This is a genomic window from Lancefieldella parvula DNF00906 (assembly GCF_000758945.1).
Taxonomy (GTDB): Bacteria; Actinomycetota; Coriobacteriia; order Coriobacteriales; family Atopobiaceae; genus Lancefieldella; species Lancefieldella parvula_C.
Genome location: NZ_JRND01000016.1, coordinates 1 through 54591, shown reverse-complemented (window position 1 = coordinate 54591; position 54591 = coordinate 1). Strand labels below are relative to the sequence as shown.

General features: G+C 48.7%; 49 protein-coding genes. 38 read left to right on the top strand and 11 right to left on the bottom strand.

Annotation, left to right across the window (positions count from 1 at the left end; all coding sequences use genetic code 11):
- Window positions 1-223 precede the first annotated feature (223 nt).
- A complete protein-coding gene (locus HMPREF1647_RS03100; protein ID WP_035431986.1) occupies window positions 224-1189 on the bottom strand; it encodes a zinc dependent phospholipase C family protein in 966 nt (321 codons plus the stop codon).
- Between the two features lie 105 nt (window positions 1190-1294).
- On the opposite strand from HMPREF1647_RS03100, the gene HMPREF1647_RS03095 reads away from it, so the two are divergent.
- Both HMPREF1647_RS03095 and HMPREF1647_RS03090 read left to right on the top strand, forming a co-directional pair.
- Complete coding sequence (locus HMPREF1647_RS03095; RefSeq protein WP_035431984.1) at window positions 1295-1873, top strand: manganese efflux pump MntP; 579 nt, start codon at window positions 1295-1297, stop codon at window positions 1871-1873.
- Between the two features lie 44 nt (window positions 1874-1917).
- Window positions 1918-3204: an ABC transporter substrate-binding protein gene (locus HMPREF1647_RS03090; RefSeq protein WP_035431982.1), complete on the top strand. Its 1287-nt coding sequence runs from the start codon at window positions 1918-1920 to the stop codon at window positions 3202-3204.
- Window positions 3205-3323: 119 nt separating this feature from the next.
- On the opposite strand, the gene HMPREF1647_RS03085 is transcribed toward HMPREF1647_RS03090, so the two are convergent.
- Window positions 3324-5417, bottom strand: a complete 2094-nt coding sequence (locus tag HMPREF1647_RS03085; protein ID WP_035431980.1) for a glutamine synthetase III family protein — start codon at window positions 5415-5417, stop codon at window positions 3324-3326.
- Window positions 5418-5662: 245 nt separating this feature from the next.
- On the opposite strand from HMPREF1647_RS03085, the gene polA reads away from it, so the two are divergent.
- Entirely contained in the window at window positions 5663-8401 is a 2739-nt protein-coding gene (gene polA / locus HMPREF1647_RS03080; protein ID WP_156095540.1) for a DNA polymerase I, read from the top strand.
- A 34-nt stretch (window positions 8402-8435) separates the two neighbouring features.
- Window positions 8436-8948 carry a ribonuclease HI gene (gene rnhA, locus HMPREF1647_RS03075; protein ID WP_081933309.1) on the top strand — a complete coding sequence of 171 codons (513 nt, stop codon included), beginning with the start codon at window positions 8436-8438 and terminating at the stop codon, window positions 8946-8948.
- Between the two features lie 104 nt (window positions 8949-9052).
- Here the strand turns inward: rnhA and HMPREF1647_RS03070 are convergent, their stop codons facing one another.
- Window positions 9053-9910 carry a DegV family protein gene (locus HMPREF1647_RS03070; protein ID WP_035431978.1) on the bottom strand — a complete coding sequence of 286 codons (858 nt, stop codon included), beginning with the start codon at window positions 9908-9910 and terminating at the stop codon, window positions 9053-9055.
- 204 nt (window positions 9911-10114) lie between these two features.
- Here HMPREF1647_RS03070 and nhaA point away from each other — a divergent pair, with 204 nt between their 5' ends.
- Window positions 10115-11491 carry a Na+/H+ antiporter NhaA gene (gene nhaA, locus HMPREF1647_RS03065; RefSeq protein ID WP_035431976.1) on the top strand — a complete coding sequence of 459 codons (1377 nt, stop codon included), beginning with the start codon at window positions 10115-10117 and terminating at the stop codon, window positions 11489-11491.
- Between the two features lie 364 nt (window positions 11492-11855).
- Here nhaA and HMPREF1647_RS03055 read toward each other — a convergent pair whose 3' ends face one another.
- Window positions 11856-12125 (bottom strand): hypothetical protein, encoded by a 270-nt coding sequence (locus tag HMPREF1647_RS03055; protein WP_035431973.1) that lies wholly within the window; start codon window positions 12123-12125, stop codon window positions 11856-11858.
- A 72-nt stretch (window positions 12126-12197) separates the two neighbouring features.
- On the opposite strand from HMPREF1647_RS03055, the gene HMPREF1647_RS03050 reads away from it, so the two are divergent.
- From HMPREF1647_RS03050 to HMPREF1647_RS02970, 17 genes are all read left to right on the top strand, one after another.
- Window positions 12198-13589, top strand: a complete 1392-nt coding sequence (locus HMPREF1647_RS03050) for an aspartate aminotransferase type Ic (RefSeq protein ID WP_052039112.1) — start codon at window positions 12198-12200, stop codon at window positions 13587-13589.
- 88 nt (window positions 13590-13677) lie between these two features.
- Entirely contained in the window at window positions 13678-14454 is a 777-nt protein-coding gene (locus HMPREF1647_RS03045; RefSeq protein ID WP_052039111.1) for a tetratricopeptide repeat protein, read from the top strand.
- A 9-nt stretch (window positions 14455-14463) separates the two neighbouring features.
- A complete protein-coding gene (locus HMPREF1647_RS03040; RefSeq protein ID WP_035431971.1) occupies window positions 14464-14775 on the top strand; it encodes an STAS domain-containing protein in 312 nt (103 codons plus the stop codon).
- A 75-nt stretch (window positions 14776-14850) separates the two neighbouring features.
- Entirely contained in the window at window positions 14851-15474 is a 624-nt protein-coding gene (locus tag HMPREF1647_RS03035; RefSeq protein WP_035431969.1) for a Sec-independent protein translocase subunit TatA/TatB, read from the top strand.
- An 18-nt stretch (window positions 15475-15492) separates the two neighbouring features.
- Complete coding sequence (gene tatC, locus HMPREF1647_RS03030) at window positions 15493-16281, top strand: twin-arginine translocase subunit TatC (RefSeq protein WP_035426889.1); 789 nt, start codon at window positions 15493-15495, stop codon at window positions 16279-16281.
- Window positions 16282-16314: 33 nt separating this feature from the next.
- Window positions 16315-18828 carry a DNA topoisomerase I gene (locus HMPREF1647_RS03025; protein WP_035431967.1) on the top strand — a complete coding sequence of 838 codons (2514 nt, stop codon included), beginning with the start codon at window positions 16315-16317 and terminating at the stop codon, window positions 18826-18828.
- Between the two features lie 188 nt (window positions 18829-19016).
- On the top strand, window positions 19017-19676 hold the full coding sequence (tmk, locus tag HMPREF1647_RS03020) for a dTMP kinase (protein ID WP_035431965.1): 660 nt from the start codon (window positions 19017-19019) through the stop codon (window positions 19674-19676).
- A 7-nt stretch (window positions 19677-19683) separates the two neighbouring features.
- Window positions 19684-20853 carry a DNA polymerase III subunit delta' gene (gene holB, locus HMPREF1647_RS03015; protein WP_035431963.1) on the top strand — a complete coding sequence of 390 codons (1170 nt, stop codon included), beginning with the start codon at window positions 19684-19686 and terminating at the stop codon, window positions 20851-20853.
- Window positions 20832-22385, top strand: a complete 1554-nt coding sequence (locus tag HMPREF1647_RS03010; protein WP_035431960.1) for a PSP1 domain-containing protein — start codon at window positions 20832-20834, stop codon at window positions 22383-22385. The genes holB and HMPREF1647_RS03010 overlap by 22 nt, the downstream gene beginning before the upstream one ends.
- Window positions 22385-22813: a 6-pyruvoyl trahydropterin synthase family protein gene (locus HMPREF1647_RS03005; protein ID WP_035426883.1), complete on the top strand. Its 429-nt coding sequence runs from the start codon at window positions 22385-22387 to the stop codon at window positions 22811-22813. The genes HMPREF1647_RS03010 and HMPREF1647_RS03005 overlap by 1 nt, the downstream gene beginning before the upstream one ends.
- Window positions 22814-22906: 93 nt before the next feature.
- On the top strand, window positions 22907-23947 hold the full coding sequence (locus HMPREF1647_RS03000) for a glycoside hydrolase family 5 protein (protein WP_035431958.1): 1041 nt from the start codon (window positions 22907-22909) through the stop codon (window positions 23945-23947).
- Window positions 23947-24822, top strand: coding sequence for a 16S rRNA (cytidine(1402)-2'-O)-methyltransferase (gene rsmI / locus HMPREF1647_RS02995; protein ID WP_035431956.1), 876 nt, complete (start codon window positions 23947-23949; stop codon window positions 24820-24822). Before HMPREF1647_RS03000 ends, rsmI begins: the two co-directional genes overlap by 1 nt.
- Window positions 24823-24901: 79 nt before the next feature.
- Window positions 24902-26512, top strand: a complete 1611-nt coding sequence (gene metG / locus HMPREF1647_RS02990) for a methionine--tRNA ligase (protein WP_035431954.1) — start codon at window positions 24902-24904, stop codon at window positions 26510-26512.
- Between the two features lie 2 nt (window positions 26513-26514).
- Entirely contained in the window at window positions 26515-27459 is a 945-nt protein-coding gene (gene rsmA / locus HMPREF1647_RS02985; protein ID WP_035431952.1) for a 16S rRNA (adenine(1518)-N(6)/adenine(1519)-N(6))-dimethyltransferase RsmA, read from the top strand.
- Window positions 27452-28471, top strand: coding sequence for a TatD family hydrolase (locus tag HMPREF1647_RS02980; protein ID WP_035431950.1), 1020 nt, complete (start codon window positions 27452-27454; stop codon window positions 28469-28471). The genes rsmA and HMPREF1647_RS02980 overlap by 8 nt, the downstream gene beginning before the upstream one ends.
- A 21-nt stretch (window positions 28472-28492) precedes the next feature.
- Entirely contained in the window at window positions 28493-29164 is a 672-nt protein-coding gene (locus HMPREF1647_RS02975; protein WP_035431948.1) for a response regulator transcription factor, read from the top strand.
- A gap of 84 nt (window positions 29165-29248) precedes the next feature.
- On the top strand, window positions 29249-30211 hold the full coding sequence (locus HMPREF1647_RS02970) for a sensor histidine kinase (protein WP_262363799.1): 963 nt from the start codon (window positions 29249-29251) through the stop codon (window positions 30209-30211).
- Between the two features lie 9 nt (window positions 30212-30220).
- Here the strand turns inward: HMPREF1647_RS02970 and HMPREF1647_RS06800 are convergent, their stop codons facing one another.
- Window positions 30221-31216, bottom strand: a complete 996-nt coding sequence (locus tag HMPREF1647_RS06800) for a GNAT family N-acetyltransferase (protein WP_052039110.1) — start codon at window positions 31214-31216, stop codon at window positions 30221-30223.
- A gap of 152 nt (window positions 31217-31368) precedes the next feature.
- Here HMPREF1647_RS06800 and HMPREF1647_RS02960 point away from each other — a divergent pair, with 152 nt between their 5' ends.
- The 5 genes from HMPREF1647_RS02960 to HMPREF1647_RS02940 all read left to right on the top strand — a co-directional run bounded on the left by HMPREF1647_RS02960 (window position 31369) and on the right by HMPREF1647_RS02940 (window position 37492).
- Entirely contained in the window at window positions 31369-32199 is an 831-nt protein-coding gene (locus HMPREF1647_RS02960) for an ABC transporter ATP-binding protein (RefSeq protein WP_262363798.1), read from the top strand.
- Window positions 32189-34294: an ABC transporter permease gene (locus HMPREF1647_RS02955; RefSeq protein WP_035431944.1), complete on the top strand. Its 2106-nt coding sequence runs from the start codon at window positions 32189-32191 to the stop codon at window positions 34292-34294. The genes HMPREF1647_RS02960 and HMPREF1647_RS02955 overlap by 11 nt, the downstream gene beginning before the upstream one ends.
- Window positions 34295-34429: 135 nt before the next feature.
- Window positions 34430-34993, top strand: coding sequence for a PTS sugar transporter subunit IIA (locus HMPREF1647_RS02950; RefSeq protein ID WP_035431941.1), 564 nt, complete (start codon window positions 34430-34432; stop codon window positions 34991-34993).
- A gap of 42 nt (window positions 34994-35035) precedes the next feature.
- Window positions 35036-36097, top strand: coding sequence for a nucleoid-associated protein (locus tag HMPREF1647_RS02945; RefSeq protein WP_035431939.1), 1062 nt, complete (start codon window positions 35036-35038; stop codon window positions 36095-36097).
- A gap of 156 nt (window positions 36098-36253) precedes the next feature.
- On the top strand, window positions 36254-37492 hold the full coding sequence (locus tag HMPREF1647_RS02940; protein ID WP_052039109.1) for a coiled-coil domain-containing protein: 1239 nt from the start codon (window positions 36254-36256) through the stop codon (window positions 37490-37492).
- A 368-nt stretch (window positions 37493-37860) separates the two neighbouring features.
- Here HMPREF1647_RS02940 and HMPREF1647_RS02935 read toward each other — a convergent pair whose 3' ends face one another.
- The 5 genes from HMPREF1647_RS02935 to HMPREF1647_RS02915 form a co-directional block, all read right to left on the bottom strand.
- Window positions 37861-39609: an ABC transporter ATP-binding protein gene (locus HMPREF1647_RS02935; RefSeq protein ID WP_035426871.1), complete on the bottom strand. Its 1749-nt coding sequence runs from the start codon at window positions 39607-39609 to the stop codon at window positions 37861-37863.
- The gene (locus HMPREF1647_RS02930) at window positions 39597-41297 is read right to left on the bottom strand and encodes an ABC transporter ATP-binding protein (protein ID WP_198013747.1); all 1701 of its coding nucleotides are present in this window, start codon (window positions 41295-41297) and stop codon (window positions 39597-39599) included. The genes HMPREF1647_RS02935 and HMPREF1647_RS02930 overlap by 13 nt, the downstream gene beginning before the upstream one ends.
- A 94-nt stretch (window positions 41298-41391) precedes the next feature.
- A complete protein-coding gene (locus HMPREF1647_RS02925; RefSeq protein WP_035426869.1) occupies window positions 41392-42873 on the bottom strand; it encodes an ABC transporter ATP-binding protein in 1482 nt (493 codons plus the stop codon).
- Entirely contained in the window at window positions 42870-43577 is a 708-nt protein-coding gene (locus HMPREF1647_RS02920; protein WP_232215596.1) for an energy-coupling factor transporter transmembrane component T family protein, read from the bottom strand. The genes HMPREF1647_RS02925 and HMPREF1647_RS02920 overlap by 4 nt, the downstream gene beginning before the upstream one ends.
- A complete protein-coding gene (locus HMPREF1647_RS02915) occupies window positions 43574-44197 on the bottom strand; it encodes an MptD family putative ECF transporter S component (RefSeq protein ID WP_035426868.1) in 624 nt (207 codons plus the stop codon). The genes HMPREF1647_RS02920 and HMPREF1647_RS02915 overlap by 4 nt, the downstream gene beginning before the upstream one ends.
- A 204-nt stretch (window positions 44198-44401) precedes the next feature.
- On the opposite strand from HMPREF1647_RS02915, the gene HMPREF1647_RS02910 reads away from it, so the two are divergent.
- The 11 genes from HMPREF1647_RS02910 (at window position 44402) to HMPREF1647_RS02860 (ending at window position 53838) form a co-directional block, all read left to right on the top strand.
- Window positions 44402-45373 carry a helix-turn-helix domain-containing protein gene (locus tag HMPREF1647_RS02910; RefSeq protein ID WP_035426867.1) on the top strand — a complete coding sequence of 324 codons (972 nt, stop codon included), beginning with the start codon at window positions 44402-44404 and terminating at the stop codon, window positions 45371-45373.
- A gap of 166 nt (window positions 45374-45539) precedes the next feature.
- A complete protein-coding gene (locus HMPREF1647_RS02905; protein ID WP_035431937.1) occupies window positions 45540-46826 on the top strand; it encodes an ATP-binding protein in 1287 nt (428 codons plus the stop codon).
- Between the two features lie 161 nt (window positions 46827-46987).
- On the top strand, window positions 46988-47500 hold the full coding sequence (locus HMPREF1647_RS02900; RefSeq protein WP_035431935.1) for a hypothetical protein: 513 nt from the start codon (window positions 46988-46990) through the stop codon (window positions 47498-47500).
- Window positions 47500-48252, top strand: a complete 753-nt coding sequence (locus HMPREF1647_RS02895) for a GntR family transcriptional regulator (protein WP_035431933.1) — start codon at window positions 47500-47502, stop codon at window positions 48250-48252. Before HMPREF1647_RS02900 ends, HMPREF1647_RS02895 begins: the two co-directional genes overlap by 1 nt.
- On the top strand, window positions 48249-48977 hold the full coding sequence (locus tag HMPREF1647_RS02890) for a GntR family transcriptional regulator (protein WP_035431931.1): 729 nt from the start codon (window positions 48249-48251) through the stop codon (window positions 48975-48977). Before HMPREF1647_RS02895 ends, HMPREF1647_RS02890 begins: the two co-directional genes overlap by 4 nt.
- Before the next feature lie 294 nt (window positions 48978-49271).
- Window positions 49272-50333 (top strand): SIS domain-containing protein, encoded by a 1062-nt coding sequence (locus HMPREF1647_RS02885; protein ID WP_035431929.1) that lies wholly within the window; start codon window positions 49272-49274, stop codon window positions 50331-50333.
- Window positions 50334-50369: 36 nt separating this feature from the next.
- Window positions 50370-51218 carry a sugar phosphate isomerase/epimerase family protein gene (locus tag HMPREF1647_RS02880; RefSeq protein ID WP_035431927.1) on the top strand — a complete coding sequence of 283 codons (849 nt, stop codon included), beginning with the start codon at window positions 50370-50372 and terminating at the stop codon, window positions 51216-51218.
- Window positions 51215-51634: a PTS sugar transporter subunit IIA gene (locus HMPREF1647_RS02875; RefSeq protein ID WP_035431925.1), complete on the top strand. Its 420-nt coding sequence runs from the start codon at window positions 51215-51217 to the stop codon at window positions 51632-51634. The genes HMPREF1647_RS02880 and HMPREF1647_RS02875 overlap by 4 nt, the downstream gene beginning before the upstream one ends.
- Before the next feature lie 22 nt (window positions 51635-51656).
- On the top strand, window positions 51657-52133 hold the full coding sequence (locus HMPREF1647_RS02870) for a PTS sugar transporter subunit IIB (protein WP_035431924.1): 477 nt from the start codon (window positions 51657-51659) through the stop codon (window positions 52131-52133).
- A gap of 57 nt (window positions 52134-52190) precedes the next feature.
- The gene (locus HMPREF1647_RS02865; protein ID WP_035431922.1) at window positions 52191-52970 is read left to right on the top strand and encodes a PTS mannose/fructose/sorbose/N-acetylgalactosamine transporter subunit IIC; all 780 of its coding nucleotides are present in this window, start codon (window positions 52191-52193) and stop codon (window positions 52968-52970) included.
- Entirely contained in the window at window positions 52960-53838 is an 879-nt protein-coding gene (locus HMPREF1647_RS02860; protein ID WP_035431920.1) for a PTS system mannose/fructose/sorbose family transporter subunit IID, read from the top strand. The genes HMPREF1647_RS02865 and HMPREF1647_RS02860 overlap by 11 nt, the downstream gene beginning before the upstream one ends.
- Window positions 53839-54328: 490 nt before the next feature.
- Here the strand turns inward: HMPREF1647_RS02860 and HMPREF1647_RS07085 are convergent.
- Window positions 54329-54591 (bottom strand): hypothetical protein (locus HMPREF1647_RS07085; protein WP_222926890.1); only part of this gene is annotated, 263 nt, incomplete at its 5' end.

Genomic DNA, 54591 nt, shown 5'->3' with positions numbered 1-54591 from the left:
AAGATATTCTGCTCAGATGCGGGCATTTTACACATCTAATAAAGATAATCTGCATGATTAAGGTATTTTCAGCGTCATGTATATGTCTTTTTGACAGATTATCCGACTTAGGTGTGTTTTGAACTGCCTCCTATTTCTCGTGTCCAAGTTTTGGGACGCAGTTCAAGTAGCCGCTTTTCTCTTACGTGTTTGAATGCTCAACGCATTTGTATTTTGCTGCGAGTTAGTCCTCGTCATCAACCATTTCTACAACGGGTTTGCCCATATAATTGATGCCATCAACTAGCTCTTCCAGGGTGATTCTTTGACCTAAGATAGTTGCCTGAACAAGATCTTTGTAGAACTCACGAGCTTCATCCATAAGATCAAGAATGCTTTCAGTCTTGATCTCTCCTGTGTAAGGCTCTTTCCAAGGTAGACGCTTGAGGTTTGCCGTAGGGAAGTCCTCGGTTTTAACAATACGATGGGCCATTGCCGCAACGTACGAATTGTTTGAAGGACGCATGAACTTCTCGGTTTTATACAAAACGTCAGGAAGCTTGGTGGTGTACTTAGGATCAGTGCGCTCTACCGTGTGGTAGATGCGAGCGTAATCCTGAAGGGCCTTCTCGTACTCACCAACGCCAACATTAAGGTCAAATACCTGAAGCGCTACTTGCGAGAAAAGCGCGCCACCAACGTGCTTGGTTGATTCAATTGCTTCAAGCACCTCAGCTGGGGGAAACGTTTCAACGGTAGTATGGCGCAAGTGCCAGAGAAGGTATGAGTCTAAATCTGTCTCGATAATAGGATGGAGTTCTCTGTAGGCATTCTTGAGAGATGATTCCGCCTCAATCAGTGCATCTTGCTGGGAATACACAAACGGATGGACAATTCTATCCAGCGCGTAGTGTGCTAAGAGGCCAAGCGCAAACGCACGACCAGCAGGCATGTCGCTCTGCGGTAGGCGAGAAACACCATCGCGAATAGAGAGAAACGCGTCAACAATATGACCTGCATGCATACGACGATGTAGTCTATTGCAGGCAAGTGAGTGGTTTGGCCAGGCAAGATGACGTGCTAGGAAGGGATCAGGACCCTGGTTTCCAAGAAGGAATGCATTGACCTCTGCATCAGTTGCAACAAGCTCTTGTGGTAAATCATGAACCACTTCTGCGCCAAACAGATAGTGGGTTATTAAAGCAGGCATAGGACTCCTTGTAGTTTTTCAATATAAGAGTAGCCCAAAATAGCTTATAGGCGTTAAAATTTCTCCTTCGTGTTACAAGATTTAATGATACTTGGGAACTGACACATGGGTCTACTTGAAATTTTAATGCTGGGTATGGCGCTTGCAACAGATGCGTTCTCTGTCACTATCTCTAACACCTTTGCCTTTGATGACCATAGGTTTTCTCGTCTTATGCGTATGCCTCTTTTCTTTGGTCTCTTTCAGTTTGGTATGCCTCTTGCCGGTTATTTTGTTGGTGGCATTGCAGCAGAGTTGATTGAGAAGTACGCAGGTATTGTCTCGTTGGTTATTCTTGGTTTCATTGGTTCAAACATGCTGTACAGCGGCTATAAGGCGCTCAAAGAAGATGCTTCTGAAGAAGATGAGGAAGAAGCTCAGCAAGGCGCTACAACACTCTCTTATGGCAAGTTGGTATTTCAAGCTGTTGCTACGGCAATTGATGCATTTGCTGTTGGTGTAAGTTTTAGGGCACATAGCGTAGACATTTTGGTTGCCTCGGCACTCTTTGGTATTATTACCGTCATCCTCTGCACCATTGCATTGTTCGTTGGTAAAAAACTCGGCTCGCTTTTGGGCGACCGCGCCGAGATGGTCGGTGGTGCGGTGCTTATCCTGATTGGACTAAAAGCCTTTTTTGGATAAAATTTGTTCGACCAGATGGACTGAGTAGCAGGTAAGGAGGTAGCGTGAAGTTTATCCCAGATTGTCTGCGCCAGAAGCTGCATAAAACTTTTGGACCAAAAGATCCTGACGAGAAGATCACTCCACCAACTGCCACTTCTGTTACACGAACCTCATTTATCATCCTGGCTGTCTCAGCGGTTGCTGCACCCGTAATAGCAACCGTAGCAAACGTTTTAAGCCCAGGAATTTCTTATGTTCAGCAGGAACTTCTTCCTCCACAGCTCAATTCAAAAGTTCCAGGCTATGCTCGAGCACTTATTCAACTTGCACAACGAGAAGGCTCTCTGAATCTGCTTTGCACCTCAAAAGAAGCGGTAAAGCCCCTGGTAGAAACATATTCAAGAATGTTTTCTCTGCCTGTTACGGTGGGTGAGGCAACAGAGGAAGAAATTCAGGAGTTTATTAAGCAAATATACGCTTCTGGTAAGAGCGCGGAGTCTGAAACTTCTGATACTAAATCTGACACTGATTGGGGTTTTGAGAAACCCGATGTTATTTTTCTGGCAAGTGAAGCTCTCATGCAAAATTTTGAAGCTTCCGCATATTGTCAGCTATATGAAGTTTCTTCAACAGACCAGTACGTGCGCCCTGAGTTTTTTGACGCCAACGGATACTGGTATGCCTACGCTGCAGATCCATTGGTTTTACTGGTAAATCAAGAACGCCTTAATGAGAAAAAGATTTTGCGTCCTCACGAATGGACCGATCTTCTTACAGATGGCCTGCGTGGAAGGTATGTTATTCCTGACCCCACACTTACGAATGCGGGAAAGAAGTTTGAATCGCTCTTTTTAGGTCAGTATGGACTGGATAAAGGCGCTCAAATTATCCAAAGTCTGTTTGAAAATGTTGACGCATTTTCTGAGAGCACCTATCAAGCTATTAGAGACACAGGATTTGGCAAGTATAGGGCTTGTGTTTGTCCGCTGAGCGCTGCGTATAGGGCAATTACTAAAGACGATTTTGATAATCTTTCAGTCATTCTGCCAGGCGTTTCTTATTTCTCTACGATAAGGTCGTTTGTATGTCAGGGGTCAAAACATACGTATTCAGCGTATTTATGGCAGGAATTTATTACTAAACGAGACGCTGCTGAGCACATGGGAGAAATGGACTCGTTCTTCTCGCCAGTTATTGAGGGAACGCCAACTCCTTGGTATGCAAGCCGTCTAAATTTGACAGCAGTGAGCGAATCAATGCAGATAGCTCCTGCTCCCACCGATGCTGAAGGCAATCTCATCAAGCTCGAAGACGTTCATGCTGCATACAGCAAGTTGGTCAACGCATAACCTTTGCCATATCTTAAGAGGTTGAATACAAAAAACGGCCCAGGTAAACTGAGCCGTTTTGCTGTATAGGTGGAGTGGCGAGAAGACCGGTTTTCTCGCCAAGAAGCCCTGATGAAGAATTAGACGTAGAAGAGCATCTTGTTGTAGCTAGGAACTGGCCACCAGTCGTGTCCGCAGATGAGCTCCATGGAGTCAACGGCGCTGCGCAGGCGGGCCATAGCAGGAAGAACTTCATTGCAGTAGTATTCGCACTGCTCCTGAGGCTGATCTTTCATCTGGTGAGCTGTGGTATTGATCTCATCAAGGCTGTTGGTAGCTGCATAAATCTCGTCAATACCTGCGGTGAGCTTCTCAACAATCTCTGTTTCTGCAGCGCTCTTGATACCAATAGCCTGCTTAGCAGCAACTGAAGAGGCAACATCACTTGAGTAGGTAAAGAGTGCAGGCAGATACATGTGGCGCGTCATATACAGCATGGTACGAGCCTCAATGTTAAGAACCTTAGCGTACTGCTCTGCCTTTGCAACGTAGCGAGCCTGTGCTTCTGCCTGGGAAAGAACACCGTAGCGCTCAAAGAGCTCAATGTTCTCTGGAGCAACCATTGCAGGAAGTGCCTCAGGGGTGGTGCGGAGGTTTGGAAGACCGCGCTCCTCGGCAAGTTTCTCCCAATCGCCTGAGTAGCCATTGCCTTCAAAGAGGATGCGCTCGTGAGCCTTAAAGGTGTCAATAACCCAGCTCAAAGCTTCCTTAGTGAAGTTCTCCTCAGAAGCATTTGAGAGATCGTTTGCAAAGCGGTCACACTGCTCGGCAACAATGGTGTTCAAAATGACGTTAGGATCAGAGAGGTTCTGCTGGCTGCCGCACATACGGAACTCAAACTTGTTACCAGTAAACGCAAAGGGGCTGGTACGGTTTCTATCTGTATTGTCCCTAAGGACTGCAGGTAGTGTTGGTACGCCAAGATCCATACGAGTGCGCTTTGCACCGTGAACATCGGAGCCTGTGATGAGGTCGTCAACAATTACAGAAAGTGCGGCGCCTAGGAAGACGGAAACAATTGCAGGTGGAGCCTCATTTGCGCCAAGGCGGTGATCGTTTCCAGCAGAAGCAACAGACATGCGCAGAAGGTCTGCATGAGAGTCAACAGCGGCAACAAGGCATGCAAGGAAGACCAGGAAGCGGAGATTCTCGCCAGGTTTATCACCAGGTTCAAGCAGATTCTCGTTATCTGCAGAGAGCGACCAGTTGTCGTGCTTACCAGAGCCGTTGACGTACTCAAAGGGTTTCTCGTGCTCAAGGCAGGCAAGACCGTGATGAGTTGCAAGAAGCTTGAGCTTCTCCATGGTCAGGAGGTTGTTGTCAATAGCAAGTGCACCTTGCTCAAAGACAGGTGCAAGCTCATGCTGGCAAGGAGCAACCTCATTGTGCTTGGTCTTTGCAGGGATGCCCAGCTTCCAGAGCTCGTCATCAAGCTCTTTCATGAAGTTGTTGACGGTTGGACGAATGGCGCCAAAGTAGTGCTCATCAAGCTCTTGGCCCTTGCTTGGCTCACAACCAAAGAGAGTACGACCGCAAAGGATAAGGTCAGGGCGCTGCTCAAAGTCTTCCTCTTTGATAAGGAAGTACTCCTGCTCAGGGCCAATGTTTGTAACAACGCGAGAAGGCTCTTGTCCAAAAAGTGCAAGAACGCGCTTGGCCTGCTTCTCAAGGGCAACCTGAGAGCGAAGTAGCGGAGTACGCTTGTCTAGAGCTTCTCCGGTGTATGAAATAAATGCTGTTGGAATGCAGAGAACTTCATCTTTGATGAAGGTTGGACTTGCAGGATCCCAAACCGTGTAACCACGAGCCTCAAATGTGGCGCGAAGTCCGCCAGAAGGGAAGCTTGATGCGTCAGGCTCGCCCTGTACCAGCTCTTTTCCCGAGAAGGACATCAAAATAGTGCCGTTTCCCTGAGGAGTCATAAAGCTGTCGTGCTTCTCGGAAGTAATGCCTGTGAGAGGCTGGAACCAGTGGGTGAAGTGAGTAGCACCTTTTTCTAGCGCCCACTCTTTCATGGCATGCGCAACCTCGTTTGCAATGTCGAGGTCAAGCGGCTTGCCGTCCTGGATGACACTACGAAGTTTCTTGTACGTTGGCCTTGGCAGGCGTTCTTGCATGTCTGCGTCGGTAAAGAGAAGTGAGCCAAATTCCTGAGAAACTTTGTCGTGAGCCACAGCCCCTCCTTGTGGGTAAATGCTGGCAGTTAGTCTGTTTTCTCGCGTGCTGGGCACGTTATGTTGGTTGTTATTTTCGCACGTTTGGCAGAGGCAGAGTGGCGAGGATACAAACAGAAACATAACGATTACAAAAAATTTAGTCGCCGCTAGAAGAGACCTGGGCTTTGTTTCCAGAGGCTCTGGCGCGCATAAGCGGAGAAAGTCTTAGTACAATAGAGGTACGCAAACAAAGAGGAGCAGGTATGTCTGATACTACTATGCCAGTTGATACTACAGATCAAAACGAGGTTGCATCAATCAAAGAAGGTGCAGTTAAACCACGTAGGACCATTGCCGTTATTGACGGAAACTCGCTCATGCACCGAGCATTCCATGCAATCCGTCAGCCAATGGCAGCTCCAGATGGTACGCCAACTGGCGCGTTGTTTGGCTTCTTCAACATGTTTATCAAGCTTGTTGAGTCCTTCTCGCCTGACGGCGTGATTTGTGCCTTTGATAAGGGAAAACCGCAGGTTCGCATTGATATGCTGCCGCAGTACAAAGCTCAGCGTCCTCCTATGGACCCTGCTTTGCACGCACAGTTTCCCATAGTCAAGGAGCTGCTCAAGACCTTGGATGTTCCTGTCTGCCAGCTTGAAGGCTGGGAGGGCGACGACATCTTGGGTACCCTTGCCCGCCGTGGTGAGGCAGAGGGCTATCAGATGCTGCTCTTCACGGGCGACCGCGATATGTACCAGCTCTCCACAGAAAACGTTAAGATTGTTTCTACGCGCAAGGGCGTTTCTGACGTCTCAATTATGACGCCAGAGACTGTGGCAGATCTCTACGCTGGTATTACGCCAGAGCTTGTTCCAGATTTCTATGGCCTTAAGGGAGATTCTTCAGACAACATTCCAGGCGTTCCTGGAATTGGCCCCAAGAAAGCCGCTGCTCTGATTGTGGAGTATGGCTCGCTTGACCAGGTCATTGCTCACGCTGACGAGGTTAAGGGCAAGGTGGGAGAAAATCTTCGCGCGCATATTGATGACGCGCTGCTCTCCCGTAAGGTGGCAACTATTCGCACCGATGCGCCGCTTGATATCAACCTGGACGACGCTCAGTTCCCAACATTTGATCCAAATGACGTGGTCAAGGCTTTCTCTGCTTTGGGCTTTACCGGTATGACCTCAAGGCTTGCTCGCATGGCCGGTGGCTCTGCCGCTGGCGCAGTCGCACAAACCGCCTCTGCTACACCTGCACTTCCTATTCCATCAGTGTTTTTGCAGGCAGGAGATGCATCTGCTGCGCTCACTGCTGCAATTGAGAACCAGGAGTGGATTGGCGTTGCTGAGGATTCAGCTGCGGACGCTGGAGCCCTCTTTAGCCTTTCTCGCACGCTTTGGGTGTCTACAGAAAAGGCGCTCCTCAAATTTGAAGGAGAAAACGCCACCGCAGCGCTCTTACGTATTTTGCGAGAAGCCCGTGTTGCTGCAGACGATGTCAAGGCGCTGCTACACGAGGTAAGCCCTGTTGATTCGTCTGAGCCACAGAAACTGGATATTGAGACCATTGATTCTGATCACCTCTTTGACACGGGTGTTGCCGCGTATCTGCTTGAGTCTGATCGTTCAAGCTTTGATATCAACGGCTTGGTTGAGCTGTACTTTGGCTCTGAGCTTCCTGAGCCTACAGATGAGATTCCAGCTGCAGCACTAAGAGCTGTAGCTGCAAGGGCTCTTGTGCCTGTGCTCACTAAAAAGCTTGAAGACGATGGTTCTTTGGAGCTCTTTACTTCTCTGGAGATGCAACTTTTGCCTGTACTTGCTGCGATGGAGCGTCGTGGTCTCTACGTTGATCCTCAAGAGCTTGCTAAGCAGTCTTTGGAGCTGGGTGAAGATATTGCACAGCGTGTGGCAAGCATTCACCAGACAGCAGGCGAGGATTTTAACTTGGATTCTCCAAGCCAGCTTTCACATATCCTGTTTGACGTGCTTAAACTTCCAACTTATGGCCTCAAAAAGACGCGCACCGGGTTCTACTCCACCAACGCAAAGGTGCTTGGAGACCTGGCGCAGGAGTACCAGATTGTTGCTGACGTCCTTGAATATCGTGAGCGCGCCAAGATCAAATCAACTTATCTCGATGCGCTTCCTTCGCTTATTCGTGGCGATAAGCGCATCCACACCACATTCAATCAGACTGTTGCTGCAACAGGAAGGCTTTCCAGCTCTGATCCAAACCTGCAGAACATTCCTACCCGCTCTGAGCTGGGACATCGTGTTCGCACCGCCTTTACCGTTCCCGAGGGCAGCGTTTTTCTCGCCTGCGACTACTCTCAGATTGAGCTTCGCCTGCTTGCGCATCTCTCGGCTGATGAGCACCTGGTAGCAGCATTTAACTCTGGTGCTGATTTCCATGCCGCAACTGCTGCACGCGTCTTTGGCGTGCCTGTTGAAGAGGTCACTCCAGCACTTCGTAGCCGTGCTAAGGCAGTTAACTTTGGCATTGTCTATGGTCAGCAGGCCTTTGGTCTGGCAACGTCTCTGAAGATTTCCCGCAAGGAAGCGCAAGAGATGATTGACCGCTACTTTGACGCATATCCTGGCGTTCGTGCCTATCTGGATGATTCTGTCCGCACTGCTCACGAGACTGGTTATGCGGTAACCATGTATGGGCGTAAGCGCCACATTAGAGAGTTCAACCAGTCAAATCGCCAGCTTATTGCCTTTGGCGAGCGCACCGCTATGAATCACCCTATGCAGGGAAGTGCCGCAGACATTATCAAAATTGCAATGATTAATGTCGAGAAACGCCTGCGTGATGAAGGTCTTGCGTCAAAACTGATTCTTCAGATTCACGACGAACTTGATTTGGAAGTTCCAGAGTCAGAGATTGAGACAGTTTCTAAACTGGTAAAAGAGACTATGGAAGACGTTGTTACCCTGCGTGTTCCTCTCATTGCCGATGTCAGCTATGGTTCCAATTGGGCTGAGGCAAAGTAAACACGTAAGAGGCGCGTTCTAGAGGAGATTTGGTATGGAGGCAGCGACCTCATACATGCACGTCACGGTCTATACAGACGGTGCATCTCGAGGAAATCCTGGTCCTGGTGGCTATGGGGCCGTGCTTCTGTACACCGATCCCTCCGGCCAGCAGCACACCAAAGAGTTCAGCCAGGGTTATAAAACTACTACGAATAATCGCATGGAGCTCCTCGGCGTCATCGTTGCACTTGAGGCTCTTAAGCGCCCCTGCCAGGTAGAGCTTTATTCCGATTCTAAGTACGTTGTTGATGCGTTTAATCAAAAATGGGTCTCGGGATGGATTAGAAAAGGCTGGAAGACAGCATCAAAAGAGCCTGTCAAAAACGTTGATCTTTGGAAGCGTTTGCTTTCCGCCATGGAAGACCATGAGGTAAGTTTCAAGTGGGTCAAGGGCCACGCCGGTCATCCGCTTAACGAGCGCTGCGATCAGCTGGCTACTGAAGCTGCTGACGGCTCCAATCTTCTTGACGACCAGGGATTCTTTGCTGATCAGCCGTTGCTGTAACCTAAACGCATAGGGCGAGAAGATCTTCTCGCCACACATACTCTTTACAAGAAAACAGCCGCCTGAGTGGGCGGCTGTTCTTAGTTGCATGAGGCGATTAACTGTTAGTAGCCAAATACGGCATAGCCAACAAGACCTGGTCCCGTATGGACAACAAGGTCTGAGCCAGCCTCGACATACCTAAAGTCGGTGACATTAGGGATTGCCTCTTTAATCATGGCTTCCATTTCGGAGTAAATGATATTAGGCGCGGAGCAACAAATTCCTACATGAACGCGGTCAAATTGCTGAGCAAAGGTTGCTCCCAGAGCAATTTGTCCTGCTAGAGACTTCTGCCAACCACGAGTCTTCTTGGCAATGGTGTATTTGCCATTTTCATCGCAGGTAAGAACAGGTTTAATGTTCAACATGGAACCAATGCGATAAATTGCCTCAGAAATGCGGCCACCTTTGCGTAAATACTCAAGGCTTGGAACGGAGAAATATACACGTGTGTTCAGAGAAGCCTGATCAAGTTTGGCGCCAATCTCCTCAAGAGAAAGGCCCTGCTCAATAAGGTGTTGAGCCTCAATAACAATAAGGCCAGAAGCAATGCCAATGTTTTTGGTATCAACAACATAAATAGGGAAGTCTGTAATGGACTCCGCAATCATGCGAGCAGTATCGCAGGTAGCAGAAAGTCCAGAGGAGATAGCAACGTAAACAGCACCCTCGTACCCCGCTGCTTTTGCATCATCAAAGGCAGCTTTAATGCCCTCAGGAGAAGGAAGTGATGTCTTAGGAACTTCTTCTTCAAAGCGAGCAACAAGCTCAGCTGGCGTGATGGTAATACCAGACTCGTAGGAAGAGCCGTCAGAATAGTTAATGCGAAGTGGGGTGATACGAATATTGTGTTCAGCAACAAAATCAGGTGGGACATTAGTTCCTGAGTCTGTGATGATGGCAATTCGTTTAGTGTCCATTATCCGCTCCAAATATATACGTGCTACAAGTAGCTAAACGTTGACTTTCTATTACCCACATTTTACATAGAGATATACCCCGTTTTCTTGAGATATGACAAGTTGCCCTCAACGGTAGGTAGACGGTACACTAGGCATATACATCGAGAAAAACTTTCATAGCTAACGGTCAATACCATTTAGATAAAGAGAGAACGGCAGATAATGTCTAGTATTTATAGAGAGCCCGCAGTTGTAAGAAGAATTAGTCAGCGCTCTTCTCTAAAGAAAATCACCTCTAACAGCACTATTGCGGCAGCAGTCATGGTACTTGCAGCTCTTATTGCGCTTGTAGTTGCCAACTCACCTGCTCATGAGGTGGTTCGAGAAATTCTTGAAGTGCAAATGAGTTTCTCGCTTGGAATGATTCATGCACATATGGCTCTAGAAACCTTTGTGAATGATTTCCTTATGGCAATCTTCTTCTTGCTGGTAGGTATTGAGCTCAAGTATGAAGTAACTGTTGGCCAGCTTAGAAAGCCAAGACAGGCAATGCTTCCTATGCTTGCGGCTGTTGGTGGCGTTGCAGTTCCTGCTCTTATTTATCTGGCGCTTAACGCAAGCACTGCCCCTCATGGATGGGCAACGCCAATTGCAACCGATATTGCCTTTGCGCTTGGCGTTATGTCGCTGTTGGGCAACAGAATTAGTCCGCAAACCAAGGTCTTTTTCCAGACACTTGCAATTGCTGATGATATCCTGGCTATTGTGGTCATTGCGCTTTTCTATGGTCACACGCCAGATATTGCCTGGTTAGCAGCTTCTCTTGGAGTACTTGTCATTTTGTGGGGAATGAATCGCCTGAAGATTTACTCTTCTGGTCCGTATTTGCTTGTTGGTTTGGTGCTCTGGGTTTGCATGTATCACTCAGGAATTCACGCTACTCTTGCAGGTGTTCTCCTTGCCTTCTTCTTGCCATCTCACTCTGATGTTCGTCTGAGCAAGCTGGGTAGTTGGCTTTCTAGGCGTGCTCGTGAGCTTGATGATCACTACGACGATGAACATCACGTTTTAGGTCAGCATGACTTTACGCATGGAGCTAACTCAATCGAGCAGGTCATGCATCACGTAACTCCACCACTTCAGCGCGTTGAGCACTACATTTCTGTCTTTGTGAACTTTGTTGTTCTGCCCATCTTTGCGTTTGTTAATGCGCAGATTACGCTCGTGGGAGCAGATTTTGGTGCGCTTCTTAGCAGCAACATTGCTCACGGCGTATTCTTTGGCGCCGTTCTTGGAAAGCCATTGGGAATTATTCTTGTGACATTCCTGTTGGTAAAGGTTAAAATCTGCAAACTTCCTGCAAAGGTTGACTGGATTCAGATTACAGCCGTTGGTCTTATGGGTGGCTTAGGCTTTACCATGTCAATTCTTATTTCTAACCTTGCATTCCCAGACGCAGGGGAGATTCTTGCAGCTAAAGTAGCCGTTCTTGCTGCATCGTTTGCTTCTGCAATCTTGGGCCTGCTTTTTGTACATATCGCAGAGTTCTATAAGCACCAAAGGCAGAGCGGCTTAAGGGAAGATGCCGTACAAGAATGAACCTAATGAGGGGTACGACTCTTTCTATCCTTGACTAATAAAATGCAGAGCCCCACAAAATAATACGCAGAAGTTATTAAAAAACTGGCACGTAGAATGTTCACTCCTCCTATTGAGGCATCTTGTCCTGTAGGAGAGAGGCACATCAAGGCAATGGTGAATAGCCATATAAGAAGTAAACAAATATTGACTATCTTATTAATAAGATAAGCTATTGGAGTAGAAGCATCAAAAAATATACCTCTATTAAAGATGCTAATGAAAAAATCTTTCCAAGAGTCATACATAACGAGCCTCCAACTTGTTAGAAAAAGACCCCGTATATATGCAATTTTATCACTTATATAAAATCAATAAGCTATGACTATTCGACGGTGCCGTAGGTAAAGCCCCAACCGTGCGCCGTAACAATTGAGTTAATCTGATCGCAGAGGCGAGTGCGGACATATGTGCCAGAGGGAATCAACTCAATAACTTCTTGCAAATCTTCTTCAAGATCATCTACTTCGGCTTGGATCAGCACGTCAACCTTAGTGACTGTGCCTGAAGGTTTGTGCTTATAAAGGTTGTCAACAAGGTGCTGGAGCTCGCCATATGCCTCCGAGCGCATGCCAGGCTGTGCAGAATTTGCCATGATTCTCCTTGTCGCGTCGATTTTCAAATCACCTATACTTTGTATCACGCAAAGACCAAAAAGGGGAGTGTTATGTTTGAGCTAGTTTCTCGCGAACTGTTCCAGCCAAAGTCAACCTCTGAGCAAAACGCTTATCAGAAGATGAGCGATGCTGAGCTTAACCAGGCTCTTGAGCTTATTGGACAAGAAGCTCGTGCACTTGGCGAGAAAAACCTCAAACTTGATATGGCTCGCGGAAAGCCAAGCCCTGCACAGACGGCGTTGTCTAAGCCTATGCTTGACGAGTTGAACTCCACTTCTGACCTGACTGATGGCGGTTCTTTTGCAGACAACTACGGAGACCCCTGGGGTCTTCCTTCTGCGCGAGCCTTCGCTGCAGAGCTCACAGGTGTACCTTCTGATCAGGTCATCGTAAATGGCTCTTCTAGCCTTAACCTTATGCACGACATTATTTCTCATGCCGTAACCCATGGTCTTGCTGGTCAGCCTTCTTGGGCAGAGCAGATGGCGGCTGCAAAGGCTCAGGGTACCACGCTCAAGTTCCTGTGTCCTGCTCCCGGTTATGACCGTCATTTTGCTATTACACAGCATTACGGCTTTGAAAATATTGCAGTACCTATGACCGATGACGGCCCCAATATGGACGTTGTCAAGGAGCTTGTTGAAAACGACAGTTCTGTTAAGGGAATTTGGTGTGTGCCACGTTTTGCTAACCCAACGGGCATTACCTATTCAGATGAGGTAGTCCGTGCGTTTGCAAATCTCAAACCTGCGGCTCCTGACTTTAGAATCTTCTGGGATAACGCCTATGCAATTCACGCCTTTGTACCAGAATCTGAGGCTCCTCAGCTCCTCAATATCTTTGATGCACTTGCAGAGGTTGCTGCAGACGATGTTCAAAAGAACCTGGTAATTGCTTTTGCCTCAACGGCAAAGGTAACCTTCCCAAGCTCAGGCATGGCCTGGGTTGCTGCAAGTCCTGCAGACATTAAAGAAATCCAAAGCGCTTTCAAGGTTGCTCGAGTTTCTCCCGAGAAAATCTCGCAGCTGGCACATGTGCGTTTCCTCAAAGATGTTCAAGGTATTGAAGCTCATATGCAAAAGCATGCCGAGCTGCTTCGACCACGTTTTGAACTGGTTGAACGCAAATTGCAGGAGGGTCTGGGAGATCTAGGCGTTGCAACCTGGTCTCATCCTAAGGGTGGCTATTTTGTCTCGTTTGATGGTCCCGTTGGCTCTGCACGCGCAATTGTTTCTCGCGCCAATGAGCTGGGCGTTACCATGACACCTGCAGGAGCTACATGGCCAGCCGGTAAAGATCCTTTTGATACTAATATCAGAATTGCTCCAAGTTACCCAACGTTGGAAGAGCTTGATGCAGCACTTGATGTCTTTATTGTTGCTGTTAAACAGGTAAGTGCTCGACTGGCAAAAGTTGATCGCGGTCAGAGCGTCTGGGGATAGCTTGTGTAACTTTGGTATTTCCTTTGAAAGTAGGCCCATTCTGCCGTATCTTGATAAGTTATGTTTAGAAAAAGCGATTGGATGTTGAATGCCAACTAATACTTCAAAGCCAGAACTTACACCAGAACAGAAGGCAGAAAAAGAGCTGGTTGCCATGGCAAACCAGACAGCAAAAAAGAAGGCAAAGGATCGCAAGCCCGATGAGGCTCCTAAAAAGCCAGGTCCTTCTACAAGCATGAAGATTGCTATTGGCGTATTCTCGCTCTTTATTGCTATTTCTATGATGCTACCTTCTCTTGCCAGCATTTTCTCTAACTCGCAAAAGCAGCATCAGACTCAGCAGAATTCTCCTGAGGCTATTAACCAGGTCTATCAGAAGCAGGCAGAAGAAAAAGAGTCTGCCATTCAGTCAAACCCAGATAATCTGCCAGCACATCTTGATTTGGCTCGTACCTATTTAGGTTGGGGAATGGCGCTTAAGAGTTCTTCTCAAGATGATTCTGTTCAGAAGCAGTCTTTGCAGCTGATTAACAAAGCAATTGCTGAGTACGATACGTATCTTGCTTCAAATGATTCTGATGAAGTCCGTGTTGATAGGGCCATTGCACAGTTCTACGCAGGAGATCAAACAGGTGCTGTTGAGGCACTTAAGGCAGTAACGGATCGCTCTCCAGACTATGCTAACGGTTGGCTTAATTTGGGAATGATGTATCGTGTTACTGATCAAGTAGATCTTGCAAAAGAGGCACTGCAGAAGGCAATTGAAAAGGATTCCGATAATAGCGCCGGTGTGAGGGATAATGCGCAGAAAGTTCTTGATGCATTAAACGGAAACACCTCTACCTCTTCAAATAACACCAAGTAAGGAGGAGTTATGGCACTAGAGATAAGCTCTGAAATTACAGATACAAAGGCCATTATTCGCATTGAGGGTGAGGTAGACGTATCAAACGCCTCCGAGCTTCGTGATGCTTTGGATACTGCGCTCGCCGATGGAGCAAAAGAAGTTGAAGCTGATTTTGCTGAGGTAGCTTATATTGATTCGACGGGCATTGGCGTTTTAGTGGGTGCCGCACATCGAGCACAAGAGAGCGGTTCTGTGCTTGTTGTTGCAAACCCTCAGAAAAACGTGGAGCGTGTCTTTACGCTTCTTGGGGTTGATAAAGACCTTAACGTTCGCAAGTAGGTTTAGTAACTTGCAAGCTCTTTGATGTAACCGTTCAAAGAGCTTGTTTATGTTTGTTCCAGAAAGGTATCGCTTGTGTTTGGCATTGGAGAAACAGAGCTCGTACTAATTCTGCTCTTTGCATTTTTAGTATTTGGTCCTGATAAATTACCTGGTATGGGCCGTACGCTTGGCCGTGCTCTCAGACAGTTCCAGAACGCTCAAGAAGGCTTTAATAAAGTTGTCCGTGCAGATTTACTTGATCCTGCAGCGGATGCACTTCACGAGAAACCCAAGCGCTCCGAGCAGCTCAAAAATGCTGCATCTGATGCTGACCGCGAGGATACAGATCACCAGGAGACCTTTGCTGAGCGTCGTGCTCGCCTCAAGGAGGAGCGCGAGGCAGCTGAGAAGGCTGCTGCTGAGGCGGCTGAGCAGAATAAGCAAGCTGAGCAGACCCAGGAGGCTGAGCAGCCAGAGGCCGTTTCTGCTGAAGAAGCTCCTGCTGCTGCACCACAAGCTACGTCTTCTGTTGCTTTCTCCGATGATTCTACAGAGGCAACTAAGCACGTGGCACCTAAGGCTGCAGAAGAAACTCCTGCTGCAGCTCCATCTGCAAAAGACCTCTATAACCTTGGATCTGCACGTTCTTCTCGCTCTATGGCAGAAGACAAGAAAGAAGAAGTTGCTGGAGAGGAGGGAGAAAGCCAGGACGCATAAGTCCAGCTTTCGTGTGTAATGCCTATTACTCCAGCTCGTATGCCACTTTTTGATCACCTGGGAGAACTCCGTCGCCGCGTGACCATTGTGGTGGTATCGCTTTTTGTTACCGCGATCATTATTTATTTTGCAACGCCTGCATTGATTGAGATCTTGATTGACCCTATCAGGGAGTTTTTGACCGATGGTAAGCTTACGGTTATCTCGGTCCTCGGCGGCTTTAGTATCAGGTTTAAGGTAGCTTTTTTCTTCTCGGTGATTATCTGCACACCTATTATCATCTGGGAGATTATGGCTTTCTTCTTGCCTGCACTTAACGCTAAAGAGCGCAAGTGGGTTGTTCCTACCGTGGCAGCCATGATTACCTTGTTCTTCTTGGGTATGCTGTTCTGCTACTTCATCATTTTGAACACTGCAATTGGTTGGATGATTGGTCAGTCGCAGGAGTTTGCAGGAACTATTAATGAGGCAAGCGATTATCTCAACATTATTATGATGTTTGAGATTGGCTTTGGCGTTGCGTTCCAGCTTCCACTAGTTATCTTCTACCTGGCTATTCTTCACCTTGTTCCTTACAAGGATATGCGTGAGCAGTGGCGCTATGTCTATGTTGGCCTGATGATTCTTTCTGCAGTAGTCACTCCTGACGCATCACCTGTCACCATGATTTTGATGTTTGCAGCTCTTATTCTGCTGTACGAAGTTGCTCTGGCCGTTGCTCGCTACGTCATTATTGCCCGTGATGGCAAAGCCGCTCTTAAGTGGAGCCGCGAGGACTACGAGCAGCATGAGCTAGACAAAATCTAATAGTTTCATTTTTACTTTGGAGAGTGTTGTTCTTTGATTCTAGTTGTTACCGAGAAAAACGACGCAGCGCAGCAGATTGCTCGCCTTCTGTCTGAATCGGGTAAGCCTGAGACAGACAAGGTATACAACACTCCTGTTTATCGTTTTAGACGTGGCGGAGAAGACCATGTCGCTATTGGTCTTCGTGGTCATATTCTGCAACCGGATTTTCCTTTGGCTCTCAAGTTTGACAAGGAAGAGGGCTGGTATGGAGAAACTGCAGAAGGGGAACACCTTCCTGCAGATGTTCCAGATGGCCTTGAGCGTCCTCCTTATAAGGTTAAGCGCAAGCCTTTTATGGCAGATGGCGTTGACCTTAAGGGCTGGAAAATCCCCAGCTTGCCCTATTTGATTTGGGCTCCTGTAGATAAACAGCCTGCAGAAAAAGAAATTATTCGCGCCCTCAAGAACCTTGCTAAGAAGGCAGAGTCTGTCATTATCGGCACAGACTTTGACCGCGAGGGAGAGCTTATTGGCTCTGATGCGCTGGCACAGGTTCTCTCGGTTAATCCTAATCTGGCAGTATTTCGTGCACGCTACTCCGCCTTTACTAAGACAGAGATTGAGACTGCCTTCAATAACCTGGTGGATCTTGATTACAACTTGGCTGCAGCAGGTGAGTCCAGGCAGTATATCGACCTTATCTGGGGTGCTGTACTGACCCGTTACCTGACCTCTGCACGCTTTGGAGGTCTGGGCAATACGCGCTCTGCTGGTCGTGTTCAGACTCCTACGCTGGCACTTGTTGTTGAGCGCGAGCGTGAGCGCTTGGCATTTAAGCCAGAAGATTATTGGGTTATTTCTGGTGTTGCTGCTCCAGAAGATGATGCGGATGCAACCTTTAAGATGGTTCATCAGACCGCAAGGTTCTGGGATCAAGCTGAAGCAGATGCAGCTTACGCCGTTGTTAAAGATCAGACACAGGCAACGGTTGTCGAGATTGAGTCTCGTAGCAGAAAGCAGCAGCCACCAGCTCCGTTTAACACTACGTCGCTTCAGGCAGCTGCAGCTGCAGAGGGTATCTCGCCAGCTAGAACTATGCGTTTGGCAGAGTCTCTGTACATGGACGGCTTGATTTCATACCCTCGTGTTGATAACACGGTCTATCCAAGTTCTCTTGACTTGAAGGACTGTGTCCGTACATTATCTGCAGTTCCTCAGTATGCTCCTACCTGCAAAAAGCTTTTGGGTCAGCCAAAGCTTCATGCCACTCGTGGTAAGCAGGAGTCTACTGACCACCCACCAATTTATCCAACAGCAGCTGCAAATCCAGATGCTTTGCAGCCTGCGGCTTGGAAGCTCTATAACTTGATTGCTCGAAGGTTCCTCGCAACTCTTATGGGTCCAGCTACTATGAGCGGCACTAAGATTACGCTTGACGTTGCTGGTCAGCCCTTTGTTGCAAATGGAACCGTGCTGGCAGAGCCAGGCTTTAGAGAGATTTATCCCTTTGGCCTTAAGAAAGACGATCAGATTCCTGATGTTGGTGAGGGAGAGATTGTCTCTATTCAGTCTTTGTCGCTTGACGCTAAGCAGACAGAGCCACCTGCTCGCTACAGCCAGGGTAAGCTTATTCAAGAGATGGAGAAGCAAGGCCTTGGTACAAAGTCTACGCGTGCCTCCATTATTGATACGCTCTACCAGCGTAAATACCTCAAGAATGATCCTGTTGAGCCAAGTCAGCTTGGTATGGCAATTGTTGATGCGCTCTCGCAGTTTGCTCCACACATTACCTCGCCTGATATGACGGCAGAGCTTGAGTCCGATATGACAAGCGTTGCTGAGGGCAAAGATACGCGTGATGGTGTTGTTACGCACTCAAGAGCGCTGCTTGCGGGCATGATTGATACGCTTATTGACCATAAAGAAGACTTGTCTGAGGCCATTGCTGATGCGGTTACTGCTGACGCAAAGGTGGGAACCTGCCCTAAGTGCGGCAAAGATTTGGTTGCTAAGAGCTCTCTGAAGACTCGTGGAAGCTTTGTAGGCTGCATGGGTTGGCCAGACTGCGATGTTACCTATCCGCTGCCTCAGGGACGCGTTGAGCCGCTTGAGGGAGAGGCTGGCGTCTGTCCAGAGTGCGGTGCTCCTCGCGTAAAGGTGCAACCGTTTAGGCAGCGTGCGTATGAGACCTGCATCAATCCCGCTTGCCCTACAAACGCAGAGCCAGATCTTATTGTGGGTGAGTGTCCAACCTGCAAGGCCAATGGCAAGCACGGGGATCTGGTAGCTCATAAGTCAGAGCGCACGGGTAAGCGCTTTATTCGCTGCACCAACTACGAGGAGTGCGAGACCAGCTATCCTCTGCCTGCTCGTGGAAAGCTCGAGAAGACCGATGAGGTCTGCCCGGATTGTGGCGCTCCTATGGTGGTTGTTACTACTCAGCGTGGTCCTTGGAAGCTTTGTCCAAACTATGATTGCCCTGGTAAAGAAAAGAAAACTGCCTCGCGTAGAGGCGCTCGTAAGAGTACTAAGAGCACCAAATCCACCAAGGCAGCAAAAAAGTAAACGTATGACGGTGCATCGAGAGGTGCACCGTTTTCGGAAGAACGAGCGTCCCTCTCCAACGCCCGCTCCATACGTATTTTTACCCATTTTTGAGCACTCTTCATGTGGAAATGCGCAAAACCTTTAGAATATTCATGGCGAGAAACACAATCTGCCTGTATCGTGAGATAGTTAAGAGGGAGGGAAGCATGAACAAAGACGCACGTACATCACAGGGCTTGTTTATCACGCTTGAAGGCGTTGATGGCTGTGGCAAGTCAACACAAGCTTCTCTTCTGCGAGAAGACCTTGAAGCTCTTGGCTTTGACGTGGTCTTTGTTCGCGAGCCCGGTGGAACTGCTATTTCTGAGCAGATTAGAGGCGTTGTTCTTAACCCAGAAAACGGCATGATGTGTGATGAGTGTGAGCTGTTGCTCTACGAAGCAAGTCGTGCTCAGCTGGTGGGGGAGGTTATCCGCCCAGCTCTAGCTGCGGGCAAGGTTGTCTTATGTGATCGCTTCTACGATTCCACCTATGCGTATCAAGCAACTGGTCGCGGTCTTGATACAGACCTTGTACACCGTGCAAATCGTTTGGGAAGCTGTGGGGTTTCTCCTGATAGAACCCTTGTCTTTATGCTTGAGCCAACAGTTGCTCATGCACGTGCTACGCAAAATGATGCCGATAGGCTAGAAGCAGAAGGCGTTGCCTTCCAGGAGCGTGTTTTTGCTGGTTATAAGCAGCTTCTGCAAGATGAGCCAGAGCGCGTAAAAGCTGTTGATGCAGATGGCAGTATTGACGAGGTACGCGCGCGTACTCGTCAGCTGTTAGCTGATCTTATTCCTGGTATTTGTGAGCTTGGTGAGTGATCCGTTTATGACTCAAGAGAGCGCACATACTACGCAGAACACCTATCCACTTCCTCAGGCATTAACGCGCCTTCAGGATCAACCTCAGGTCCAGAATTTGCTTGCGCGTGCACTGCATGAGCACAAGCTTGCTCATGCCTATCTGTTTGTAGGTGCTCCTGGTTCTGGTAAAGGACTTGCGGCCAAGGCTTTAGCGCAGTGTGTTCTCTGTGCTCAAGGTGGCGACGCTGCCTGTGACGACTGCATTCGTATTTCTCGCGGTACCCACCCTGACGTGCACGTACTTACTCCAGCTTCCGCAAATGGCTATCTCATTGAACAGATTCGCCAGCTCATTGCAGACGTTAGTCTGGCGCCCATGCGCTCAACTCATAAGATTTACGTGATTGACCGCGCCGATTTGCTCAGAGAAAACTCAGCAAATGCGCTGCTCAAAACTATTGAGGAGCCGCCTGCAGACACCATCTTTATTCTGTCTGCGCGCTCTTCTTCTGCGGTACTTCCCACCATTGTTTCTCGCTGTCAGGTAGTTGCGTTTAGAACGCTTACTGATGCTGCAGCTAAGGCCGCTATTATGCGAGAGATTTCTGCCACAGAGCAGGAAGCTCGTATTGCGCTTGCAGCAACAGGAACCCCTGGTAGAGCTGTGGAGTTTTTGCAGTCTTCTACACGCAAAAACATTCGCAGACAGCTCATTGATGTTTTTGGTAACTTGCTCAGAAATGACTCGTGGGATGTGCTTACTTCCGCAAAAGAGCTGATAGAAGCTGCAAAAATTCCCCTTGGTGACGTAAGACGCGCTCAAGAAGAGGCGCTTGCTCAAAACGAGGACTTTCTCACGAGTGCTGCTTTGAAGCAGGTTGAAGCTGCAAATAAGCGAGAACTCACAGCGCGCGAGCGTTCGGGTATCATAGAAATATTGGCAATTCTGGAATCGCTTCTTCGCGACGTACTTTTAAATTGCGAAGCGGTTGATGAAGAGATAGTAAATACGGATGCAGCAGGCATTATTGACCGCGTTGCATCTCAAACTCATACTCAGGGTGTTTTGGGGGCTCTTGCTGCGGTGCAAGAGGCTCAATACAACCTGGACCGCTCCGTTTCTCCCCAGCTAACCCTTGAGGTTATGCTGCTGCATATCAAGGAGGCACTTACATGCCCACCGTTGTCCCGGTGAAATTTGAATACGCCGCGCGCGACCTTTGGTTTGATCCAAAGGAGTCCGGCGTTCTTGAAGGTGACCACGTTATTTGTCAGACCGAGCGCGGTCTAGAGATTGGTCTTGCTGTTGCTGATCCTCGTGAGATTTCTCAGGAGGAGTTTGAGTACAAGACAAACAAAGCCGAGCTCAAAGACGTTGTTCGTGTAGCAACTGAAGAGGATCTATCTCGCGCAGAAGAGCTTGCCGCTAAGGGCGAGGCTGCGCTTCCTGTGTTCAGGAAGTTTGCTGTTCAAGAAGAACTTGAGATGAAGCCCATTGGCGTCGAGTACCTTTTTGATGGCGAGAAGGTCGTGTGTTACTTCTCGGCTGATGATCGTGTGGACTTTAGACAGCTTGTTCGTGAGCTTTCTCATGAGCTTCATGAGCGCATTGACATGCGTCAGATTGGCGTCAGGGAAGAAGCAGCGGTTATTGGTGGCTACGGTCACTGTGGACAAGAGCTCTGCTGTAGAAGGTTTGGTCTCTCTTTTGAGCCAGTTTCTATCCGTATGGCAAAAGAGCAGGATTTGCCTCTGAACTCCACTAAGATTTCTGGTGCGTGTGGTCGCTTAATGTGCTGCTTGCGCTATGAGTTTGAAGCCTATCGCGACTTTAAGAACCGTGCTCCAAAGCGCAATGCTGTTATTGAGACTCCTCTGGGTATGGCAAAAATTGTTGAGTACAACACGCCAAAAGAGGAGATTGCGCTTCGTCTTGAGAGTGGCAAGGTGGTACGTATTCCTCTTGCTGACATGGACACATCTCCTGCGGCTCAGCAGAAGTCGGAAGACCTTGGCTGTTCTTGCAGGCCAGACAGCGTTTCTCGCGCTGCACTTGAGCGTCTTGAATCTGTTGAGGTTCAGATGGCTCTGGCAGAACTTGATAGAGCAAATGGTTTGATTGTTGATGAAGAACCAGAGATTAACCCTGATCTCTTTGTCACAGAGACTCCAAGGCGCAAGCGTGAGCGCTCTGAGCAGAGCTCTGCAAATAGGCAGGAAAACGTCAAGAATTCCGGTGCAAGAAACGCTCGAGAAGAGCAAGGTGCTCAAAGTTCTTCTCGCACCCGTCGTGTAAGAACCTCGAAGAATGCTCAGGTCAACCCTGGCTCTAGTACTTTTGATGCTGCAACAGATACGCTTCGTCGTACCCGCCGCCGTCATCACGCAACGGATGAAGGTGCTGCAAATACTCAGGTTCCTCAGAAAAATGAGCAGGGTACAGCTCCTGCGCAGAAGCAGCCTCAGGGTAAGCGTTTTAGAAGGACAGATGCTCCTCAGGCACCACAGAAAGCTGATGAGGCACAGGCACCAGTTCGTGCAAAAAGGACTCGTCGTCCAGGTGATAGGGCGGGCATGAAGACCCAGAACGCCCCACAGAATACTTCTGGTTCTAATGGTGCGCCTACCGCTACATCTAGAGACACTCAGCCACAAAACGCTGCACGTCGTAGACATAGAAGAGCTGGACGCGATGATCGCGGTCGCGGCTCAAAGGACAACGAGTAATGTATACGCTTAAGACTGAATATGCCTTTGACTCAGCGCATTTTCTTACCAACTACTACGGCAAGTGTGAGAACCTGCATGGCCATCGCTGGCATGTGACTGCCTGCATTTCAACTGCAGAGCTTGGTGAGTCTGGTACAGAAAAAGATATGGTTATGGACTTTGGTGTCTTTAAGCGCAAGGTCCGCGCGCTATGTGATTCCCTTGATCATACGTTTTTGATTGAGGAGGGTTCTCTTTCTGAAAAGACGCTGACTTGTCTTAAAGAAGAGGGTTTCTCACTTACCATTTTGCCGTTTAGAACAACAGCAGAAAATCTGGCAAAGTATCTGTTTGAGCAACTTGAGGCAGAAGGTTTGCCCGTCTCTTCCGTTGAGGTTGATGAGACCCCTAACAATTGCGCCATATATTCAAAAAATATGAAGTAACCTGTTGTTTTTTAAAGCTCGTGCGAGCAACGTAACCTCGATGGGTATACTCTACGTATGTAGAGGTTTTATCTTTTGGCGAGGTGGAATTTCATGGCTCACGGAGCGTTGCGGGGTGTCAATTTAACTGGTTGGCTTACGCTTGAACCGTGGGTAACTCCTGAGCCGTTTGCACGCACAGGGTGCGTTGATGAGGCTCAGCTCATTAAAGCGCTGGGCGTTGAGGACTACCACAATCTTGTTAAAGCGCATCGTTCTTCATTTATTCAGAGTTCTGACTTTGTCAGCATTGCCGCTCGTGGTTTTAATGCGGTAAGAATTTCTGTGCCTTGGTACGTTTTTGATGAAGAAGCTGCGGGGACTCCATATGTTAGCTGCATTACCGAGCTTGATAGAGCTCTTGAATGGGCAGAAGAACTTGGCCTGCACGTTATTTTTGTACTGGCAGTAAATCCAGGTTTGCCTGATGGCTTGAATGACCAGCCAGGTGGTGCTCCGCGCACGAGAATTTCTGGGGAGAAGTCGCTTTCTATTCTGCATAAACTTGCTCTTCACTATGCTCACCGCAGCGGTTTTTATGGCATTGAGGTAGCCGATGAGGTTAAGCCTCGTGTGCGCAGGGGCTTTAAGCTCACAGATGGTATTCCTGGTCACTCGCTTAGAAACTATTATCGCCGTGCTTATGAGACCATTAGATCTGTGGCGGGAGAAGAGCCTGTGGTCATTCTTCCAGATGGTGGCTGGCCTCAGGGATTTAGGCGTTTTATGAGCCAGCAGGCCTATCAAAACGTTTGGCTTGATGCACACCTTGATAAACCCTGCGAGGGAATTGATTGCTCAGGTCCTAGGGGTGTACAGCAGCTTATTGATAAAAACGAAGCGTATTTGAAGACTTCTGCTTCAGGCGGTCTGCCGGTCATGGTGGGTAAGTGGTCAGCATCACTTCCAAGCATTGACGGCGCTATGACGGCAGAGGGAAGAATTGCACTTGAGCGCATTTACACTTCCGGCCAGCTCAAAGTGTACAATACGTGTCCTGCATGGTTCTTCCAGACCTGGAAGACCTCCGCATTTTTGGCTGCATGGGACGCACGCGTTGCGCTTGCAACGTTTGAGAGGGGAATGCTCGAGTAATGACAGAATCTACTCTTTTAGCAGGTAAACTGTCTATTGTGGGCACGCCTATTGGTAACCTTTCGGACGCGTCAGCGCGCGTTAAAGAAACGCTTGCAGCAGCAGATGTCATTTTATGTGAGGACACGCGCGTGACCTCAAAGCTCCTCTCGGCGTTTGACATTCATGTACCGCTACAGCGCTGTGATCAAAATATTATTGAGTCGCAAATTGAGCCAACGCTTGAGAGGCTTCGCGCGGGTCAACGTGTTGCGTTTGTGTCAGATGCCGGTATGCCAGGCATCTCTGACCCAGGTCAGCATTTGGTAGACGCGGCGCTTTCAGAAGGTCTTGCAACGGAGGTTATTCCGGGTCCTTCTGCGGTGACCTGCGCGCTTGTTGCATCGGGCCTGGCAAGTGATCATTTCTTCTTTGAAGGATTCTTGCCCAGAAAGCATGGACAGATTGTTCAGCGCTTGCAGCAGCTTGCGCAAATTCCTGGCACTATTGTGCTGTATGAGTCTCCGTTTAGAGTGCTTGCAACGGTCGAGGCCATAGCCGAGGTGTTTCCAACCAGGCAGGTGGCTCTTGTCAGAGAGCTTACTAAGCTGCACGAAGAAGTAGTGCGCGACGTGGCTCCTTGTCTTGTTGAGACACTTGCTGCAAAAGAGAATCTTAAAGGCGAGTGTGTTCTGGTCATTGCAGCTCCTACAGATGAAGAGCTTGCCTCTGTATCATCGCAGGCAGAAGGAGAGTCTCAGCTCTCGCTTGAAGATGCAATAGAGGCTGGTCTTGCTGCTGGTACGAGAAAATCAGCTCTGGCCAAGGAGCTTGCTCAGAAGTTTGGTATTGCGCGTGACGAGGCATACCAGGAAATTCTTGCTCACGAGGCATAATCACCATACCAACACAAAGAACGCCCAGCATTTGCTCTATACTGGATAAGTTATTGCAACTTACACAAAGGGAGTCATTATGCCCGAGGCCAAGCCGTCATACTTTATTACCACCCCAATTTATTACGTCAACGCAAAGCCACACCTAGGAACTGCGTACTGCACCTTGCTTTGCGATATCCAGGCTCGCTTTAGACGCGCTGCTGGTTACGATGTATTTTTCCTCACCGGTATGGACGAGCATGGCGAGAAGGTCGCTCTTGCTGCAGCTGATCACGGTTTGTCTCCACAGGCGTGGTGTGACTCGCAGGTTCCTTTCTTCAAGGGACTCTATGAAGAGCTGAATATCTCATATGACGACTTCATCCGTACTACCGATGAGCGCCACGTAAAAGCAGTCCAGTATCTGTGGGAGCGCATGCGTGAGGCTGGCTTCATCTATAAGGGATCTTATGATGGCTGGTACTGCATCCACGAGGAGACCTTCTTCACCGAGACTCAGGTAGAGAAGGCCGATGAAGAGGCTGGTTGCAAGGGCGCACATCTCTGCCCAGATTGCCATCGTGAGCTTGAGCGTGTCTCTGAGGAGTCTTGGTTCTTCAAGCTCTCTGCATTCCAGGATAAACTGCTTGAGCTCTATGCTCAGCACCCAGATTTCATTGAGCCAGATTTCCGTGCAAACGAGGTTCGAAGCTTTGTTGAGTCTGGCCTCCAGGATATTTCTGTATCCCGTACCAGCTTTGACTGGGGAGTTCCGGTTCCTTTTGATGAGTCTCACGTAACCTACGTCTGGTTTGACGCTCTTCTCAACTACTACACCGCTGTTGGTTACGGTGAAGACAGTCCAGAGGCTGCTGCCATGAGAAAGCGTTTCTGGCCAGCTCAGATGCACGTTGTTGGCAAGGATATCATCCGCTTCCACTGCGTCATTTGGCCTGCAATGCTTATGGCTCTTGGTGAGGCTGTACCTGAGCATATTTTTGCTCACGGCTTCCTTAACGTCCGCAATTCTGAGACCGGCGTTGTTGAGAAGATGAGTAAGTCTCGTGGAAACGCCATTGCACCTAAGGACGTTTTGGACCTGCTGGGTGTTGAGGGCTACCGCTACTACTTCATGACCGACGTCACTCCTGGTGAGGACTCTGGCATTTCCTTCGAGCGCATGGAGCAGGTCTATAACGCTGACCTGGCAAATAGCTGGGGTAACTTGGTTTCTCGCGCTCTTAACATGAGCGATAAATACTTTGAGGGCGTCACCCCAACCTTTGATGGTTCTACTGTTCCTGCAGATCATCCACTGCGCAAGCTGGCTGAGGGCATCTATGACCGCTATGCCGCATGCATGGAGAAGATGGACTACGTGGGCGCTAAGAACATCATCATGGAGCTTGTTCACGCAGCTAACCACTACATTGAGGACGCTGCTCCTTGGACGGTAGCAAAAGACCCAGAGCGCGCATCAGAGCTTGCAGAGATTATCTATACGCTGCTTGAGTCTATCCGCATTTGCGCACATCTCTTTATGCCATTTATGCCTACCACATCTGCAGAGGTTCTTCGTCGTATGAGCCTTGACGAGGCAGAGATTACCTCTACCGATACCCGTAGCGAGTGCGTATGGGGCAAGCTTCAGGGCGGCCTGGCTGTCTCTAAGGGAGACGCTCTGTTCCCACGTCTTGCAAGCAAGTAATCGTGTCGGAGCACGCATCGCATCAGACATCGTGGCTAGCTAATCAGCGCGCCACTAAAGAAACGCTGGAACGTTTTGGCCTTGCCACCAAATACAGGCTGGGCCAAAACTTCCTGGTACAAGACCATATTATCGAGAAGATCGTCCAGCTTGCAGAGGTTCAGCCTACCGACGTGGTCGTTGAGGTTGGGCCCGGTTTGGGCACCCTTACGGTGGCCTTGCTCGACAACGCCCGTGCGGTTTGTTCACTTGAAGCAGACTCTGAACTGGAGCAAGTCTTGGCGGTAACCTGCAAGGAGCCTCATCCAGACTCGTTTGCGCTGGTTATGGGAGATGCTCTGGCAATTACGCAGCAGAAGCTTGCTGAGGCTTACAGCACGCTTCCGACCGTTGCTCATGACGCAGCAACGAGCGCTCCGATGCCAACTAAGTTTGTATCTAATCTGCCGTATCAGGTGGCAGCTACGCTGATCCTCAAGTTCTTCCAGGAGCTTTCTTCGCTTGAGCGAGCGGTAGTCATGGTGCAGGCTGAGGTAGCCGACAGAATTGCTGCCAAGCCTTCTACCAAGGCATATGGCGCTTACACCGCAAAGCTGTCTTTATTTGCGCAGGTTACTGGCAGATTTGAAGTGGGTCCTGGCAACTTTATGCCTCCACCACGCGTCAACTCTGCTGTGGTCCGTCTTGATCGCACCCAGGCGAGAAACCCGCTGACCTCCAAACTTCTTTCTGAAGAAGAGCTTTTGCATACCATGAGGGTCATTGACGCCGCCTTTGCACAACGCAGAAAGACCATTCGTAATTCAATGAGCGCCTCTGGTTTTGATAAAGACAAGCTAGACCAGGTGTTTCTCGCCACAGGAATTGCGCCTACGGCGCGTGCAGAAGTTTTGACCAGCCAAGATTTTATTTGTCTTGCGGCTGCTTTGGAGCCTTTGAGTGAGTAAGAAAAAGCATCATCTACCAGCAGAAGAAGTAGAAGCACTTTCGTTTTCTGACGGTCAGCTATTCCATGATATTTACGGTACGCCTCGCCCAGCGCCGCGTGTTTTGGCGCCTGTTGCCGATACCCATGGTCATTTGGGCAGCCTCCACGAGCACAGCGCTGCAGAGTCTCTTGCCCGTGCTGCAGCAGCGGGCGTTCGCATGCTTATTGTTCCCGTAGATATTGCAACGGAGTTCCCTCGTAAGTGGGCAGACACCAGCGCTTTTATTGCATGGTTTGAGGATACTTTGAACAAGGCTCGCGCTGCTTATACAAAGCTGGCTGAGGCAAATCTCTGCATACCCTGCGATTTACCTGCAGAGTATTTGTTTGAGCACACGTATTTTGTAGTTGGTGCACATCCGTATAGTGCACCAGACTACAACCAAGAAGCTGAACAGCGCTTGTTTGAGTTGCTTGAGTATCCTCTTTGTGTTGGCGTGGGAGAGATTGGCCTTGATTTTGGACCGTACTGCGAGGTTTCAGAAGAGGTCCAGCGCCAAGTATTTGAGCGCCAGCTCTCCATTGCACACGAGCATAATCAACGCGTTGAATTACACCTACGTGATGGTGCTGATGATACACATGCTCATGATTTGGCGCTTGAAATTTTGAACCGTATGGGAGTGCCTAAGGCTGGCTGTGACCTGCATTGCTACACCGATGGTCCTGAGATCATGAAGCCCTTTGCAGATCTTGGTTGCTTCGTGGCCTTTGGTGGCGCAGCAACCTTTAAGCGCTCAGATGATATTCGAGCTGCAATGATTTCCTGCCCAGAGGCACAACTGCTCTCAGAGACTGATTTCCCCTACATGGCACCAGAGCCTTTACGTGGAGGGGAGTGTACGCCAGCGATGGTGGTGCACACGGTTGAGCGCTTGGCGGAGCTTCGTTGGCAGCGACTTGATATCCCCAAAGAGAAGACGTATACCATACTGTGGGAAAACGCCCAGCGCTTTGTAGGACTTGCATAGCACAGCAGGAGGTGAGCACATATGACAAAAATCCTGGTAGTAGAGGATGACCATCAGATTCAGCAAGAGTTGGTGCTCCTGCTACAAAGAAACGGCTTTGAGGCCCAGGCTCTCACGTCTTTTGAGTCTGTACCTCAACAGATTATTGCCGCTCATCCAGACCTGGTTTTGTTGGACCTTAACCTTCCTGGCATTGACGGACAACAGATTTGTCGAGAAGTACGACAGCTCTCAAACGTTCCCATCATTGTAGTTACCAGCAGAAACACAGACCTTGATGAGCTTATGGTGCTCTCGTTAGGAGCGGACGATTTTATCGCCAAGCCCTATAACACCCAGATTTTGCTTATGCACATAACCTCGGTTTTGAGGCGTGCAAATAGCGATGTCACAACAGGAACAAAGCTTTCACATGCAGGTGTGATGCTTGATTCTTCTTCCTGTAAGGTCTCTGCAAATCAGAAAAGTGTAGAGCTGACCAAAAACGAGCTCAGGATACTTTCACTTTTGATGCAAAATGCAGGAACGGTTGTTTCTCGTCAACGTATTCAAGAAGAGCTGTGGCAGTCGGATGAGTTTGTTGATGACAATACGTTGACGGTAAACATTAGCCACCTTAGAAATACTCTTGCAAGCATTGGCGTTGAGGACTTTGTGATGACACGCCGCGGACTTGGCTACGTTATTGAGTAGGCTGTCATGACGTTTTTTAAGTATCTAAAAAATCGAACTATCTTTTTTCTTGCGCTTATAGCTAGCAGCACGTTAATTGGCTTTATGCTTAAGGGCGTTGGGCTTAACGCGTTTGCTATTGCCTACTGTATTTTGGTTTTATGGGTAGTGGGAACAGCTGCACTATTAGCCGATTATTTTCATCGTCGTTGGTTTTACCAGCAGCTTGCTGAGAATTTAGCAGCAACTGATAAAGAGAGCTATCTGGTTCCTACCATGCTGGATACGCCTTCAACGCTGGAAGAACATCTTTTTAAAGACGCACTTTCAAGCATGTCCAAGTCTATGATGGATCAGCTTGCCGATGAGCATATGCGATCAAAGGAATATCGCGAGTACATTGAGATGTGGGTGCATGAGATTAAGACTCCCATCGCTGCAGCTCATTTGGTTGCTCAGAATAATCCATCGCTACCTATGGATGACGTGCAAACGCAACTTACCAAGATTGAAACTCTGGTAGAGCAAGCGCTCTTTTATGCACGCAGCGCATCTGTAGATCGAGATTTTTCTATTCGAGACGTCAATTTGCAGTCCATCGTAAAAGATGCTCTTAAAAACAACGCACGCGTCTTCATTGACGCTGGTGTTTCTCCGCATTTTGATGACTTGGCCCACGTGGTCAAGGCTGACCCAAAATGGCTTGAATTTATTTTGCGACAGCTCCTAATTAACGCTGCAAAGTATTCAAATCCAGAGCTTGCACCTGGCGAGAAGAACGTTTGGATTTCTGCCTCTGTCTCAGAGCCACGTGAGGGAACTACTTCAACCACTCTCTTCATTAAGGATAATGGCATTGGTATTCCTGAAGAGGATCTTTCTCGAATTTTTGATAAGGGTTTTACCGGTCAAAATGGTCGCAAGTACGCAAAATCTACCGGTATGGGTCTCTATCTCTGCTATGAACTCTGTAATAAGATGGGCCTTAAGCTGGCTGTGAGCAGTACCATTGGTAAAGGTTCAACTTTTTCTATTACGTTTAATCAGTCCTTCACTGACTTGCGATAAAAGCATAGCTTACAGAGTGAGCTCCCACAATTCATCCGTTTGAGGATCGCTTCCTACTGGGAAGGTATGCTGACTAAAGCGCGTGAATCCCCAATGTGAATAAAATGCCTTAGCAGGCTCATTGTGTTCCCAAACACCCAGCCACACGCGCTTCTTTCCCTTCTCTTTTGCTAAATCAAGGGCAAATTTCATGAGCTTTGATCCAAGGTGCAGGCCTTTGTAGTGCGGAAGAATATAGAGGCGCTCAATTTCAAGTGAGTCATCGCGCTGCCCCTCGGTTTGCTCATAACGTGTATTGAGCTTCAGGTAGCCAGCTACCTGGTCTTCTACCTCAACAAAATAGAAATATGAGTGTTTAGCAGCAAACTCACGGGCAAGCTTTTCTGTGTTGTAGAGCGAGTCCATGCAACTTGCTAAGTCATCTGCTGTATTTGAGTCAATAAAGGTATCTACAAATGTCTCTACGCTAAGCTTCTGCAGCGAGCGCAAATCGGTTGCTTCAAGAGGTCGAATAGACACAGTAGCATCATCAATATTGACCGTGTTTCTCGCCTGACGATATGCATCAAGGTCAAAAGAGAGCACATGGTGAAGGACGCCAAAGTGATCAAGTACCTTAGAAGATGCCTGCGTAAATCCAGCGCGCTCGTAGAAGGGCTGGGCTTTGAGTTGCGACTCAACTAACACCTTGGAAGCACTACTTTCTTGTGCCAGGTAATCAAGGGTATCGTGCAGCAGCTTTGAGCCAATACCAGCGCCTTTGTTGCTAACACATACGCGACCAATAAGAGGGGAGTTGTATGACTGTCCTGCATCAATGATGCGCAAATATGCAGCTACCGAGTCAGTATCCTGATAAAAGACATGGGTAGAAACTTGATCAACGTTATCAAGATCGTTGTACATAATCTGCTGATCAACAATGAACGTTTCTGCTCTTAGAGAAAGAATTTGATATAACTCTTTAGCGGTAAGCTGCCCAAATCTTTTAATTACTAACTTCATAGCATGCCCCTCCCGTATGCTTGATAGTGATATTTTGACACATCAAAGTGAGAAAAGCGTAAGGTTTCTGTAAGGTCAATCGATGGCAACGTGAACGGTAGTGACGGAGTATATATCTCAAGATTTACTCGCTCTCAATGAAAGGACGCAACATGGCAGCTACTCAAACAGCTCCAACTCAGTCAACTGTTGTGGCTGGACAATCTTCAGCACTTACCCCTCACACCGTTTTGGTTTGTCAAAACCTCGAGAAGTACTATGGAACTCGTGGAAATATCACTAAGGCGCTGGACGGCATTAATCTTTCTGTCGCTCGCGGTGAGTTTATCGCTATCATGGGTCCTTCTGGTTCTGGCAAAACGACTCTTTTGAACTGCATCTCTACCATTGACCAGGCATCTGCGGGCCACATCTTTATTGATGACCAAGAGCTTTCCAGCCTGCGCGGTGCAGAGCTTTCTGCCTTTAGACGTGACCGCTTGGGCTTTATTTTCCAGGACGCCAACTTGCTTGATAGCCTTACTGCTCGCGAGAATATCGCGCTCTCACTAACCATTGGTCACGTCCGTGCTCAGGAAGTTTTGGAGCGCGTAGAAAACGTTGCCAAGCTGCTTCAGATTACTGAGGTGCTGGACAAGTTCCCTTACGAGATGTCCGGTGGTCAGCGTCAGCGTGTTGCTGCTGCTCGAGCAATTGTTACCAACCCTTCGTTGGTCCTAGCAGACGAGCCAACCGGCGCTCTGGATTCAAAGAACGCCCGCACGCTTCTTGAAAGCCTTGAGAACCTCAACCGTAATGGTGCAACCATTGCCATGGTCACTCACGATTCATATGCAGCTTCTTACGCTCATCGCGTTATTTTCATTAAAGATGGTCGCATCTTTAATGAGATAGTCCGCGGCGAGAAACCCCGTAAGCAGTTCTTTGACCAGATCATGGACGTTGTTTCATTCCTGGGAGGAGAGGGTGCTGATGTACAGTAAAATCGCGCTTGGTAACGTCAAGAAATCACTGCGCGATTTCAGCATTTACTTTCTGACATTGGCAGTAGGCGTTGCACTGTTTTATTCCTTCAATTCAATTACTCAGCAATCCATGGTGCTGGATCTTTCTGAAGACCAGAGACGCATTGTTCAGCTCTTAAGTAATACCATCTCTGGAGTAAGCGTTTTTCTTGCCGTTATTATGGGATTTCTTGTTGTCTACGCTAATCAATTTCTGATTCGCCGTAGAAAAAAAGAATTTGGTATGTACCAGATACTGGGTATGACCAAGAGAAATGTCTCTAAGATTATGAGTATTGAGACACTGCTTGTTGGTTTTCTCGCCCTGGTAGTTGGACTTGTTGCAGGTATTTTTATCTCTCAATTTATGATGTTTGCAACGGCCCACATGTTCAATACGACTCTTGATTCGTTCAAATTTGTCTTTTCGCAAACTGCACTGATTCAAACGGTTATTTACTTTGTAGTTATGTTTGTGGTTGCGCTGATTTTTAACGTCACCACGGTGTCCCGCTATAAGCTTATTGACCTTCTTAACGCAGACAAAGTAACTCAGACCGTTAAGGTAAGGAATCTTACTGTCTCAGTGCTGCTCTTCCTGGCCTCTCTTGGAATCATTGCTTATTCCTATACTCTGCTTCAGCACAATGGTTTAAAACAGATAGATGACGAGTTTGCCATGGCCACTGCTTTGGTATCGGTGGGCACAGCACTCTTCTTCTTCTCAATCTCTGGTTTTTTGCTCAGATTTATGCAGATGCAGAAGGGCTTCTACTACAAGGGTCTTCACTCATTTATCCTGCGTCAGTTTAACGCCCGCGTTAATACTGCTTGGGTTTCTATCTCTCTAGTCTGCGCTATGCTCTTTGTGGCAGTCTGTGGACTTGGTACGGGTTTCTCGCTTGTTGACTCTATGAACGCCAGTTTCTCTAAGCTTAAAACGTACGATGTTTCTGTAGCAATCAATCCAGGCTCAGAGCGCAGTTATACTCCTGGTCCAGCAGATTCGTACGACTACCTTTCTGTAGTGCAGAAGCTAGATCCAGAGTGGGATAAAACTATCAAAAACGCCTTCCAGGTAGATACGTACTACGCTCAAAGTGATCCAACAACGCCTAGTTTTACGTATGGCTCTATTGATGCTGTAACAGGCAAGCGCTTTAGTGATTACTTTACCGGCTATAGTGGCCAGGAAGATCCTGCGCAGAAAAACGTAACTTTGATGCGAGCTTCTCAGTACAACAAACTGCGCGTTGCATCTGGGCTTGAGCCTGTTGACTTTGGTACTGACGGCTATATGGTTTGGACGCTAGATACTAATCTCACAAAATACTGGCAGGATTCTCTTGCAAACAATCCCGAGCTCACCATTGAGGGCCACAAGCTTCATGCTGTTGGCGGAACGCTCGACATTGCGCAGACACAAGGCGGTCCTGCACTTATGCCAGCAGCTGGAATTGTGGTTGTTGCTGATCAAAGTTTCCCTTCAAGCACCGTTTTGACCAACTCTTATATCTTAGGTAACTACCAAACTCCAGGTGATGCTACTGAAGCTCAGTTCCGAAATCAGATGAAGCAGTACTTTGACGATGGTGGCCTAACTGGCAACGATTCCGACCCATATTCTTTAATGTTTGTGGTCACTGCTTCTCAGTACATTCAATCTACTGTTGGACTCTCTGGTATTGTGACGTATTTGGCACTGTATATTGGTTTGGTACTCTTCATTGCGTGCGCTGCTATTCTGGCACTTCAACAGCTCTCCGAGGCATCGGATAACGCCCGTGCCTACCAAGTCCTGGCAGAGCTAGGTGCCGAGAAGGGCCTTGCAAGTCGCGCACTCTTTGTTCAGATTGGCGTGTACTTCCTGTTCCCACTGCTTATGGCAGCTGCGCACGCAACATGCGCAATGTCTATTATGGTTTCTGTCATCAAGTCGATTGGCAACTTTGATGTAGCTAGCAGCATTGGTGGAGTAGTTGCAGTCGTAGCTGCTTTGTATGGTGGATACTTCCTGGTTACCTATTTTGCTGCACGTTCAATCATCTTCAGGGGAGCAAAGAGGATGCAGTAAATTGCACTTTCGTGTTGTAAATTCGTGAAAGAAGGACGGATGTTCCTCTGTGGAGCATTCGTCCTTCTCGCTTAGGTAAAATAGAAACGTTATGTCAGATGGTATCTGTGTAGAGCACATACTCAAGGAGGCATCATGGGTCTTTGGTCAAAGGTTAAAAATGTGTTTGTTCCTTCTAACGGAGCAGAGCAGCCTCAGAAGGCTACATTTGCTACTAGGGAAGACACTATCTATGCACCAGTTTCTGGTGTCCTGGTAAGCGTACAAGAGGTTCACGATGAGGTAATCTCAAGCGGTCTCTTTGGCCAGGGCTATGGCATTTTGCCCGTTGGTCTTGATTGTGTCTATGCTCCTTGCAATGCTCGCGTTACCGCAACTAACGTAACCAATCACTCAATTGGCCTTACCACTGATACTGGTATTGAGATTTTGATTCACATTGGTGTTGGTACCATCGAGATGAACGGTAAGGGCTTTATCCGCTACGTTCACGCTAACGATGAGGTCAAGGCCGGTACTCCACTGATTTCATTTGATGCTGCTGCTATTGAAGAAGCAGGATATGAGAACGTTGTAGTTGTTACCGTTGTTAATGCAGATCAGTACGAGCGCATTGACCTCATTGGTGAGTCCGGAACGCTGATTGGTGGTCGTCCACTGGTTAAGATTGGCGATCCTCTGATGTGCGTCAAGCACTAGGGTTTCTCGCCAGCAAAACATCTGCAATAAACGAGGTTTTACATGCTTAGAGTTACTAAGGCAATTCTTCACGTCTTTGATTTTGAGACGGGAACTAAATACTTCTCTCAATCTACTTTGGATTTAGAGGATCGTCAGACAAAGTCATACGTACAGCGTAGACTACGTAAAATTACGGCAAATCCAGAGTCTAGGCACGGAGAGTTTGCTCCTACCAGCAATTTTGCTGGAGGACTTCAGGAGTATGCTCACGGAGACGTTGAGTTTGTAGAGTTTTCTCATCAGATTGCTCAGTGGTTCTGGGAAGAGCTTCGTCGCGCAGATGATGTTGAGCAGTGTGATCTTCTTGTAGCAGACTACATTGATACCGACGCAGGTCAGGCACTTGCCAGTGCTGCTGCAGATGATGAGGACGCTCAGGCTGAGGCATTTGAGGGTGAGGGAAGACGCCTCTTTGCCATAGTGCTTCTCCCACGCAAGCAGGCCTTTATCCACGATGTGAACGGCTCGGCAAACGAGATTTTGCGCCAAGACGCAACGCTGCCATCTCCAACGCAAAAAGTTGATTCGTATGCAGTCATTGACCTGGATACAGGTGCCATTGACTTCCACGACCATGACCGCTCTGTAGCAGGAGAGGGAAAGTTCATCATCCCCGAGCTTTTCCTTGAGTGCACATCAGAGGCGTCTAGTCATGAGGTTATTGGTGAGGTAACTGTTATTGTTCAAGACCTGGCTGAAGAGTATGGACTTGAGCCTGCTGTTGAGGTGTCTCGTGCTAAGGCCGCCGTTGCAGAAGCAGCGGAGGTAGAAGAGGTAGTAGACCCTATTAAGGTTGGTAAGCGTATCTTTGAGGAGCGTCCTGAGATTCAGGAAAAGTACGAGGCTCAGGTGGCAAGCAGAGAGCTCCCCGAAGAAGTTCCTGTTAAACGCGGTGTTGCTAACAGAATTGCAAAGAATCATAAAATCCGCACCGATACGGGAATTGAGATTTCATTCCCTTCAAACCTAACGGATCGTCCAGGTTACCTAGAATTTTCTCACGAGTCTGATGGCAGGATTACCATTTCAATAAAAAATGTTGCACATATTGAAAACCGCTAAATCCTATCTCTGACCTCACAATTTAGAGCCAAAACTCCCCGAAATTTGTTTCGGAGAGTTTGTAAATTACGTATCTTTTTGAATATCATCGTGTATCTCGGGTAGAATAGTCTCTCAAAGGTCACACCGTACTACTAAACGTTCTAGGAGACCCTTATGAGTTTAAAGAAACAGCAAGGCACAACCATTGAGGAGCAGAGTGCTGCTCTTTTCAATCGTCGTGATGCTCTTAAGATTTTTGCCGGCATGGGCATTGCTGCCGCTGCCGTTACTGCATCCCTGATTAATACCCGTCCTGCTTTTGGTGTTACCCAGGCTCAGATTGATGCTGCTCGTAGTGATTACGATGCTGCTCAGAAGCTGCTTGATGAGATTTCTAATGAGGTCTCTAGCATGCAGGCAAGTCTCAATGACACTAACTCTCAGATTGGCGCTATTTCTGATCAGATTGCAGATAAGCAGAATCAGATTGATGCTAAGCAGAAAGAGATTTCTGAAAAGGAAGCTCAGATTGCCGAGAAGAGAAAAGCACTTGGTGCTCGTATGTCCAGCAACTACAAGGCTGGCCCAGCCGGTGCTTTGGAGATGATTCTTTCTTCTGCAAGCTTTGAGGAGCTCACTTCTAATATTTACTATCTCGATAAGATTTCTGAGTCCGATCAGAAGATGATTGAGGAAGTTAAAAACCTGAAGGCCGCTCTTGAGTCTGATAAGGCTGCTCTTCAGTCCGAGAAGACCGAGCTTGAGAATAAGAAGGCTGAACTTGAGAATCTCCGTGCTTCCCAGGAGTCTCAGCTTAATGACATTTCTGCTCGTCAGGCAGACGCAGCAAACGTTGTTGCAAATCTTGATGACAACGTCAAAGAGCTTATTGCCCAGCGTGATTCTGAACTTCTTGCTGCTCAGCAGGAGGCAGAGCGTGTTGCTGCTCAACGTGCTGCTGCATCAAGCGACAGCGGTGGTGGTAGTAGCTACTATGGCGGTGGCGGAGGAGGAACCTCTTCTGCTGGTTCCGGTTCTGCCGCTGCAGTTGTTAATGCTGCAGGCTATACCGGATCTACCGGTGCTGGCTTCTGTGCTGCTTGGGTTTCCAATGTCTTCTCAAATGCAGGTGTTGGTACCTTCTATGGCAACGCCTGTGATATGTACTACTCCTGGTGCTACTCTACTGACCAGAGCGCTATTGAGCCTGGCATGATTATTGCTGTTCCAACCCTTGGTGGCTCTGCTGCAGCTTTGATTTATGGCCACGTTGGCATCTACATTGGCGGCGGTATGGTCAGGCACTGCCTCTCTGGTATTGTAAGAAGCCAGAGCTTGAGTTCTTGGATTTCTCAGCTTGGTGCTTTGAGTACTCCAAGGTGGGGCTGGCTTGGTGGCGTTGTCCTAAGCTAAGGTATTGGCCCTTCATAACTTGTTATGTAAAAGAGCTTGGTTGCATGCAACCAAGCTCTTTTGTTGTCTATTTGGCGCAAAAAAGCAGGGTAAAAACCTTGAAAAGCTTGAGAAAATTCTTGAGAAGTTTGTATGTAGAGAAGAACTTCCAAAATTTCACTACGTACGGCACATGATGATGCTTTCTCAATGCACCTTAAGGCGTCAGCCATGGTAATGTACTGGGTTGAAACCTTGTGCGAATGGTCTCGCCGTGGAGGTGCCAAAGTAGACCGTGCACTCTTACAGACAGTTGCTGGAGAGACGGATGCGGCAATTGCCACTGTGACGAAAAGTTATAAGTGACAATAGAGTTGTAGCCATGAAGTTTAAGAGCGTATGATACGCCATCCAGCAGCTTCCCGGCGCATCTCGATAAAGCGCCGGTAGATACCAGCCTCCTTCATTAGCTCATTATGTGTACCACGCTGAACGATGCGCCCGCCGTCGATCACAAGGATCTGGTCAGCATCGCGCACCGTGTTCAGGCGATGTGCAATGGTAACAAGGGTCTTTCCTCGTGTCAGTTCCGTTACTGCCTGCATAAGCAGGTGCTCGTTTTCCGGGTCGACCGAGCTCGTAGCCTCGTCAAGGATGACAATCGGCGCATCCTTCATGATGGCGCGTGCAATGGATACTCTCTGGCGCTCTCCACCGGAAAGGTTTGCCCCACCTTCCTCAAGCACCGTGTCGTATCCGTCAGGAAGTTCCATGATGAAATCATGGCAGCGTGCGCGTTTGGCCACAGCGATGACCTCTTCGCGCGATGCATCGGGGCGACCAAAGCGAATGTTATTCTCGACGGTGTCATTGAACAGGTATACGCTCTGGAACACCATCGATATGTTTGCAAGCAGGCTTTCCGCCGTTCCCTCGCGGACATCAATGCCACCGATGGTAACGTGGCCCTTCTCGACATCCCAAAAGCGCGCAAGCAGATTCACCAGCGTTGTTTTACCCGAGCCGCTCGGGCCGACAAGCGCGCAGGTTGAGCCTTCGGGAATAAAGAGTGTTACTCCTTCTATGACACGACGGCCGTCACCGTAACCGAATGAGACATCCTCCATGGCTAGGGCAAATCCGTCGGGCGAGAGCGTCTCATCCGTAAGGTCTTGCTTTGGCACCGAGCATACCTCGTCAATGCGGTTAAGCTCTCCTTCGATCTTCTTGGTGAGAAACGCACTGTTGTTCGCGCTGATAAGCTCTCCGTAGATCATAAAAGCGGCAACCAGCAGCGTGAGCGCCCACGAGAGAGACAGAGCGCCTGTCAGATACAGTGTGCATGCGGCGAGAAGAACTCCGCAGCTTGCAAGGTTGAACACGAGCGCATAGAGCTTGAGGATACCTTGTGCCGCCTGCTCTTGATCGTAATCTGCCTGGCGTTTCCGCTCAAAGGATGCCTTTGCTGCGGCAAGTGCGTCATCGGGTGTCGCGAATGCCCGCAATACAGCCATGCCGCGGGCGTATTCGATCACCTTGTCAGTCATTTCCTCCTGTGCGGCAGTGACCTCCCGTGTGACGGCGGTCGAGCGTCTTCTCAGCCAATCCAAAACAATAAGGCCTACGGCAATGCCGACAAAGGTAATGAAGGCAACCGGTGGCGCTTGAAACAGGAAGAACAGACTCATGATCACTGCCATGGCTACGCCGCCCGAGAGTCCCGTGAGACAGATGGTCATGAACTCTTCGAGTTGGTGCACCGTGGTAGTGAGCGTGGTGGTTATCGCCGAGAGACGCTGCTCTGAGAAGTAGCCCATGGGAGCGCCTTTTAAGCGGTCGCCCACCCGTAGCCGCAGATCACGGAAGATGTGGAACCCCTCGGCGTCCATCTGTATGTCCACGAGATATTGGAAGGCAAACTGACCCGCTACGCTGATGGCGAGGATCCCTAAACATTGCAGGGCAACTCCGGCGCTCAGGTGACTTCGCATCTCAAGGGCCCACCATACCGCTATGAGCATTCCGGACATGAAGAACGCTTTAATGACATTACAGACCATGCCTGCCATGAGGCTGCGGCGTGATGCCGGTGAGAAGCTTCCGGCCAAGTCAAGGATGCGTTTCATTATTGCAAACATGAGGGCTCCTCTTCTGCGTTGACGGTAGAGCTCATATGTTCTTTCCACATGCGAGCATACAAAGGACAGGTTTTCAGCAATTCACCGTGACGTCCGCGCGCAACGATGCGTCCGCCGTCCATGACGAGGATCTGGTCGGCGCCTGTGATCGTTGATAGGCGGTGGGCGATAGTAACAAGTGTTTTTCCTGCTACAAGCTTGCTCAAGGCTCGCTCTACCAGAGCTTCGTTTTCAGGATCGGCATAGGCAGTGGCCTCATCAAGAATGACGATGGAAGCATCTTTTAAGATGGCGCGGGCAATGGTGATGCGTTGGCGCTCGCCGCCGGAAAGCCTTGCACCTGCCTCACCGGCAGGAGTGCGATACCCTTGAGGAAGCCGGCTGATGAACTCATGAGCGCCGGCTGCACGTGCAGCAGTCTCGACCTCTTCATCGGTTGCATCCGGCATGCCCATGCGGATGTTGTCGGCGATGGTCCTATCAAACAAAAACGTGTCCTGTGCCACATACGAGACGTGCTCCATAAGCTGCTCGAAGGGAATGTCTCGCACATCGGTACCGCCGAATGAAATGCATCCGGAACGTACATCCCAGAAACCGGCCATAAGCTTAGCTACCGTTGATTTGCCCGATCCGCTGGGTCCTACGATAGCCGTGATCTGCCCCGGCTCCGTCTTAAAGTTGATATCGTGCAACACCTCCGTACCCTCATGATAAGAAAAAGAGACGTTCTCAAAAGTGAATGACTTGCCGTCAAGCATTACGCGCTCACTTGGCCGTGAGAGCTCAGGCTCTCCTAAAAAGTCCCAGACTACGTTCAGGCAGGTATCCATACGTGAAATTTGGCCTGCCGCCTGGGAGAACTTGAGTATTCCTCCGATGAATCCCAATGGGATGGTGATGCACACCATGAAGGCAGGCAATGCGATCCGTCCGACCGAAAGCAGCCAAACGCCGAGCGGTAGCGAGAAGAGCAGCGTACAGGGGACGATAGCCCGTATCGCCGCCATCCATATCCAGCTTTGGCGAAACCATGCAAGCGTGGAGTCGTGATACTCGGCTACTGCCTCGGAAAACGAGCCGTATGAGGATGCGGTGCGTCCGAACGCTTTGATCACCTGGATACCGTTGACATACTCTACCAGCGTTGAGTTCATCCGCTGTTCACTCGCAATATAGCGGGCCATTTTGGGCTTATAGTCCCGCATCATGCCAAGATAGAAGAGCAGGCATAAGGGGATCGTGGCAATCCCGGCAAGTCCCATACGCCAGTTGATGGCGAATACGATGATCATTGCCAAAAGCGGCGCAAATACCGTGCTTGGAAGCTCGGGCATGAAGTGCGCAATGGCGTCCTCAAGTTGGTTCACGTTGTCTACGAACCGGTTCTTGAACGTGCCCGTCGGCGTGTCGACGATGGTCCCCATGGGCACACGAGCCATCTTCTCTGCCATCTGCTCACGCATGGTGCGTAGAGCCTTGAAGGCGATCCCGTGGCTGATCATGGAAGAGCGCCAGGTGAACAGGAACTTTGCAATCTGGGCCGCTGCTGCTGCGGCTGATAGGAGAGCAGCTGACTCAAGCGTGAGCGTCCCTTCCGCCAATCCCGCGGCAAGTAAGGCAACGACAATATAAGGAACCATGCCTGCCGCCTCGCCTATGCATGCTAGAAGAAGCGAGAAGAGCATTCGATTCCTGTCGGGCCGCATAAAATAGAAAAGCTTTGAAAATGCACTGGGACGTGCCGTCCGGTTTTTTGGCGTAATGTGACTCATGGAGACATCAATCTCTTTTCTGCAATGACAAGTCAACGATGTAATCGCCTGCCAGTTGCGCCAACAGTTCGTCGTGCGTTATAACCACAACTGCTTTTTTCTCGGATGCGAGTTTGCGGCACCAATGCACCACCTCGTGCATCCCGTGTCCGTCAAGTCCGCTTGTGGGCTCGTCAAGTACAATAAGCTCGGCATCTGAGCAGTATGCCGTCGCAAGTATGACGCGCTGCTTCTGCCCGCCGGAAAGACTGGCCGGATGTCGGTCGGCCAAATCCGTCAGACCAAAAGCTGCCAGTGCCTCCCAGGCGCGTGCCTTGAGTGCATCATCCACCTGTCGGCCAAGCACCACTTCGTCCGCTACGCTGCCGGCATACAGCTGATAGTCAACGTCCTGCATGACAAAGTAGCTGAGGAGGCGGCGTTCTTTACGGGAAAGATGTTTCCCGTTTCTGGCGACGATGCCTCTCTGCTCTCGAGCGGCTCCTACAAGGACTTTTGCGAGCGTAGTTTTGCCTGTTCCGTTTTCACCACATATGACCGTTACGGATCCGAATGGAAATTCAGCGGTAATGCCCTTGATTCCGCGTTTTGTTGAAGGGTATAGATAGGTCACATCTGTCATGTGCCAACCGTCCGCATCCTTTGCGGGATAGGACTTGATTTCAGAGTCGGATTTCATGTCGGGGTGTCGAAGCCCAAACTTTGCCGTTTCGTGTTCGGAAAGAGACGTGAACTTCTCGACATCCCACCGAGCGGCTATGCGTCCTTCCTGAAGATATACAAACTCATCGGCTACAGGCAAAAATTGATGGAGTCTATGCTCGGAGATGATCAGTGCCACGCCGTTTCTTTTAAGCTCTCCGAGGATCTTGATAAGCGACTGAGACCCCTCTGCATCCAAATTCGAGGTGGGTTCGTCAAGTATCAGGATCTGCGGACGGTTGGCTATTGCAGCCGCAAGAGCGACGCGCTGTTTTTGTCCGCTTGAGAGCTCGGTGAGCTTCTCGGCAAGAAGTCGGCTGACACCGCTGAGTGTTGCCGCCTCTTGGACGAACTTGATCGTATCTGAGGGATCAGTACCCAGATTTTCCAGGGAAAATGCAATTTCGTCGCCTACCGTCCCCATGAAGAATTGACTTCTCGGATCTTGTGTGACTACGCCTATGCTTTTCGTGCGATTGCGCGGGGACAGATCAAACACGTCCGTTCCGTGTACAAGGACCACTCCGCTCTTCTCGCCGGGAAAGAAGGTTCCTGCGAGGCCGTCGATCAGGCGCAGAACCGTTGATTTTCCGCTGCCGGAGCGTCCGCAGAGTACGGTGCATGAGCCTGCCGGGATGTTGAGGCAGATATCCTGTACACAGCTTTCCGTAGATTCGTATCTGCCGGCTGATACCTCACTATCAGCTGATGTTTCATCTGAAAGCTCAGACTCGTCGAGGTAGTAAAACGAAACGTTCTTCAAAGCGACGGTTTCCGTACCTCTCACAAAACCGCCTCCAACGCATATATGCCGGCGACGGCTGCAGTTACAACAAGAGCGCACATTGCGTCGCGCAAGGTGAATCCCACGTGATATACCGACGTTCGTCCTGTACCTATCCCAATCCCTCGCAGTTCGGCCGATGCGGCGAGTTCGTTTGAGAGTCTCAGCGAGCGCATGACAAGCGGCGTGTAAAAGCATTCGTATGCGAGCGCGGGGTGTCTCACAATACCCAGTAAGCTGGGGAAGATGCCCCGCATGCGGATTCCGCGAAGTATTGAGCGCATCTCAAACGGAAGGATCGAGGCAAATCTGAATATCATGCAGATCCCAACGAGGAATTTTTGCGGGAGATGCCACCGGTCGAGTGCGCACATGATCGCCGAAGGAGAAAGCGAGAAGAACGCGCAGCCGGTCGTAAACGGGGGAATCATGTGCAGCATGCTTACAAAAAGAACTCCGTACAGCCCTGGGAGGGGAAGGAAGCTCAGGCCGCATATGACTGTGAAGCTCACACAGGTCCTTGTCGCACTTCTCGTCCGTCCGTTTGCGGCGAGATAAGCTGTAGCGAATGCCTGTAAAAGCACCGTCTCAAGGAGGTTCACTATCAGCATGGATACGATCCCCACAAGAAAGAACGACAACAGATGTGTTCTTGGATCAAGGCCGAGAAGACCGCACTTGATGTCCGTCTCTTCCATGTCGTTCATGCGATTTTCGCTTTACGGACGTGTTTTTTCAAGAATTTTGATCCAATAAGGCCGCCAACGATCGTTCCCGCTGCAAACAAAGCCATCATCAGAAGGATCCAGGGGAGTTCGGTATATTGGGCGATCATCGCGGTAACGTCGGCGGCATTGTAGTAGGTTTCCAACTGTTTCATGTAGGCTTCTCTGAACAGTACATACGGTATGATTCCATAAAAACCAAACGTCACCCAATAGACGATATAGCCGCCGATGACGCGTTTGATATCGTGATAAGAATCTTTACCCCACATAACCAGCTCGCCTATGACTGCGCCCACAATAGCGACCGGTGCACAGTAGGGTCCGCCCATGAAGGTGTAGAGGACACCAAATATGAGGATCGATCCGGAAAGTACGCCACGTTTGCCGATGCGATCGGCCATGACGAGATAGAACGGTGTTGCCAGTAACGGAAACAGCCATGATCCGACGAAGAACGTATTTTGTGGTGCCAACAGCATGTCTTCGACTACTTTTGCCACCGTGATAAGTATCATGATGATGAGATTGAATATTACAAATGTAAGGACGTCGCGCATGACCCACCTGGTATTTTTGGAGCTTTCAACTTCTGCTTTCATAGATGATCCTCCTTACTGTCGACTCTTTATATCGATGCACATCGATCGATTCGCCGATCAATTGTTAGCTATAGGAAACTCTGCTTTATAATGGATAAACAGCATGTTCCTGACAACTGCATTGATGAGATGCGTCCCTATACGGAATGAGAAGGCCTGATCAAGGAAGAAGCCTGGGAACCGGACGAGCGGAAAGGAAGGAAGATGAAAAGTATTGAGACAGATCTTTACCGTGGGGCGTTTCAGGGATGGGATCTCAAGCCTTTGAAGGAAGTTCGTGGTTATGGCCCTGAAGGCGTCCTACACACCTTTGAAAATGAGCTGGGATCCGGTGAGTACTGGGCGTACTTTCGCGGAAGTCTTTTTGCCGTGAATGCATTCAGGATGAACTTTGCAAAAAGCGGGATCATGCGGTACCGCTGTACCGAGCACATCTGCCTGGGATGCTACGATGATGTCAAGGGTATGGTGCAACGTCAGGGTGCGCCGCTCGCTCCGGGGGCCATCATGGTATATCTTGGGGGTGAGAATGAAGAATATGAGATGCGATTCTCAAAAGGGGCCGTAGCAAGGGCTTCGTCTATCACTATTTCTCCCGACTACTATCGGGATTATCTACAAAGCAGGTTTGGGGATATCAGAGATGTCCGGGAAGCCTTTATCAAAGTTGACGGAAAACATGATCTTCCCGAACTTGTCGATCTGCTCCGCAAGGCACGTGCGTATCAGGGCAAGGGAATTGCCGCGGTGCTGTTCTATGAGGGCGTGATTGCAGAGGCTGTCGCTCTTGTTATGGAATACGCTACCCGAGAAGATGGAAGCGAAGAACATAAGGCTCTGTCTCAGGATGATACACGCGCTATCTGCCATATCAGTGCCTACATTGCCGACAACCTGAGTGGAGACCTCTCCTGTGCACGGCTTGCCTCAGAGCTGTACATCGGGCAAACCAAGCTGAAAAGGCTGTTCAAAACCGCGACGGGGCTTTCACCTTCTGCGTATGTCATACGGGAACGAATGGAAGAGGCTGTTCGGCTGCTCAAGGAAACCGATCTTCCGATTGCAAGCGTCGGTAAGGCGGTCGGTTACCGCAAACCGGGTGCGTTCACGGAAGCATTTCGAAGGAACAAGGGCTTCTCGCCGGTGGACTTTAGAAAGAGCAATGGTGTTCAGTGAACCCTCACTGCGGTTAATCCTTCGAAAATCATCAATGTAATGGCTCGAAAAACATAGTTGAGTTAGCTCGAAAATCATAAATGGAAATCCTCGAAAATCATCAATGAAGAGTTGAATTTGTGCTATCATCAGGCATTACAATAGTTCTTACGAGGAAGGGGGTCTTATGAGATATTCAAAGTTTAAGCCGGAAACATACATTCCTCGTATTATTGATTCACAGGTGCAGGTCCTTCTGGATACCTTTGGTGGTATAGAACTTTGTGGTCCTCGTTGGTCGGGAAAATCCTGGACGGCACAGTCATTTGGCGAGAGTGTGACACGTGTGGATGAATCCGAACAGATTTATATGGATGATCCACAGCTTGCTCTTGTTGGTGATTCCCCTCATGTTATTGACGAGTGGCAAGATATACCTGCTATATGGAATATTGTACGTCATAGGATTGATGATAGTGCAAATAAGCCGGGACAGTTTATTTTGACAGGCTCCTCCACTCCTCCCGAGGATGAAAAAAGACATAGTGGAGCAGGACGCATTGCACGGTTGCGTATGCATACTATGAGTCTTGCAGAGACTGGAGATTCTACGGGAGCAGTATCTCTTTTGGGACTCTTTGAAGATTCCTTCCAGCCGGCTCAATCTCATATTGATCTCGCCGATTTAGCCAATATTGTATGCCGCGGTGGGTGGCCGGCTCTTCAAACAAAAAAATTGGCGGATCCAAGGGCCGTTACCGATGAGTATCTTAATGCGCTTTTTGATGTAAGCATGCCTCGCGCGGGGAAAAGTCCACTTCTGTCCCGCCGCATAGCTGCATCTCTTGCACGAAATGTAGCAACGAGTGCAACGCTGGGTACCGTGAGAGATGATATTGCTGCCTTTGACAATATAGCTCCGGTGGATGGGACCATATCCTCATACCTTGAAGAGTTTAGACGCAACTATTTTATTGAGGAGCTCTCGGGCTGGGATGCGCCAATCAGGTCAAAGTCAAGGCTGCGCACGAAACCAAAACGATATTTCTGCGATACGTCTCTCGTGGCCAGTTTATTAGGTGTCGACTCTTCACGCTTACTTAAAGACGGACAGCTTTTTGGTTTATTGATTGAGTCACTCTGCATTCATGATTTGTCCGTTTACGTTTCCGCTTTGCCTAAGTCGTATGGGGGATCTTTACGATATTATGCGGACGCCGATGGGCTTGAGGTTGATGCCATTATTGAATTGACGGATGGTCGATGGGCAGCCATTGAAATCAAGATGGGGGAATCTAAAGTGGAAGATGCGGCTGCGAATCTCATAAGAGTTGCGAGAAAGGTGGCTGCTAATCCTGCAGCAAGAAATCCTAAGCCTAGCTTTATGGCTGTGCTGCTCGGTAAAGGGACGATGGCGCGTAGACGGCGCTCGGATGGGATATATGTTATTCCGATCGATACCTTGGGGGCATAAGAGATTGTGGGAAGGAATATTCGAGTAAAGTGCATTTAAACTCCAACTTCTCCATCTTACGTGTGTCCTTCAACTGATTCTAAATAAAGCTGTCTTGTATATAATGAAATTCATGTGACACTTGCTTGACCCTTCTATACGGGATACGAATCGGAGAAGATGTGACACTCTTTGGAAAATCAGTTTCTAAAAAACTGGCCGATAAGGGCTTTTCAGTTACAAAAGCCATCTTTGAAGCACCTAAGTTCTCTGCGGTGCCGTCCATCTATCAAGATGAGACACATCAGCAATGGGCCGTGTCGCTTCCGGGAATGGAACCTGCCATTCACGAGTATGCTGACATATTGGATTGCAAGGTCATCGAAAACGAAAGCATTGATGTCAATAAGGATATGAGCCGTAAAGATTTGTTTGAGAGTGTGCTCATGAATCCCGCGGCCGTTTCTCGTGCTAATGCAGGAAAAGATGGCAAGTATTGCACCTCAATGAACGTCATACTCACCGTTAAAGGAATCGACGGTAAAGAGTTTGTCTTGGGTATTCCTTTGGTGAGGCGAGAAATACTGCGTGCATCGCGTATGTATAAGCTGCTTCGTGAAGGAGCCGGCAACGTCTGCGAAGATATACTCGCCATGCGAGATCAAGCGGATAAGGGTAGATCGGGAGGCAGGTAGTGTCACGCAAGAAGATCCCGCCTCTTGATAATGCACTTGAGAGCGTTAAGAATTACATCTTGGTCAACCATCTCAAGGAAGGTGACAAGCTTCCTTCCGAGCGGGATATGTGTGAAATGTGGGGAATCTCGCGCTCTGCTTTACGGAGCGCCGTGCACCATCTCACTACCATGCATGTTTTAGAGAGTCGTCAAGGATCGGGTACGTACGTGGCTCCGGAACGTCCAATCTCGGTTACGGGAACGGCAGAAACATACGGATTTAGCGACAATGTCAGAAAATCCGGACATACACCTAACTCCATGGTGATTAGTCAAAAAATCTGTTCGGGTAATGCTCACGTCGCTCGAAAACTGACTATAGATCGAAGTTGTAACGTCCTGCAGCTTATGCGTTTGCGCTATGTGGATGGTCTCCCCTGTATGATTGAGACTTCCTATGTGAACGAAGCATTATGTCCCGGTATCGAGAGTCATGATTTCTCAAAAGAATCTCTCTTTGATGTGATGAGAAACGAATACGGGTTTTCTCTTGCACACGGCACGGATACCCTTTCCATTACTCATCTTGATTCTCAAGAAGCTGATCTTCTCGACATGTACGAGGGAGATGCGGTTTTTTTCCAATCGGGCATTAACTTTGGGAGAGATAAAGAGCCTCTTGAGTACTACAAGTCCGTCATACGGCCCGACAGGTATACGTTTGTCAGTTTATGCGGTCGGCCAATGAGCCTTGAGAGGACGTTTTGGTGACGCAGGTGAACTTACAGCATATCGAGAAGCCCAAATACCTTCAAATACGTGAAGCCATCCGTGACGAAATAGAGGATGGTTTCTATCAGCCTGGGAGTGCTATACCTTCGGAAAATGAACTTGCCGAGCGCTTTGACGTAACACGTTTGACCGTGAGAAACGCCGTCGATGCACTTGTGGCGGGAGGTCTTTTACGACGTGTTCAGGGCAAGGGTGTCTATGTCATGAACGAGCATTTGGGGGAGTCGGATGCGGTAAAGCTTGCGGGATTTCGCGAGAGCGTTCGTGCACGTAGTGCGGTACCTTCAGTCAAGGTTCTTTCAAAGACCGTGAGGCCGGCAGGTGAGTTTTTTGCACATCTTTTTGAAATAGATTGCAACGCCGATCTTCTCGCCATCAAGCGCCTGAATTATGCAAACGATGCCCCCCTTATGATAGAAAAAACCTATATTCCCATCCCATTATTTCCCCAGATAGAGAGCGTGGATGTCGGAGTGTTTTCACTGTATGAAGCCTACAGCATGTTTGGTCACCCGGTGGTATCCGCAGTTGAGCATCTGGATATGGTTCGCTTGGGTATGAGAGATGCGCATCTTTTAGGTGTGAGCGAAGGTGTGCCTGTTATTTCATACGAATGCGTGAGCTATGATGAAGACAGCAAGGCCGTTGAATACGTTGCGGCATTCAGAAGAGGGGACCTGGGCGGCTATTCGGTTTCCCATTGATATTCGGGTATTTTGTCAAGCAGCCAACCTCATATATACCACTGAGCGACAATTTAATACCATTTACCCGTATGGGTACGTAAATATGATCTTTTTTCGTTAAAGTGGTTCGGTATTTTGCTATCTTATACACAAAAATGGTACTAAAAAGTATGAACTTGTATCTCGATGGTTCTTTGGAAGGTCAAAGCGTTTTGAAGGTCATGTGCTCGCATCCACAAGGCGCTTTAATTGGTAAGACATTGCGGTTATGAGGAAGAGCAATTGGGATGTTTTGCGAGGAAGGAAAGCAATATGGAAGAAACCGAAAAAGTAGAGATTATGCACTTTGATCAAGAAGGTTATCTTGAGGATGGAGAAGAGCTCTACGCCGTAGGTCAGCGTATGAAACAGTTTGCCGACGATGTCTGTAACGAGGGGTTTGATCGGCTGTATCTTTTGGGTGTGGGCGGCACGTGGGATGAATTTTTGCGTATGCAGTATCTTATGAATAAATATGCGGATGCTGACCATCAAGTTACGCTGCTTCATGCAGCCGAGTTTAATGTCATGGGCGACAAAACCATGACCGAGAAGTCCGTTGTTCTCACTTCATCCGAGTCCGGTACCACTCCCGAGGTATTGCAGGCGCTCAAGACCATGAAAAACAAGGGTGTAAGGATATACGCCATGACTCAGGCAGACAGTCCTATCGGACAAGTTGTTGGCGCTGATCGATGTGTGTCTATGAAAAACGATCACGGAAGCGGTGGTTGCGAAAAGGGCTACTATCTGGCCGACTGCTTTGGTCTGCGCATTCTTAACCGTGAAGGCTTCTTCCCTGATTACGATGCATTTATCGAGCAAACCAAGAATATATGGTCGGCGTTTCTCGACATTCGCAAAAGATTTGAATCAAAAGCCGAAGAGTTTGCCAAAAAGTATGCTCTTGCGCCGTACACCATGTTTATCGGCTCCGGTGCGCTGTGGGGCGAGACAATCCTCTTCTCCATGTGCATTCTTGAAGAAATGCAGTGGAAGCGTACACGCTATATCACCTCAGCCGATTTCTTTCATGGAACGCTTGAGCTTGTGGAGCCCGGCGTACCTGTGGTTCTCTTCAAAGGTGAGGACGAGTGCCGTGCGCTGGATGAACGTGTCGAGAAGTTCCTTATGAGCGGACGTACCGGTGATACCGATATTACCGTTATCGATACCAAAGAATACGCCGTTTCCGGTCTTGACGAGAAATTCCGTACGATCGTTTCGTCTTATATTATCTCGCTTCTTACGACTGATCGTTTAGCCAGACACTACGAGATGGTAACCAAACACAATCTCAAATATCGCCGCTACTACCATCAGTTTGAGTATTAGTGTTCAAGTGGTGCAGAGATTGGAAAGGAGGTTGGTATGGGTTCTGATGTGCGATTTCGTCCTGCGGCAATGAATTGCTCCCACAGGTTCTTCTCGCTGGAAGCGTTTTTTGCATCTGCGGCAGATTCGGGGTTTGAAGCCGTTGAACTTTGGACCGGACCCATGCACTTCTTTCTTGATTATGCTTCAAACGATACGCCTGAAAAGATTACCCGTCTTGCCAATAGCTTTGGGTTAGACGTATGCGCGCTCTGTCCTGAGCAGAACAATCCCAAACCGGCCAACATTGCTGCCAGAGGAGAAGAATCAATTAAAAGAACCAAGAATTACTTTCTCCGTGCCATTAACGTTGCTTCCGAGCTGGGAGTGGAAATAGTTGTCGTAACTCCGGGCTGGGGCTTTCTGGATGAAGAACGCACGGAAGCCTGGAAGCGCAGCGTTTATATGTTGGGTGATTTGTCATCGTATGCCACTTGCAAAGGCATCGTACTCGCCGTGGAGGCGCTTCAGCCGGAAGAGTCAAATCTTTGCAACAGGTGTGAGGATCTTCGCAGGTTGATTGATGAGGTTGGAAGCAGCTCCCTCAAGGTTCTACTTGATACGGGTGCCATGTGGCGAGTCCATGAAACGATACAGGATTATTTTGATGCCTTTGGGAAAGATGTCGTGCATTGTCATTTCACGGATGCGGGAACCGTATCGCATTTGGCGTGGGGAGATGGCGAGAGGAACCTGGAGGCCGATCTTCTTGCTTTGACAAGAAATGACTACAAAGGCCACCTGAGTTTTGAGATTGTTGGTTCGCAATATTACGCCGATCCCGCATCTGCGGACAGAAGATCACTTGCGGCTTATAGAAGGGCACTGGAGGAGATTCATTCATGAACAGGCACTATATCATTGCTTCTCATGCACACTTTGCCAAAGGTCTTTACGAGAGCGTGAAACTTTTGGTTGGGGAGCATGCTGACGTAGACATATTTAACGCATTTGTAGACGGAAATGATGACATTGAGAAAGAAGCCTTGGCTCTTGTAGATGCTTGTTCCGATAACGTGGATGTGGTGGTACTTACGGACCTCATGGGAGGAAGCATAAACAACGAGTTCACCAAACTCATGCTTTCTCGCAAGAACGTGTATCTGGTCACAAATATAAATCTTCCGCTGGTTCTTACACTCTTTCTCTCCAATGAGACTGAGGATACGGCAGATCTTTTGAGACAACTTGTAGCAGACAACGATGTACGCCCGAAGTTTGTAAACGATGTATCGATAGTTGAAGAAGATGAAACTTTCTAGCTTTTGGGAAAAGAGGCTGAATATGATTTTGCTTACGAGGGTCGATCATCGCCTATTGCATGGGCAGGTTGCGGTTTCTTGGGTTCAGGGCCTGCAGGCCAACTGCATTTTTTGTGTGGGAGATCATGTGGCAAATGATCCTATTTGGAAAATGACGCTTAAGATGGGCAAACCAGCCGATTGCAAGCTGGTTATTAAGGATATGGCTCACGCAATCGAGGCCATCAATTCAGGCGTAACGGATGCATATCGCATGCTCATTTGTGTGCAGACCATTGCAGAAGCCAAGCAGCTTATTGACGGCTGTCCACAGATCACAAGTCTCAATTTAGGCAATACCAAGGGAAGCCCAACTACGCGTGAAGTTGCGCGTCAGGTTTTCCTTGAACCTGAAGAGGAGAAGATCATCTACGAGTTGCTTGATAAGGGGGTGGAGGTGGAGATACGACCCCTTGCTGACGATCCCAAGGTTGATATCAAAAATGTCCTTGGTAGGTAGTCCCGCATGATTTTGTACGACCAACGTAACGTTTGAGACAGTTTGATTGGAGGAAAGATGCTTGTACAGACACTGCTGATATCGCTCGTTACGGCATTTGCGATGTTTGACTATCAACTCGGCACACTCTATGCGTTCAGACCCATTGTCACGTGTCCCTTGATTGGTCTTATTCTGGGAAATCTGCCGACGGGATTGGCTATCGGAGCCAGTCTTGAACTTCTTTTTATGGGAAATATTTCCATCGGTGCATATCTGCCGCCTGATGAAAAGGTGGGCAGTATTCTCGCCTGTGCTTTTGCCATTACGTTGGGTAAGGGTACTGAGGCAGCGCTTGCACTGGCCATGCCTATTGCTACGCTTTCACTCGCCATCAGCAACGTTATCAATGGCATTATGCCAATTATTGTTGACAAGGCCGACGTATGTGCATCAAAGGGTAATCTTAAAAGCATTTATGCAGCACACTGGGCGATTGGTCTTATCGGCCTTGCAAAGAACGTTCTTCTTGTTGGCCTGGCATATTATTTGGGTGCCGGTGCCGTACAGAACCTTCTTGACTGGATTCCGGCGTTCATTATGGACGGTTTTGGTATTGCCGCCAATATTCTTCCTGCCATGGGCTTTGCTATGCTCGGCAGACTTGTTCTCAAGCGCGAGATCCTGCCCTTCTTCTTCCTGGGCTTCTTGCTTGCCTCGTATATGAACGTTCCGTCGCTGGGTGTTGCTCTTATCGCGATTATTATTGTTATCGAGAAATTCGGCCTGCTGAACTTTGGTACTAATTCCGGTAGTCCTCAGCTTGCAACGGAAGGAGATGACGACGATGACTTTTAATGAGACCAGAACTGCTACGGCTCAAACTGACGTATCTGCGAATAATAATCAGTATAAGATTACCAAGAGCGATCTTATCAAGTCTTCGCTCAATACGGGTGCTTTGGGTATGGAGTTTTCTTGGACGTACTATAAGCAGATGAACCTTGCATTTTGTCTTATGGTTGCCGGAATGCTCAAAAAGATTTATCACGGCCGTCCCGATGACTATGCGGCAGCTCTTCGTCGTCACGCGGCATTCTTCAATATCACGGTACAGTTTGCCCCGTTTGTCGGCGGCATTGCAATGGCCATGGAGGAACGTGTTGCTCGAGGCGAGATTGAGCCCGATTCGGTCAACGATGTCAAAGCCGCTCTCATGGGTCCGCTTTCCGGCATTGGAGATGCTATTTTCCTTACTACCATCCGTGTCGTTGCGGCAGCCGTAGGCATTTCACTTTGTCAGGCCGGTAATGCAGCCGGACCTATTGTCTTTTTGCTTATCTACAACATTCCCGCGTTCTGGCTTCGTGTTTGGGGTGTTCAGAAGGGCTACTCAATGGGAGTGGGCTTTCTTGAGAAGGCATCGGAAAACGGGCTGATGCAGAAGGTCATAGCTGCCATTGGCATCGTGGGTGCGATGGTTATTGGTGGTATGACAAAAGACATGTTCTGGGCAACTATTCCCGTGCAGATCGGTCAGGCCGTTGAGGGCCAGGATCCAACCACCATTCAAACCGTACTTGACAGCATCATGCCTGGTATCGTTGGTATGAGTGCGTTTTGGATCTATTACCGGCTTCTTGCTAAGAAGATCAATCCCATGTGGCTCATTTTAGGCACTATGGTTTTGGGAGTCATTGGAGCGTACTTTGGCTTCTTAGCTTAGAGCGTAAATTGTACTTTGGACTTGTCTGTACTCTTTGGGTAAATGGGCAGCAGCAGGGTAGCCTTGCTGCTGCTTTTATGTTGATAAAGTTTCAGAAATCCATGTGGTAATGTTGTACAGCAGTTTGGACGCCTCCATTCTGATAATTGTAGCAAGTATCATCATTGTTTCTGCATTTAATGCAACATCGGGAATTTCCCTTTGATGTAAGACTTCCTGAGAATATGGTTGAACCCTTTAGAACTGAGAACGAAGCAGCCAATTTTCCGATCATCTTGCAGTGAGGATGATCGAAGATGCGCAGTGATATTTGGACTTGACTTGGTTTCGCTTCAAAAGTGGAGCTGTGTAGTACTTCTTGAAAACCTGTGTAGTACTTTTTTGAGCTCTGTTACAGCCTTCATTTGCAAAGTCCCAGCTAATTGAGTTGACGTGGCGAGAAGACCTCTTTTCTCGTCGTAAAATGTACTACACAGCTTTTTGAAATCTACTACACAGGTGTCGCTTTTGAAGCATGATGGCTTCTTAGTGATCCTCGTTCTTCAAAATCTGCTAAAGAATGGCCTATAGTTGGTGGATTTTGGCTTCCAGACCACTTTTTGGGACGTAACTCTAATGTTTCAATCTCACGCGTGTCTTTCAACTGATTCCAAATAATGCTGCTTTTATGCCTTGAATTGTCAAAGCAAGTGCAACGTTTGGTAATGGTAGACTTCCCAAGGGCACTTCCAACCCAGACGCTTACGTGGTCTT

Excerpts from the sequence above, each read along its gene's own strand:
- HMPREF1647_RS03100 (WP_035431986.1), bottom strand. The coding sequence starts at position 1,189 with ATGCCTGCTTTAATAACCCACTATCTGTTTGGCGCAGAAGTGGTTCAT.
- HMPREF1647_RS03095 (WP_035431984.1), top strand. The coding sequence starts at position 1,295 with ATGGGTCTACTTGAAATTTTAATGCTGGGTATGGCGCTTGCAACAGAT.
- polA (WP_156095540.1), top strand. The coding sequence starts at position 5,663 with ATGTCTGATACTACTATGCCAGTTGATACTACAGATCAAAACGAGGTT.
- rnhA (WP_081933309.1), top strand. The coding sequence starts at position 8,436 with ATGGAGGCAGCGACCTCATACATGCACGTCACGGTCTATACAGACGGT.
- HMPREF1647_RS03070 (WP_035431978.1), bottom strand. The coding sequence starts at position 9,910 with ATGGACACTAAACGAATTGCCATCATCACAGACTCAGGAACTAATGTC.
- nhaA (WP_035431976.1), top strand. The coding sequence starts at position 10,115 with ATGTCTAGTATTTATAGAGAGCCCGCAGTTGTAAGAAGAATTAGTCAG.
- HMPREF1647_RS03055 (WP_035431973.1), bottom strand. The coding sequence starts at position 12,125 with ATGGCAAATTCTGCACAGCCTGGCATGCGCTCGGAGGCATATGGCGAG.
- HMPREF1647_RS03050 (WP_052039112.1), top strand. The coding sequence starts at position 12,198 with ATGTTTGAGCTAGTTTCTCGCGAACTGTTCCAGCCAAAGTCAACCTCT.
- HMPREF1647_RS03045 (WP_052039111.1), top strand. The coding sequence starts at position 13,678 with ATGCCAACTAATACTTCAAAGCCAGAACTTACACCAGAACAGAAGGCA.
- HMPREF1647_RS03040 (WP_035431971.1), top strand. The coding sequence starts at position 14,464 with ATGGCACTAGAGATAAGCTCTGAAATTACAGATACAAAGGCCATTATT.
- tatC (WP_035426889.1), top strand. The coding sequence starts at position 15,493 with ATGCCTATTACTCCAGCTCGTATGCCACTTTTTGATCACCTGGGAGAA.
- tmk (WP_035431965.1), top strand. The coding sequence starts at position 19,017 with ATGAACAAAGACGCACGTACATCACAGGGCTTGTTTATCACGCTTGAA.
- holB (WP_035431963.1), top strand. The coding sequence starts at position 19,684 with ATGACTCAAGAGAGCGCACATACTACGCAGAACACCTATCCACTTCCT.
- HMPREF1647_RS03010 (WP_035431960.1), top strand. The coding sequence starts at position 20,832 with ATGCCCACCGTTGTCCCGGTGAAATTTGAATACGCCGCGCGCGACCTT.
- HMPREF1647_RS03005 (WP_035426883.1), top strand. The coding sequence starts at position 22,385 with ATGTATACGCTTAAGACTGAATATGCCTTTGACTCAGCGCATTTTCTT.
- HMPREF1647_RS03000 (WP_035431958.1), top strand. The coding sequence starts at position 22,907 with ATGGCTCACGGAGCGTTGCGGGGTGTCAATTTAACTGGTTGGCTTACG.
- rsmI (WP_035431956.1), top strand. The coding sequence starts at position 23,947 with ATGACAGAATCTACTCTTTTAGCAGGTAAACTGTCTATTGTGGGCACG.
- metG (WP_035431954.1), top strand. The coding sequence starts at position 24,902 with ATGCCCGAGGCCAAGCCGTCATACTTTATTACCACCCCAATTTATTAC.
- HMPREF1647_RS02975 (WP_035431948.1), top strand. The coding sequence starts at position 28,493 with ATGACAAAAATCCTGGTAGTAGAGGATGACCATCAGATTCAGCAAGAG.
- HMPREF1647_RS02970 (WP_262363799.1), top strand. The coding sequence starts at position 29,249 with ATGCTTAAGGGCGTTGGGCTTAACGCGTTTGCTATTGCCTACTGTATT.
- HMPREF1647_RS06800 (WP_052039110.1), bottom strand. The coding sequence starts at position 31,216 with ATGAAGTTAGTAATTAAAAGATTTGGGCAGCTTACCGCTAAAGAGTTA.
- HMPREF1647_RS02960 (WP_262363798.1), top strand. The coding sequence starts at position 31,369 with ATGGCAGCTACTCAAACAGCTCCAACTCAGTCAACTGTTGTGGCTGGA.
- HMPREF1647_RS02955 (WP_035431944.1), top strand. The coding sequence starts at position 32,189 with ATGTACAGTAAAATCGCGCTTGGTAACGTCAAGAAATCACTGCGCGAT.
- HMPREF1647_RS02950 (WP_035431941.1), top strand. The coding sequence starts at position 34,430 with ATGGGTCTTTGGTCAAAGGTTAAAAATGTGTTTGTTCCTTCTAACGGA.
- HMPREF1647_RS02945 (WP_035431939.1), top strand. The coding sequence starts at position 35,036 with ATGCTTAGAGTTACTAAGGCAATTCTTCACGTCTTTGATTTTGAGACG.
- HMPREF1647_RS02940 (WP_052039109.1), top strand. The coding sequence starts at position 36,254 with ATGAGTTTAAAGAAACAGCAAGGCACAACCATTGAGGAGCAGAGTGCT.
- HMPREF1647_RS02935 (WP_035426871.1), bottom strand. The coding sequence starts at position 39,609 with ATGTTTGCAATAATGAAACGCATCCTTGACTTGGCCGGAAGCTTCTCA.
- HMPREF1647_RS02930 (WP_198013747.1), bottom strand. The coding sequence starts at position 41,297 with ATGCTCTTCTCGCTTCTTCTAGCATGCATAGGCGAGGCGGCAGGCATG.
- HMPREF1647_RS02920 (WP_232215596.1), bottom strand. The coding sequence starts at position 43,577 with ATGAACGACATGGAAGAGACGGACATCAAGTGCGGTCTTCTCGGCCTT.
- HMPREF1647_RS02915 (WP_035426868.1), bottom strand. The coding sequence starts at position 44,197 with ATGAAAGCAGAAGTTGAAAGCTCCAAAAATACCAGGTGGGTCATGCGC.
- HMPREF1647_RS02910 (WP_035426867.1), top strand. The coding sequence starts at position 44,402 with ATGAAAAGTATTGAGACAGATCTTTACCGTGGGGCGTTTCAGGGATGG.
- HMPREF1647_RS02905 (WP_035431937.1), top strand. The coding sequence starts at position 45,540 with ATGAGATATTCAAAGTTTAAGCCGGAAACATACATTCCTCGTATTATT.
- HMPREF1647_RS02885 (WP_035431929.1), top strand. The coding sequence starts at position 49,272 with ATGGAAGAAACCGAAAAAGTAGAGATTATGCACTTTGATCAAGAAGGT.
- HMPREF1647_RS02880 (WP_035431927.1), top strand. The coding sequence starts at position 50,370 with ATGGGTTCTGATGTGCGATTTCGTCCTGCGGCAATGAATTGCTCCCAC.
- HMPREF1647_RS02875 (WP_035431925.1), top strand. The coding sequence starts at position 51,215 with ATGAACAGGCACTATATCATTGCTTCTCATGCACACTTTGCCAAAGGT.
- HMPREF1647_RS02870 (WP_035431924.1), top strand. The coding sequence starts at position 51,657 with ATGATTTTGCTTACGAGGGTCGATCATCGCCTATTGCATGGGCAGGTT.
- HMPREF1647_RS02865 (WP_035431922.1), top strand. The coding sequence starts at position 52,191 with ATGCTTGTACAGACACTGCTGATATCGCTCGTTACGGCATTTGCGATG.
- HMPREF1647_RS02860 (WP_035431920.1), top strand. The coding sequence starts at position 52,960 with ATGACTTTTAATGAGACCAGAACTGCTACGGCTCAAACTGACGTATCT.